The 57,671-nt window shown below is 40.7% G+C and carries 48 protein-coding genes and 1 pseudogene (2 of these 49 running past the window's edge); 15 read left to right on the forward strand and 34 right to left on the reverse strand.

From position 1 onward, the window contains the following. The 11 genes and pseudogenes from LX64_RS06980 to LX64_RS07025 form a co-directional block, all read right to left on the reverse strand. On the reverse strand, nt 1–106 hold the beginning of the coding sequence (locus LX64_RS06980) for a hypothetical protein (protein ID WP_148707226.1). 488 nt of this gene lie to the left of the window's left edge; the window shows 106 of its 594 coding nt (coding positions 1–106); the start codon lies at nt 104–106; its stop codon lies beyond the left edge, outside the window. A 39-nt stretch (nt 107–145) separates the two neighbouring features. Beyond that, a pseudogene (locus LX64_RS06985) lies at nt 146–706 on the reverse strand (RHS repeat-associated core domain-containing protein); the annotation flags it as partial. Between the two features lie 175 nt (nt 707–881). Continuing rightward, nucleotides 882–1,397, reverse strand: coding sequence for a hypothetical protein (locus tag LX64_RS06990; protein WP_111596887.1), 516 nt, complete (start codon nt 1,395–1,397; stop codon nt 882–884). Between the two features lie 187 nt (nt 1,398–1,584). Further along, a complete protein-coding gene (locus LX64_RS06995) occupies nt 1,585–2,607 on the reverse strand; it encodes an RHS repeat domain-containing protein (protein ID WP_158538561.1) in 1,023 nt (340 codons plus the stop codon). A gap of 476 nt (nt 2,608–3,083) precedes the next feature. Further along, nucleotides 3,084–3,257, reverse strand: a complete 174-nt coding sequence (locus tag LX64_RS25995; RefSeq protein ID WP_158538562.1) for a class I lanthipeptide — start codon at nt 3,255–3,257, stop codon at nt 3,084–3,086. Between the two features lie 272 nt (nt 3,258–3,529). Continuing rightward, entirely contained in the window at nt 3,530–4,075 is a 546-nt protein-coding gene (locus tag LX64_RS07000) for a hypothetical protein (protein ID WP_148707228.1), read from the reverse strand. 176 nt (nt 4,076–4,251) lie between these two features. Continuing rightward, nucleotides 4,252–4,602, reverse strand: coding sequence for a DUF1493 family protein (locus tag LX64_RS07005; protein WP_111596890.1), 351 nt, complete (start codon nt 4,600–4,602; stop codon nt 4,252–4,254). A gap of 564 nt (nt 4,603–5,166) precedes the next feature. Next, nucleotides 5,167–5,448 carry a hypothetical protein gene (locus LX64_RS07015; RefSeq protein ID WP_111596892.1) on the reverse strand — a complete coding sequence of 94 codons (282 nt, stop codon included), beginning with the start codon at nt 5,446–5,448 and terminating at the stop codon, nt 5,167–5,169. Nucleotides 5,449–5,455: 7 nt separating this feature from the next. After that, the gene (locus LX64_RS25820) at nt 5,456–5,737 is read right to left on the reverse strand and encodes a hypothetical protein (protein ID WP_148707229.1); all 282 of its coding nucleotides are present in this window, start codon (nt 5,735–5,737) and stop codon (nt 5,456–5,458) included. 473 nt (nt 5,738–6,210) lie between these two features. Beyond that, nucleotides 6,211–6,636 carry a contact-dependent growth inhibition system immunity protein gene (locus LX64_RS07020; protein WP_111596893.1) on the reverse strand — a complete coding sequence of 142 codons (426 nt, stop codon included), beginning with the start codon at nt 6,634–6,636 and terminating at the stop codon, nt 6,211–6,213. A 316-nt stretch (nt 6,637–6,952) separates the two neighbouring features. After that, nucleotides 6,953–7,198 (reverse strand): hypothetical protein, encoded by a 246-nt coding sequence (locus tag LX64_RS07025; RefSeq protein WP_111596894.1) that lies wholly within the window; start codon nt 7,196–7,198, stop codon nt 6,953–6,955. A 240-nt stretch (nt 7,199–7,438) separates the two neighbouring features. Between LX64_RS07025 and LX64_RS07030 the strand changes: the two genes are divergently transcribed. Beyond that, the gene (locus LX64_RS07030; RefSeq protein ID WP_111596895.1) at nt 7,439–7,942 is read left to right on the forward strand and encodes an O-acetyl-ADP-ribose deacetylase; all 504 of its coding nucleotides are present in this window, start codon (nt 7,439–7,441) and stop codon (nt 7,940–7,942) included. Nucleotides 7,943–7,995: 53 nt separating this feature from the next. On the opposite strand, the gene LX64_RS07035 is transcribed toward LX64_RS07030, so the two are convergent. Further along, on the reverse strand, nt 7,996–9,291 hold the full coding sequence (locus tag LX64_RS07035; protein WP_111596896.1) for a M12 family metallopeptidase: 1,296 nt from the start codon (nt 9,289–9,291) through the stop codon (nt 7,996–7,998). A gap of 353 nt (nt 9,292–9,644) precedes the next feature. Here LX64_RS07035 and LX64_RS07040 point away from each other — a divergent pair, with 353 nt between their 5' ends. The 3 genes from LX64_RS07040 (at nt 9,645) to LX64_RS07050 (ending at nt 12,990) form a co-directional block, all read left to right on the forward strand. Then, a complete protein-coding gene (locus tag LX64_RS07040) occupies nt 9,645–10,715 on the forward strand; it encodes an alpha/beta hydrolase (protein ID WP_245952573.1) in 1,071 nt (356 codons plus the stop codon). A 112-nt stretch (nt 10,716–10,827) separates the two neighbouring features. Continuing rightward, nucleotides 10,828–11,886: a linear amide C-N hydrolase gene (locus tag LX64_RS07045; RefSeq protein WP_111596897.1), complete on the forward strand. Its 1,059-nt coding sequence runs from the start codon at nt 10,828–10,830 to the stop codon at nt 11,884–11,886. A 174-nt stretch (nt 11,887–12,060) separates the two neighbouring features. Further along, nucleotides 12,061–12,990, forward strand: coding sequence for a sugar phosphate isomerase/epimerase family protein (locus LX64_RS07050; protein WP_111596898.1), 930 nt, complete (start codon nt 12,061–12,063; stop codon nt 12,988–12,990). A gap of 508 nt (nt 12,991–13,498) precedes the next feature. On the opposite strand, the gene LX64_RS07060 is transcribed toward LX64_RS07050, so the two are convergent. Next, nucleotides 13,499–14,485, reverse strand: coding sequence for an MBL fold metallo-hydrolase (locus tag LX64_RS07060; RefSeq protein WP_111596900.1), 987 nt, complete (start codon nt 14,483–14,485; stop codon nt 13,499–13,501). Nucleotides 14,486–14,603: 118 nt separating this feature from the next. Between LX64_RS07060 and LX64_RS07065 the strand changes: the two genes are divergently transcribed. Continuing rightward, nucleotides 14,604–14,978 carry a winged helix-turn-helix transcriptional regulator gene (locus tag LX64_RS07065; protein ID WP_111597064.1) on the forward strand — a complete coding sequence of 125 codons (375 nt, stop codon included), beginning with the start codon at nt 14,604–14,606 and terminating at the stop codon, nt 14,976–14,978. A gap of 76 nt (nt 14,979–15,054) precedes the next feature. On the opposite strand, the gene LX64_RS07070 is transcribed toward LX64_RS07065, so the two are convergent. Genes LX64_RS07070 through LX64_RS07080 form a run of 3 tightly spaced genes read right to left on the reverse strand, consistent with a single transcriptional unit; the run spans nt 15,055 to nt 21,082 of the window. Further along, nucleotides 15,055–16,452: a RagB/SusD family nutrient uptake outer membrane protein gene (locus tag LX64_RS07070; RefSeq protein ID WP_111596901.1), complete on the reverse strand. Its 1,398-nt coding sequence runs from the start codon at nt 16,450–16,452 to the stop codon at nt 15,055–15,057. Nucleotides 16,453–16,475: 23 nt separating this feature from the next. After that, on the reverse strand, nt 16,476–20,036 hold the full coding sequence (locus LX64_RS07075; RefSeq protein ID WP_111596902.1) for a SusC/RagA family TonB-linked outer membrane protein: 3,561 nt from the start codon (nt 20,034–20,036) through the stop codon (nt 16,476–16,478). A gap of 23 nt (nt 20,037–20,059) precedes the next feature. Beyond that, nucleotides 20,060–21,082 carry a FecR family protein gene (locus LX64_RS07080; RefSeq protein ID WP_111596903.1) on the reverse strand — a complete coding sequence of 341 codons (1,023 nt, stop codon included), beginning with the start codon at nt 21,080–21,082 and terminating at the stop codon, nt 20,060–20,062. Nucleotides 21,083–21,349: 267 nt separating this feature from the next. Here LX64_RS07080 and LX64_RS07085 point away from each other — a divergent pair, with 267 nt between their 5' ends. Then, nucleotides 21,350–21,976, forward strand: coding sequence for an RNA polymerase sigma factor (locus tag LX64_RS07085; protein WP_111596904.1), 627 nt, complete (start codon nt 21,350–21,352; stop codon nt 21,974–21,976). 600 nt (nt 21,977–22,576) lie between these two features. Here the strand turns inward: LX64_RS07085 and LX64_RS07095 are convergent. The 7 genes from LX64_RS07095 to LX64_RS07120 all read right to left on the reverse strand — a co-directional run bounded on the left by LX64_RS07095 (nt 22,577) and on the right by LX64_RS07120 (nt 28,374). Beyond that, the gene (locus tag LX64_RS07095; protein WP_111596906.1) at nt 22,577–23,407 is read right to left on the reverse strand and encodes an AraC family transcriptional regulator; all 831 of its coding nucleotides are present in this window, start codon (nt 23,405–23,407) and stop codon (nt 22,577–22,579) included. Between the two features lie 141 nt (nt 23,408–23,548). Beyond that, nucleotides 23,549–24,358, reverse strand: coding sequence for an AraC family transcriptional regulator (locus LX64_RS07100; protein WP_111596907.1), 810 nt, complete (start codon nt 24,356–24,358; stop codon nt 23,549–23,551). A gap of 2 nt (nt 24,359–24,360) precedes the next feature. Beyond that, nucleotides 24,361–25,380, reverse strand: a complete 1,020-nt coding sequence (locus LX64_RS07105; protein ID WP_111596908.1) for an SDR family NAD(P)-dependent oxidoreductase — start codon at nt 25,378–25,380, stop codon at nt 24,361–24,363. 84 nt (nt 25,381–25,464) lie between these two features. Beyond that, entirely contained in the window at nt 25,465–26,232 is a 768-nt protein-coding gene (locus tag LX64_RS07110; RefSeq protein ID WP_111596909.1) for a methyltransferase domain-containing protein, read from the reverse strand. A 50-nt stretch (nt 26,233–26,282) separates the two neighbouring features. Next, entirely contained in the window at nt 26,283–26,456 is a 174-nt protein-coding gene (locus LX64_RS26170; protein ID WP_211324757.1) for a hypothetical protein, read from the reverse strand. Beyond that, complete coding sequence (locus LX64_RS26475) at nt 26,413–26,607, reverse strand: helix-turn-helix domain-containing protein (RefSeq protein WP_394337178.1); 195 nt, start codon at nt 26,605–26,607, stop codon at nt 26,413–26,415. Before LX64_RS26475 ends, LX64_RS26170 begins: the two co-directional genes overlap by 44 nt. A gap of 129 nt (nt 26,608–26,736) precedes the next feature. Next, on the reverse strand, nt 26,737–28,374 hold the full coding sequence (locus LX64_RS07120; RefSeq protein WP_111596910.1) for a carboxylesterase/lipase family protein: 1,638 nt from the start codon (nt 28,372–28,374) through the stop codon (nt 26,737–26,739). 83 nt (nt 28,375–28,457) lie between these two features. Between LX64_RS07120 and LX64_RS07125 the strand changes: the two genes are divergently transcribed. From LX64_RS07125 to LX64_RS07135, 3 genes are all read left to right on the forward strand, one after another. Then, complete coding sequence (locus LX64_RS07125; RefSeq protein WP_111596911.1) at nt 28,458–29,024, forward strand: hypothetical protein; 567 nt, start codon at nt 28,458–28,460, stop codon at nt 29,022–29,024. A gap of 141 nt (nt 29,025–29,165) precedes the next feature. Continuing rightward, complete coding sequence (locus tag LX64_RS07130) at nt 29,166–30,593, forward strand: S41 family peptidase (RefSeq protein ID WP_111596912.1); 1,428 nt, start codon at nt 29,166–29,168, stop codon at nt 30,591–30,593. A 7-nt stretch (nt 30,594–30,600) separates the two neighbouring features. Next, the gene (locus tag LX64_RS07135) at nt 30,601–31,731 is read left to right on the forward strand and encodes a transglutaminase-like domain-containing protein (RefSeq protein ID WP_111596913.1); all 1,131 of its coding nucleotides are present in this window, start codon (nt 30,601–30,603) and stop codon (nt 31,729–31,731) included. 106 nt (nt 31,732–31,837) lie between these two features. Here the strand turns inward: LX64_RS07135 and LX64_RS07140 are convergent, their stop codons facing one another. From LX64_RS07140 to LX64_RS07150, 3 genes are all read right to left on the reverse strand, one after another. Then, complete coding sequence (locus tag LX64_RS07140) at nt 31,838–32,395, reverse strand: dihydrofolate reductase family protein (RefSeq protein ID WP_111596914.1); 558 nt, start codon at nt 32,393–32,395, stop codon at nt 31,838–31,840. A gap of 96 nt (nt 32,396–32,491) precedes the next feature. Continuing rightward, entirely contained in the window at nt 32,492–33,463 is a 972-nt protein-coding gene (locus LX64_RS07145; protein ID WP_111596915.1) for an aldo/keto reductase, read from the reverse strand. Between the two features lie 75 nt (nt 33,464–33,538). Then, nucleotides 33,539–33,994 carry a VOC family protein gene (locus LX64_RS07150; protein ID WP_111596916.1) on the reverse strand — a complete coding sequence of 152 codons (456 nt, stop codon included), beginning with the start codon at nt 33,992–33,994 and terminating at the stop codon, nt 33,539–33,541. 181 nt (nt 33,995–34,175) lie between these two features. On the opposite strand from LX64_RS07150, the gene LX64_RS07155 reads away from it, so the two are divergent. Further along, nucleotides 34,176–34,706: a hypothetical protein gene (locus tag LX64_RS07155; RefSeq protein ID WP_111596917.1), complete on the forward strand. Its 531-nt coding sequence runs from the start codon at nt 34,176–34,178 to the stop codon at nt 34,704–34,706. 133 nt (nt 34,707–34,839) lie between these two features. On the opposite strand, the gene LX64_RS07160 is transcribed toward LX64_RS07155, so the two are convergent. Then, nucleotides 34,840–36,558, reverse strand: a complete 1,719-nt coding sequence (locus LX64_RS07160) for a RagB/SusD family nutrient uptake outer membrane protein (protein ID WP_111596918.1) — start codon at nt 36,556–36,558, stop codon at nt 34,840–34,842. A 23-nt stretch (nt 36,559–36,581) separates the two neighbouring features. Next, entirely contained in the window at nt 36,582–39,899 is a 3,318-nt protein-coding gene (locus LX64_RS07165) for a SusC/RagA family TonB-linked outer membrane protein (protein WP_111596919.1), read from the reverse strand. 1,502 nt (nt 39,900–41,401) lie between these two features. Here LX64_RS07165 and LX64_RS07170 point away from each other — a divergent pair. From LX64_RS07170 to LX64_RS07185, 4 genes are all read left to right on the forward strand, one after another. Continuing rightward, nucleotides 41,402–43,804, forward strand: a complete 2,403-nt coding sequence (locus tag LX64_RS07170; protein WP_245952575.1) for a TonB-dependent receptor — start codon at nt 41,402–41,404, stop codon at nt 43,802–43,804. A 181-nt stretch (nt 43,805–43,985) separates the two neighbouring features. Further along, entirely contained in the window at nt 43,986–44,465 is a 480-nt protein-coding gene (locus LX64_RS07175) for a hypothetical protein (protein ID WP_148707230.1), read from the forward strand. A 9-nt stretch (nt 44,466–44,474) separates the two neighbouring features. Continuing rightward, complete coding sequence (locus tag LX64_RS07180; RefSeq protein ID WP_111596921.1) at nt 44,475–44,984, forward strand: hypothetical protein; 510 nt, start codon at nt 44,475–44,477, stop codon at nt 44,982–44,984. A gap of 630 nt (nt 44,985–45,614) precedes the next feature. Continuing rightward, nucleotides 45,615–45,977: a hypothetical protein gene (locus tag LX64_RS07185; protein ID WP_111596922.1), complete on the forward strand. Its 363-nt coding sequence runs from the start codon at nt 45,615–45,617 to the stop codon at nt 45,975–45,977. A 90-nt stretch (nt 45,978–46,067) separates the two neighbouring features. On the opposite strand, the gene LX64_RS07190 is transcribed toward LX64_RS07185, so the two are convergent. From LX64_RS07190 to LX64_RS07220, 6 genes are all read right to left on the reverse strand, one after another. Next, a complete protein-coding gene (locus tag LX64_RS07190; RefSeq protein ID WP_111596923.1) occupies nt 46,068–46,607 on the reverse strand; it encodes an SRPBCC family protein in 540 nt (179 codons plus the stop codon). A gap of 518 nt (nt 46,608–47,125) precedes the next feature. Next, the gene (locus LX64_RS07195; protein WP_111596924.1) at nt 47,126–48,181 is read right to left on the reverse strand and encodes a SusE domain-containing protein; all 1,056 of its coding nucleotides are present in this window, start codon (nt 48,179–48,181) and stop codon (nt 47,126–47,128) included. 30 nt (nt 48,182–48,211) lie between these two features. Beyond that, on the reverse strand, nt 48,212–49,792 hold the full coding sequence (locus tag LX64_RS07200) for a RagB/SusD family nutrient uptake outer membrane protein (RefSeq protein ID WP_111596925.1): 1,581 nt from the start codon (nt 49,790–49,792) through the stop codon (nt 48,212–48,214). A 17-nt stretch (nt 49,793–49,809) separates the two neighbouring features. Continuing rightward, nucleotides 49,810–52,782, reverse strand: a complete 2,973-nt coding sequence (locus LX64_RS07205) for a SusC/RagA family TonB-linked outer membrane protein (RefSeq protein WP_111596926.1) — start codon at nt 52,780–52,782, stop codon at nt 49,810–49,812. Nucleotides 52,783–53,061: 279 nt separating this feature from the next. Further along, the gene (locus LX64_RS07215) at nt 53,062–54,972 is read right to left on the reverse strand and encodes a helix-turn-helix domain-containing protein (RefSeq protein WP_111596928.1); all 1,911 of its coding nucleotides are present in this window, start codon (nt 54,970–54,972) and stop codon (nt 53,062–53,064) included. A 51-nt stretch (nt 54,973–55,023) separates the two neighbouring features. After that, nucleotides 55,024–56,877 (reverse strand): alpha-amylase family glycosyl hydrolase, encoded by a 1,854-nt coding sequence (locus LX64_RS07220; protein WP_111596929.1) that lies wholly within the window; start codon nt 56,875–56,877, stop codon nt 55,024–55,026. A 227-nt stretch (nt 56,878–57,104) separates the two neighbouring features. Here LX64_RS07220 and LX64_RS07225 point away from each other — a divergent pair, with 227 nt between their 5' ends. After that, a protein-coding gene (locus LX64_RS07225; protein WP_111596930.1) for a sensor histidine kinase crosses the window boundary here: on the forward strand, nt 57,105–57,671 show its 5' portion. The gene runs 495 nt beyond the window's last position; 567 of the gene's 1,062 nt are visible here — the first part of the coding sequence; its start codon is at nt 57,105–57,107; its stop codon lies off the right edge, out of view.

The following is a 57,671-nucleotide window of genomic DNA, read 5'->3' on the forward strand; positions in this document are numbered from 1 at the left end:
CGTTACTAAGCGTACTATCTTTTGACTCGTTACTATTTCTTGAGTTAGTGCATGAAAAGAATACACTTGAAATTAATATAATCACCAATACCGGAGGTCTTAACATATTTTTTGTTTAATATATCACTATTTTGTTTCTTTATTTCTAGGATCCTGATCCGATAGTGGCCACATATCTGTCCCCGTAATCCAAATAATAATCAGGTGCTTCAGGCTGCCATGACCAAAGATCATCCATTAGCGTCTGACGTATATCAAAGTCATTATCTCTCCACTTATAGTAGTTAGTTGTTCCTAATATTCCAGGCGGCGTAGGTGTAGGTTTCAAATCGCCTCCTCTATAATTGATTTTTGTTGCGGAAATCACTTGACTTGTTCGCTTTATACTTTCACTTGTTACTATTCTCTGTACGTAATGAACTTGTCCATTTTGTACGGGTGCTGCACCTTCATCCCAAACGAATGAACTACTCATAACGTTTCCCTTTCCGTCAAATGATTGAGTTAAGACGTAAGTTTCCAATCCGTCTATATCTATAGCATCAATAGGTCGATTACTTGCAAATTGGTAGGGTGTTAGCTCCGGGTAACTCTTTGAAATCGGATCCATACTCAAAAACCTACCTATCCTCGGATCATAAACTCTCATTCCATAACCCTGCTGATTACCTTCTCCTTTGATTTCGTTGTCGTTTTCCTTACCGTTAAACCCATAACGATACCTTCTCTCTCCTCATTTTAGTAATTTGCAAACTAAAACCAAGTGGTCGAAGGATAAAGTTAGGGTTACCTAGCATTCGACATTCCTTGGTGAACAATTTACGCGCGTTTTCCAGTACATGCCGAATAGCTCGAGCTACACCGTATATCCCCTATATAAATTATTTACCAATATGTTCTTCAAAAATTTTGATACAACTGTTCCATGTAAAAGGTCCAATAAAAATCACTCTATTTGTATCCTTATTATTGATGCTAATACACCATAATGGTAATAACTTTACCTTAGTTTCCTTAAAAAGTACACTCTCACAATCTTCATTTTCTTTACATAGTTTAAAAGAATTTGTTTCAATATAATACCAGCCCGTAATTACTCTACCATCGGGAAAGGCCTTAACTGCTGCTACTCTACCACTTAGTAACCATAAAACCAATACAAGCGACAATACTAACAAGTTTCTTGTACTAAATTGTCGAAACACTAACACAGTCATACCTAAATATCCAATAAAAAAAATGATAGTATATAATTGATTAACATCTGATATAATAGATGAATAAGCAGCACTTTCTCTTGTAAATAATATTTTTATATCATTTAAAAATATCATTATAGTACCTATTAACATACACAATGCAATAAGTATAATGCTTGTTTTTATAATTAGTTTCATAAATATGCTATTTGCCAGGCACTGAAAGATTTAAACCTGATGGAATTGTACTATTTTTTCTTTGATCTGGATTAACCAGTGGTTTCCCATTTTCGACTAATGTAGAAGATGTAGAACCTTCAAATGAAAGAATATTATTATACCCTTGACTAACCAAACGGTCTCAAATTTGATCTAACGTAAAGCCTTATTTCCCGTTTTGTTGTGATACAATAATCCAATCATTAGTTTTTGAATTAAATCCTAATATGGTTTTGCCGACTGCCGCATCATTTTGCCCTGCATAAACACCATTACTTTTCTGCTTCAGATATTTCCAATCTGCTGGATCAACCCAACCTTTGGCACCTATTTTTTTTACACGGTCTGGAGCGTTATCCGTAAATACATTTTCTTCTCCAAATTTCAATCCATTAATAACTATTGGAGTACCCCCACCAATGCCAAACGTCACATCCTTAGGCACATCTCCATACCCTGTCGACCATGTCCCATCTTTATTATGCGATATGTGAAATGTCTTATCAGCAGATCTACCGGATATTACCTGACCATGAGCAACGTTTTGTCCTTGAGGAGTGTAATCGCTAGATGGTTGAAGAGTTTTTGCATAATAATAATCGATGGAACTTTTATAATCAAACATTTGTGTATTAATGGAAAAATCATGCCGAGGGAAATCCATTGTCGCTTGAGTAAAATACTCAGTTGATTTCCGTTGTATAAATCTGAAATCAATATTTTTTAAGGCTACGAAGTATGTGTTTTTCTCAATGCTTATTGTTGCTTCTAGACCATCTAAATCAATTGCAGAAATAGGGCTATTACTAGCAAACTGGTAAGGAGTTAGTTCCGGATATTGTTTAGTAATTGGATCCACACTCAAAAACTTCCCTATCCTCGGATCATACACCCGCATCCCATAATCCTGTTGATTTCCCTCTCCCTTTACCTCATTATCATTATCATTCTCCTTCCCATTAAACCCATAACGATAAGTATTAGTAAATTTACGACCTGGCATCATCATTCCAAAAGGATAATAATCTTGAACGCTTTTTAACTCAGCCAAGTTATGGGGCATTGGAGCACCTTGTGGTAAAGCCTTATTCGAGATAACAGCTAAGACATTTCCCAAATGGTTACATAATTCATACAGTTTTAGCCCATCAGTACTCCAAACCGTGCTACTATTTATTGAAGCTGACATCAACAAAGAAGGTGTCCACATCCCCCGTCTTGTACTACCGTATAAATGTTGTTCGTTCCAATATATGCTAGATGGTTTCGTAGGCCTATTACCGTAAACAGCTAGCGTATTACCTTGAGCATCTTTTACATACCAAGTTTTTGTATATGCGCCATCCTTATAATAGCGCTTATACACTCGATTCCCTAAATTATCATAAAAATATTCAATAGTTACTTGGTCTGCAAGTACAATTTAAGATGAAAGTATATTTACACGCAGCAGTAATAACAAACAGTGACCGGTATACTGTAAAGTTTTGCAAGTACCTGCGTAGCACCTACTGGCTATTCAGCACCAGGCACACCACCTTTTTACATTTTTGCAGTTATTATAGAAAGCATCGTAAAGTTGTAAAATCGAAGTATTGCTTCGATAAATGCAACATACCTTTCAACCTACAATGGCGTTTTTAACGTGAAGCTGCAATAGCACCTTTACTTACACAGCGCATTTAAAGCATTGAACTGCGTATAAGGCACTGATTCGCAAGTTTGGTAGTACGAAATACAAACACTGCCGTGAGTATCACCAGAAGTTCCGCCGTGGAGTTCGCTTTGTTGGGCTTTATTGAGCACAGCAACAACTGATTTTTCGAAACTGAGTTTCACAAGGGTCTTTATTTCATATGTAAGCGTTTAGAAAGCCTGGATTGGGTTTTCGGCGTGTTGTGTATGGAATAGCTACCAAGTAGCATCTCAGCGTAAAAACCTTGGTATGCAATTGGTTAACTAAATATTCGCTGTAATATGGGGGGGGCTGTTGCAATAGGATGGTAGTGGGGATGAGTGATTTTTCAGGGGGCTACAACCTAAAAATAAAAAAACCAATTACAGTTAATTAAACTAATTGTAATTGGCTCTATTTAGCAGTAATGTAAACGTTACTCTAACGTGCTAGTCTTTTGCAATAACCTTACTCTATTCTCATAAACTTCTGTAATACAATTTGTAATTCCACAACTGTTCAATGTATGAATATAATAGCTATTATCAATAAAAAAAGCATTTCCTCGTCCATCAGAAGCCTCTCCTAGATTATAATTATATATTGCATAAAGAGAATACCTGTTTACAATAAAAATAAATTGATACGAGATATAGCCTTTTTCAAATAATTTCTCCTTAGAAATTATTAATGAGCTTTGAACCAAATTACCATAAATATCGTATATCCTTTTTACACTATCCGCACTAATAATAAATTCGTTCTCGCGACTTATTATCTTAAGTGCATTTTTCTCATTCATAGTAAGCGTGTCATACTTGACTAATTTATTTTCTAGGTTTGAAGCAACGCTATCTAATAGCTGGCTTTGTGGACTTTTACCACCACTTAACGTACCTAGATCAGATGGTATGTTTCTTTCTTTATTTTGACAGGATGTCATTATAAAGATTACATTGCATAGAATAATGATTTTTTTCACAAAATTAATTTTTCTTGTTTTCTCCCAATTCCTTTTTCTTTCTAACGATACTACTAACTCCTCCTTTAGTAATTTGCTCATCTTTATTTGCATCAAGCCCTCTATTCTGCTTGTACTCAAATGTTTCAAATAGTTCTCCATCCTTATTAAGCTTATACTTATTAAACAAAACGTGATCACAATCTATCATTAATTACTTCAGGATCAAACCATTTTCCTCTATCAACTACCCTTTTTAGATGTTTAATATTAAAAGTCTTCGATGGCAACTTATCCCTTTTAAATAGCGCATACAATAGCGATCGAAAAATGTTCGAAAGTTCACTTTCAGAAAGAAAATACCTACTGTAATCAAACGATTCCAACGAAAAGTCAAACTTTATTGCCAAATCCTCCATCAATGTTGCAGCATCAATTCCATTGATCCCTAAGTCATCAAAAATTATGCTTTCTTCAGATAAATCTATTCCTCCACATTTTGAACTGATATATGCAATTAACTCGTTTATCTGTATTTCCTTTCTCATATTTATGGATTCTAGTACATTAATTTTGGATCATAAGTCGAAAATGGGCTACTAATTGAAGTGTTAAAATTTAAAGCACCCAATACCCCAGCACCTGCTGTATTCAACCACCCTATCCTGATGATGCTATTTCAAAAATGTACATAAAAAGATGAAGACCAACTGACTTAGGAGGAGATTTCGGGGCTATAATTTCTGTTACTGATAGCAGTAAAATTAGCGCCTTACTTTTTTAGCTTAAATCCCTTCGCCGCAAAATAAGCAGGTAATAAAATTACCAGTAGCCCTATAACCCAAAAAAACAGGGAAGGAAATGAGTTTATATAAAGCATTGAAGGGTAGTTAGGGGGATCAAGAATGAGCAAATATTCTACACTACCTCCAAATAATGAGGATAGAAAAGCTATTATACCTGGCAACCAACCAGCATTTGAATCTGCTCGTTTTCTATTTACCAGGTATGAAAGACCTCCAACTAAACACCCTACTATGTATTTTATAAACCATAAAGAGGTATCCCCGAATAAAAAAGAAAGCAACCCTGTAAAATAAATGATGATCCGATTACCAATAGCCAATCCCTACTAATGGAAATAAATCACTTCTCTTTCTATATTTTTTTATATACACAAAAACAAGCACAATAGACAAAAGCACTTTTATAAAAAAATCATATTCCCTCAATATTCCAATGTATGCACGTACATTATTATTAATAAACGTTATTAGGTTTCCTATTGAAAGATAAAGGAAAATTAAACACGCTAACGCAATGATGATGAGCGAGAAAATCCCAGGGCGTTTCTTCTCTACCTTATAGCCTTTCGATGAGTTTTCTGATTTCATGACAATATTATTTTGAAACTGGCACTCTAAAAGTTATTCCACTATCTGTATATTTATCTTTACCGTCTCCATTCTGAATTAAAATTGTTTTATCTCTTATTAATAAAGCGGAGTCAGAACCATCAAATGACAAGGCGTTTGTAAATCCATTCTTTGACAGATAATTACGATATGAGTCCATACGATAACCATGAATACCATCCAAATGGCTGCTACCGTAAAGGTGCGTTTCGGTCTGACGCATCAACCCACAATTCACAGCAGCATCACCCATTACAGAGATACTCATTACATTATCCGTAGCATCATGGATGTAGCAGGCTTCAACGCCATTTACTATATTACTGATGCGGTTACCTGATACATCATATAAATATTTTATGAGCCGTTTACCTGTGCGCTAAATTTCATTGTCTATACTTTCTCTTGCTATGCTTAATGCTACTGCCAATCGTATTCTGTCTGTTCTTGACCGCTTGAACTCATACTGGTCAATAGTTTGCTGTTCAAAACTTTCGACTATGCCACTAAGTCTATCTATTTCAATCATTACAATTATATCATCATTTACTAGGCAAGTGTAAACATCGGCTTCTTGTTCAGGTATCCAATCTAAAATATACGCCGTATAAATCCTGGATATTTATTTTTCAGACATAGCAACAAAGGGCTTTTATAGCTGAAAATCGTTTGTTGTGATTGAATCAATTCTTTTCTAAATTGTTGTTCAGTTAGGCTACCAATTAATTTCATCACTATTATCTATTTACGCAAGGGGTATAATATTCGAAATTTATCATATTGTATATGGATTTCTTTAAGGGTATTTTTATCTATATCTAGCCCTGGGAGTAATAGAATATTAGCTTCCATTAAGCTCATCAATTCTTCCCAATTCTTTTTATGTGCCAACCAATAATCATCCTTAGTTTGCAGTACTGTTTTTAACAAATCGCCTGGATAGTATTTCGCTTCAATCCCTATGCCTAGCTTTAACAATTCGATAGCTAATGGCAAAGTATATTCCAAGCCTACTTCTTGACCAATAGCGGTCATGATTTCCCAAGGCAATAAATCTGTCAATTTTTTCTTCCTAAGCGCATGTACATCGCTTACTAACTTTGTCGGGAAGTCAATATCTTGCCAATAATTATTTTCTAAAGCTTCAATACTAATATCTACATTCATAATTATCAAATGGTGTAAGAGAATTGAAATAATTAGTGTTTAACATTTTTTTGATTGGCCTTTTTATATTATCCATTATCACTTCTTGTACTACAATTAAGCCATACTCAATTAGATTTTCTTCGTCTTGAATTTCTTGACTTAACCTTACTGGATCATATAAGCGAGTCGATACCTATTCCCATTTTGCAATTCCACCAATACATGTCCAATATAGCCTCCGACTTTCATTTCTAATAATTCTCGTTCAGATATGGGATAAATAAATCCAATTTTTGTATTCTCAAGTTCCATAAGATAGTTTTGATAGATAAGGCTATTTAGGCAACGATTCCAATCGCTCTAAACAACAAGGGTATATACCATTATCCCAACCCTCATACAATGCATGAGGAGGAATCATGTGCATTACTATGCCCTTTACCTTATAATATTCACCTTCAGCATGTAAAATCTCCCCAATAGTAATAAACTTCATATCGTCTACCTTTACTTTCGCCATCAGGCCGATTGAGTATTGTTCAATTTCCAAGATTTTTACATCCCTTATTGTATTGTGCATTTCAAAAAATTACGTTGTTCTTTGCTAATATGCCCATGCAATTACCACCCCAAACAAGCTATCAACCCGTTCAAATCAATCATCCCAATCATGCAAATATTTCCAGTTGCTTTTCGCCCACGTACCGGGCTGTGAAGATGTTGGCATACTATGCATCGCTTTTGGCATATAATTAGGTGCATTAAAAATAATAAAAAATATAAATCCTTTAGCTTTGTTTTACAAAAAAATTCACGCAACATGATTACACTCCAACAAGGCGATATCACCAAGGTAAAGGTGGATGCTATCGTAAATGCGGCCAACTCCTCCCTATTAGGTGGCGGCGGTGTAGATGGTGCTATTCACCGTGCTGGGGGAAATGCTATCTTAGAAGCATGTGTGAAAATTAGGAATAAGCAAGGTAGCTGCAAAACCGGTGAAGCGGTAATTACAACGGGCGGCAACCTGCCTGCAAAGTTTGTTATTCATACCGTAGGACCCGTATGGAATGGTGGTAACAACAACGAACCCCAATTACTCGAAAATGCCTACCGCAATAGTTTGCAACTCGCTGTAGATAATAACCTACAATCTGTTGCATTTCCTAATATCAGTACCGGCATCTACCATTTTCCAAAAGAAATTGCTGCCGATATTGCCGTTACAGCAGCGAAAGATTTCTTAATGAAACATCCCGAAATGGATATTACATTCGTGTGTTTCGACAAAGAGAATTACGACCTCTACAATGCATTATTATAAAAAATTCCCCGGTGTATACAACCGGGGAATTACAACAAATAAGCAATAGAACATTACTCACCACAATTCTTCACAAACGCCCACGGCCCCCAAGTATCTGCCTGGTTAGGTGCGGTACCTTGTATCCACCATTTATTAGAGAATACTTTTCCTTGGTAACTTACCTGGATACCCGGTGTAGCATACACCTGCGTAGCACTCCATGCTGGAATACCACTGCAAGCGGTTGTATCTGTACCACCCGTTACCGTTACGTTTACCGACGATGATGTACCCGTTACGCTCAAGTTATCATAGGCTACAACCTTTAATGCGTAAGAGCCGGCCGCAACCCCGGTCCATGTAAACGAATACGGGCTCGTAGCATCCTCTCCTAACTTGGTAGCACCATTGTAGAATTCTACTTTACTAACTGTACCGTCAGTATCAGCAGCCGTTGCATTAATAATTATGCTTGCAGGTGCGGCATAAGATGCATTGTTTACAGGCGCTGTAATACTTGCCGTTGGTGCGGCATTACCCACCGTGCCATACATAGCGGTAATAGTGGCCTTATCACCGGCAGATAAACCGGTACGCTGGCCCGTAAATGTAGATCCATCTAACTTGGTAATGGTAGCCAAGTTATTTGCGGAAAATGTATACGAACCGTATAACATAATCGATCCAAAATCAAAAGCTCCATTGTCGAAACCACTACTGTACTTGTTAAAATTATGTTCTTTACCGCTCTCGATGTTGGCATAATTGATAACGACATACGCATCACGATCGGCCCGTGTTTGCTCATGTAATAGGCCCATGGTATGACCAATTTCGTGGATCGTATTACCATACGTACAGTTATCCGCCAAGTTCACGGTTTGTCTACCGCCTACCATGCCAATGGTAGCAGAACAACCTGTAGAATTCATAAACTCTACATAGTTAGCTTCTGTTGTACGCGGGGTAAAACGTACAATGGTGTTCGACTCCCAATAAGCAATCGCGTTTAGAATAGTCGTGCGCTTAGTAGCCGAAATCGCGCTGTTAATTGTGTAATATACAACCGCGCCTGGCCAATACTTCGAAATAATACCGGCACCTTCTGTTTGCGGGGTTTCACCGGGTGAATCAAACATAATGTCGCCTTCAAAAACGCGCAAGCCATCAATACGCTCTACCGCCATGGCCGAACCATTTAAATAGGCTGTAACAACTTCGCCCTTACGACCGGGGAAAGCGCGTTCAGAGTCTGTTGATGTGGGTGTTGGGGGCGTGTCTTGTTGGTTTTTGGAACACGAAGAGAATAGCAGGCCTGCAAGCAATACGCTTGTGGCCCATGCTGCATGGGTTGTACGTGCAGTCATTGGGAGTTTTTTAATGGTTGATGAAATGTATATCGACGTTGAACTTAATAAGAAATTATCATATTACATAACTCATTTTTATTATGTATGATTTACAGGTAATTAGCAAACAACTTCTTTCAATTTATCTTGTAAGGTCGTAAAAAAGATTTCTTTAGGAGTCATTCCACAAAGCAGCAATTATACAATTCAAAACATCGTATCTCTCTTGATGCCCCCATGCAACCCCAGTAATTTTACACTTCCGTTTAAGTATTCATTATTCCATACAAGTAATTGATCTCGCATTGCAGTAATAACTGCAACAGGAGTCACCATGCTTGTACGCACACAAACATTTATAATTATAGCTCATGAAAAAAGTTTTCCTTAGCGCCGGTATCATTATGTCGCTTATGGCTTGCAACAATGCATCCCAAGAAAGCAATCACAACACTACTAAAACATCTGCCCCTGAAGTTGTAGCCTACGACAAAGATCCCCGCCTCGACAGCTACACGCAAAATTTCTTACACGCCCTTAACACCGGCGGCGGTAAACCCCTCGAAACATTAACACCTGTAGAAGCCAGGGCAGTATTAGTAAATGCACAAGCGGGTGCCACAGTGGATTATAGTGGTATCGACGAGTTCGAAAAAACGATCCAAGCCGATAGCTTTACCATTAAATTAAACGTAGTTCGTCCTGCCGGCGTTAAAGGTAACTTACCTGTATTCGTATTTATCCATGGCGGTGGCTGGGTATTGGGCGATTATCCTACACACAAACGCATGGTACGCGACTTAGCGGTTTTAACGGGTTACAGCGGCGTATTTATCAATTACACCCCAACGCCTGGTAAGAGGTACCCTACACAAATCAATGAAATCTACGCTGCCACTAAATGGATCGCCGAACATGGTGAAGCGTTGAATGTAGATGGTAAAAACATGGCAATTGTTGGTAATAGCGTGGGCGGTAATATGAGTACCATTACTGCTATGCGTGCAAAAGCTGAAAATGGTCCGGCTATTAAAGCGCAAATTTTGTTCTGGCCTTTGGTGAATGCTGATACGAATGATCTTTCTTACCAAGAATTCGGTAAAGATCGTTTCTTAACCACCAGCCTCATGAAATGGATGTATGGTTTGTATGCCGATTCTTCTCAACTATTCGATCCATATATATCACCATTACAAGCATCACTCGATCAATTAAAAGGCTTACCACCTGCATTAATTATTACCGCTGAGAATGATATTTTACGGGAAGAAGGTGAGGCGTATGGACGTAAATTGGACTCTGCCGGTGTACAAGTAACTACCACTCGTTACCTTGGTCAAATCCACGATTTCGGTTTATTAAATGCCTTAGCCAACTCGCCTGCCACACGTTCTGCTTTCTTGCAAGCAGCAGCAGAGTTGAAGTTGCATTTAAAGAAGTAAGGATAAATATATGCATGAAGGGTTTGCTGGTTGACCAGCAAACCCTTTTTTACTTTCCCCGAACTTATTCTAATTGTGGCTGTTATGAAAGTGTAACTATAAATCGTAAGCAATGAAAACAGTTAAGTACATCGCCGCATTGTGTAGCGGTTTCTTATTATTACTCATCGCATTCCCCACTTCTAAAGCCTGCACGCGTGTTGTATATAAAGGATTAGACGGTTTAGTATTGACGGCCCGGTCAATGGATTGGAAATCCGATATTCAGTCTAACCTATGGATCTTTCCCCGCGGCATTACACGAAATGGCGAAGTAGGTGCCAATTCGGTGAAGTGGACATCTAAATATGGTAGTGTAATTGTAACCGGCTATGATATTAGTACCACCGATGGTATGAACGAAAAAGGTTTAGTAGCGAATATTTTGTGGCTGGTTGAATCTGAATACCCCGTTCGCGACGAGTCTAAACCCGGTATGAGCATCGCCATTTGGGCTCAATATGTGCTCGACAACTACGCCACGGTAGCTGAAGCGGTAGCAGCTTTGAAAAATGAACCCTTCCAAATTGTTACCGACAATGTACCCGGCGAATTACGCACCGCCACCTTGCACATGTCGCTCTCCGATAAACATGGCGACAATGCTATTTTCGAATACATCAAAGGGAAATTGGTGGTACACCACGATACTGCGTACAATGTAATGACCAACTCCCCCATCTTCGAAAAACAATTAGCCTTAGATGAATACTGGCGAGAAATTGGCGGCACCGTGATGTTACCAGGTACAAACCGGGCAGCAGATCGTTTCGTACGTGCTTCGTTCTATGCTGAATCAACACCCAAAACAGCCGATATGCACGTTGGCGTAGCTTCTATGTTCAGTGTAATCAGGAGCTGTTCTACCCCCTTAGGCATTTCAACACCCGATCAACCCAATATCTCCTCTACCCGCTGGCGCATTGTAGCCGATCATAAGAACCTCGTGTACTTCTTCGAGTCGACCATGACACCGAATACCTTCTGGGTAAACTTTAAAAACGTTGACTTCTCCCAAGGGGCCCCTATTAAAAAGTTGAGCGTAGCTAACCATGAAACCTACGCAGGAGATGCTTCGAAGAACTTTGTCGCCTCCAAACCATTTGCCTTCCTTGGCACCAACCACAAATAAGCAAATACTTACAAGCGCCGGTGAAATAACCCGGCGCTTTTGTTTTCATATTCCAATTAACCCGCCCATCTTACCACTCATAAAAGCAAGCCAACAAGCATTGGAATAAATCAGCTCGATTTACTATTTTGTTCTCATTGTTTTTCTATCCATATAAAATCCAAATTCCACACTATGCAAATATCCAGGAGAAATTTCTTGCTCAGCGGCTCTTTGGCTCTCGCAGGCACCGCCCTCATGCCACGTTCCTTATCGGCTATGGCAAAGGCTAAAGATGTATTAAGCATTCAATTGTATTCCGTTCGCGCCGATATGAAACAAGATCCACTCGGCACTTTGAAAAAAGTAGCGGAAATGGGCTACAAGAATGTAGAACATGCCAACTACATTAACCGTAAATTCTATGGCTGGACCGCCCAAGAGTTCAAAAAAGTATTAGCCGACCTTGGTCTTTCTATGCCTAGCGGCCATACTGTAATGGGCAAACAACACTGGGATGCCGATAAAAAAGACTTTACAGATGCTTGGAAATACACCGTGGAAGACGCCGCTGTATTAGGCCAGAAATTCGTTATCAGCCCATGGCTCGACGAAAGCCTTCGCCAAAACATCGACGATTTCCTCCGCTACATGGAAGTATTCAACAAAAGCGGCGAACTCTGTAAAAAATCAGGCATGAAGTTCGGTTACCATAACCACGACTTTGAATTTAGTCAACAGTTGAACGGCCAAAAAGTATTCGACCTCATCCTTCAAAATACCGATCCTACTTTAGTAGCCCAACAACTCGACATTGGTAACATGTACCACGCCGGTGGCATTGCCTTGGATATCATCAAAAAGTACCCTAACCGCTTCGAATTAATGCACGTAAAAGACGAGATTAAAACAGCAGGTAAAGGCGAAATGGGTGGCCACGGTGGTGGTTATGAAAGTACAGTACTCGGTAAAGGTATCATTCCTATTAAGGAGATCATCGAAATTGGTAAGAAATCGGGTGGCACTAAGTATTTTGTCATCGAACAAGAATCTTACCAAGGTATCAGCCCATTGGATTGTATCCAGCAAGATTACGCAGTGATGAAAAAATATGGTTTTAAATAAATCGAAAAGGGCCCTATAAAAAGGCCCTTTTTTGTTATCTTTCCTATGCATTGAATGCCCTTTGCAATAAACGCAAATCGCCCTTCGCGGCATTAATCCGTATTTCCTGCATCCAAAGTTTAGTAAAAGGCATATTGTTCCCCGTATCTTGAAACTTTGTTCTAAAAGTCATTCCCTGTGATTTTTCCGCGCTTGAAATGTACAAAGCCTTTGACTTCCCTTTGACTTCCCTTTAACGAGCCTTTGAAATGCCTTTGAAAAGCCTTTAACGACCCTTTGAAAGACTTGGACTTGCCTTTGAAAGACTTTGACTTCCCTTTAAAAGACTTATACGAGCCTGTACTGAGTAGGTAATTTTCAGCTATGTACAAAGTAGTTTTCATGTAATTTCAAAGTAATTCCATGTGATTTCCATGTGATTCCATGTAATTACATCGTATTGGGATCGTATGTAGATAGTATTTTACCTATTATTCACCTAGTAATACCTTTTAATTGGCGCATGAAACTAGCTAACTGGGTAGGCAAATACTTCGGGTACCCATTCGAAGGTAGTACCCTTACTGCGAACATGCCCGGTACCGGGCCAAGGTAAATGGTAAGCGAAAATTGGCGTTTTAGAGGCCGTAAGCTTCGCTAAAACTGCTCGGCGGGTACGAGTAGCCAATTCGAGGTCGGTATCGCCGTTAAAGCCCCATTCTGGGTGTTGTACAGATAGAATATCGGAATGGATTAAATCGGCAAGGTGAACTATACGCTCGTTTGCCGAGAAAATATGCGTGATGGTATGACCCGGGGTATGGCCGGGTGCGATTTCTAGCTGAACACAATCCCACAGTTGGGTACCATTTTCGAAGAGGTGTAAGCGGTTACCCAAGGTGCGAATAACCTGCTGCGTGTTCTGCGTGAACGTTTTAAGCAATTTCTTGTCTTGGAACTTGGACTTGGAGAAATCCTGTTCTGCCGCCATCCAAAACGCATGCTCGATCCTCGATAGGTGTACTTGCGCATTGGGGAACACTAATTGTCCATCTTTCACCAACCCGCCAATATGATCGGGATGTGCATGGGAAATGATAATTTGAGTAACCGCTTCCTTTTGAATACCTGCATCGGCCATCGACTGTAACATCCAACCCGAGGCTTCGCCAAAACTGCCACCTGTACCTGTATCGATTAGTATGAACTCCTTGCCTTTTTGGATAAGGAGGATATTCATACTCAAATCCATTGCTTTCGTAGACCGGAACGATTGTTCCAATAACGCATGCTCTGCCCGCTCGCTGCCATTCGGGAAATTAGGTTGAATGGGGGCTAAACGGATGTAACCATCTGTAATAATGGTTAATGATAGGTCGCCAAGTTTGAATTTGTGATAGGGCCTTGTGGGTGCTGTTATCATCTTCCTTCCCACTGCTCTAGACCAACTATTCGCAAAAGGAATCGTGCCTACACCCAATAAAGCCAAGCCTTTTAATAGTGCTCTTCTTTCCATAGCTACTTTAATTTCTCGCAAAGCTATCCCTGTACTATCTTTATAACAAGTAGGTACTTATTTGTATCCTACGTACCAAAAGGATACTATTATTGATAACCAAGGAGAAAAAATTAGTATGCAAGCGAAAATTCAAGATGTACAACCCATTTGCGCGGTAGATTATGCTTTTAGAAGAATAGGTGGCAAGTACAAAGGGCGGCTACTCTGGTACTTGCATAATCACCAAGTACTTCGCTACGGCGAACTCCGCCGTTCCATTGTAGATATTACCCCGAAAATGCTGACCCAAACACTCCGCGAGTTGGAAGAAGATGGCCTTATTCACCGCGAGGTATACCACGAGGTGCCACCGAAGGTAGAATATAGGTTAACAACAGTAGGCCAAGAGCTGGTGCCTTTTATAGAACATCTGCGCGATTGGGGTATGCAACAAATGCGCAAAGAAAATATCCCGATGATTGGCGATACTAATTGCATTACAAACGACTAGCCATAAACGCGAAAGAGGATGCCCAATACCAGGCATCCTCTATATTTCTCAATAGTTGGCTTGATTATAGAAACGATTATTTCGAATTCTGGGTCAATTGGCCTTCACTGTAGTTTATAGCTACTTGTGAGAATGGTATAATCCAGATATGTGATTCGGGTGTAATTGAATAAATAGTTCCGTACTCGTTCTTTGTAAGCGTAGCTTTGTACACTGGGTCTACGTTAAAACGACGGTAGTCTAAGTATGGCAAACCTGTACCACGGTATTCATTACGCAATTCGCGTCGAATATTAGCAATTGCTTGTGCCTCTGTAGTAGCTGTTGATGGTGTAAAGAACTCGGTGATGATACGTTTTCTACGTACTTTATCTAGTTCTAACATAGCATCTGCAGGCTTACCTTCGCGGGCTAAACATTCAGCTTTGATGTAATACATTTCAGGCGTGCGAATACCACCAACGTTCGGATCATCCATTCTGCGGTACGACCAGATAGTTTCTGCTCCTACTTTACGTTTAGCAAAGTTGATTTTGAAACGCGCATCACCTGCATCATAGTAACTGCTGTCCGCTTCTTGCAAGAAACTGATATAGAAACCTTGCAATTGAGCAATAGACCCACCATAATTGAAAGTGTAATTCTCTGTATTTGTGAACTCGAATTTCCCAACGTTTATAGAAGGGGCAGTACTGTCTGCCACTTTCTTGTTATCATAATACAATTTCACCCAATCGTATAATGTATTATTACTTGCTAACGCCTTATCAGCAAAGCCTTTTGCATCGGTATAATTACGCATAAACATGTTAATGCGCGCTAATAATGCATAGGCAGTGCCTTTACCAGGAATGAAAGGAGAAGAAGCTACTTCTGGTAAATTCGGAATAGCCTCATTTAGATCTTTGATCATAAATTCGTACACTTCCTTAACCGTAGCTTGCTTCAATGTTTGTTCCATTTCATCTTTTGTATTGATGAGTACCCCTGGATCGGTTGCAGCTGTTGCTGCATCATATGTTTTAGCATATGAATTCACCAAGTAGAAGTACATCATGGCACGATTGGTTTTTGCTTGGGCAACCACAGCAGCTTTCTCTTCTGCAGTACCTGTCGTAGCTTCATGCATGTGGTTAATTACCACGTTATTGATGAAGATACCTTTATATGCACTCGTGTAACCATAGTCGGTTTGTAAAAAGGAAACACGGTCTTTATCTTCTTGCCAATTGTAATTAATGTTCGCAATCGTATTAGACGCTTGCGTGCTCAACATGAATTTAAATTCGTTCGAAACGTACACTTGGTTCGAATAATCAACCGTATGTGCATCTTTATGTTCCATTAAAGCTTTGAAATCAGCCAAAGTCTGCGGAATTTTTTGTCCGCGCGGAATGATTTCTAAGTACTTTTTACAACTTGTGGCACTCAACATCACAGCACCACATAACACCCATTGAAGTAATTTTTTCATAATAATGTCCTTTTCCGTAGTGATTAAAGTGTTAAGTTCAAACCGAAGTTATAAGTTGGCATTAATGGTAATGTTCTACCAGAACCAGAATAACCTGTAGACTCTGGATCAATACCTTGACCATTAAATGGAATGTAGAATAAGTTATCTGCTTGGAATCTTACACGTACATCATTTGCCTTGAGTTTATTCACCCATTTCTTCGGTAAGTTGTATGTTAAGCTGATGTTTCTTGCTTTAATATAAGATGCATCTGCAATCGCGTAATCACTATACAACCAATAACCGTTTCTCCAGTTGTTACCTGTTTTATCAAAGTCCCATACCAGTCTTGGAATATTTGTTGTTAATTCATCACCCGGTTTAGCCCATGCATTGTTGATACCTTTTAAGAATGTACCTGTTGGGAATGAACCATTTAAGTATGGTACTTCTGTACGCATAACATGGCCCGCATTGTATACCAACATCATAGAGAAGGTTAAACCTTTATAGCTAAGGTTGTTGATGATTGCACCACTATATACCGGCGTATAAGTACCCATGTAATGTGCAACACCTGGTGCTGTTACATTCGCTGTAGTTGGTTTACCATCTAATCCAATGATTTGTGGTTCACCTTTGTCGGTCAAACCTGCATAATAATAACCATATAATGCATTGTAAGGATCGCCTACAACAATTGTTTTGTTCACGTTATTAACTAACTCAGAGGCTGCTTTAGCTGGGTTATCGATACGTGTAACAGTGTTCTTATTGTAAGAACTGTTCAATACGATATCCCATGTGAAATCTTTCGTTCTTACTACCTGTCCACGAATACTTAATTCAATACCCTTGTTTCTCATAGCACCATTATTCGTGTAAGCTGTATTGAAACCAAGTGCAGGGTTCACAGACATATAAGCTAACAAGTCGTCACTTTTCTTATCATAAAACTCCACAGAACCACTCAACCTATTGCGCAAGGTTGCAAAATCGAAACCGATGTTAGATGTAGCTGTTCTTTCCCAGCGTAAGTTCGGGTTAGCTGGGCTGCCAATTGAACCACCCATGTTACCAGTCAATCCATTTACACCATAGCTAGCTACCAAATAAGGAGCTGCGTTCTTAGCTACGTTACCGTTCACACCGTAAGAAGCACGCACTTTCAACATATCCAACCACTCGATATCTTTCATAAAGTCTTCCTTACTCAACATCCAACCGGCACCAACTGACCATAAAGGACGGTATTGGTAGCTTGGATTTGTACCGAATAAGTTTGATAAATCGAAACGCATACTACCACTTAACATGTATTTATCGTTGTAAGTGTAACCAGCGTTACCATAATATGAAATGAAACGGTTAATTCTTTCACTGAAGGAAGTCATGGTACCAGCTCCAATTGAACCACGTACGCCGTTCAAACCAACTATACCTTGCGATAAAGTTTGCGTGTTAATAGGCATGTATGACATGGTTAATGGATCATAACCAAATACCGCTGAATAATCACGGTTTGTTTTCACCTCTCTAGCTTCAAAACCTAAAATACCGGTGAGTTCGTGTTTATTATTGAAGTTTTTATTTACGTTCAATTGGTTACGGAAGGTATAACCGCGTGTTTGGTTATTGTTAGTACGGAAGCTATTACCGACTGGCAAATTCCATACAACAGCACCCGTAGTAGGGTTCAAAGAAGTAAATGAGTTCAATAGATGACGCATCGCATACGACTCTACATTTACCAATTGTTCACCTTTACTGTTATTACGCTCGTATTGGAACATCGACTCGGCCGTTAACCAAGAAGTGATACGAGCATTAATTTTACCATACATACGTGTTTGCAAACCTCTAATAGTTGCTAAGTTGTATGACATTTCCTTTTCAGGATTTCTATACAAATCGAACAAACCATATTTAGGGTAGTTCGTACGATCGTTCAAGGAACGGTTCCAACGTAAGTTACCCATGTTACCATTTTCATCGATGATCGATTCGAATGGCAATTGCGCGTTAATATAATCCGTTGCACTAACACCATCAGGACCAGGCGATTTCTCATCTTGGTAGCTCATGAACGCGCCAACTTCTGCTTTCAACCATTTGTTAACGGTTACAGCATTACGGATATTTAAGTTCAATGACTTAGCATTATCGTTTGTGCTATACGCTTGGTCGTTTCTGAAAGTAGCAGAGAACATAAAGTTGTTATACGCCGTAGCATTACCAATAGATAAGTTGAACTGTTGGTTTTGCTTAGGACGCATTAAACGATCCATAATTTGGTCATTATACACGTTCTGGCCACGCATTACATTTAATTGTTGATCAGCTTGTTCGCGTGTAATTTTACCTTCGCCTACTTGGAATAAAAGATCCATTGCAGGGTTTACGATCGCACCTTCACGGTAAGTAGCAATTGCACCAGCCGGGTTAGCTTTGATCAAAGTATTATTATCGTACCAGCTAGTTAATACATCGATGTATTCGCTAGAGTTGGTCCTTTTTAAATAGTCGAGGTCGTATTTAGGTGTAACAGCATAATCTGCACTGAAAGAGATTTGAGTTTTACCCACTTTCGCTTTCTTCGTAGTGATAACGATTACACCGTTTGCAGCTCTAGCACCATATATGGAAGCAGCTGCTGCATCTTTCAATACCGTGATATTCTCAATGTCTTCCGGGTTAATATTCGGAATAGCATCTACGAATGTACCGTTCAAGTTATAGTAAGAGTTTTCTACCGGGAAACCATCAATTACATACAAAGGTGTTTTAGTAGCGTTGAATGAACTAATACCACGTACATTGATATCTCCTTTGTACGATGTAACACCAGGTAAGTTACCTTCCAATACTTGTGCTAAGCTCGATACACGACGCTTTTCTAAGTCTTTAGACGTTACAGTAGAGAAAGCACCAGTCACACGTTCTTTCGTTAAAGTTTGGTAACCAGTAACAACTACTTCATTTAACAAACGGCTTTTCATAGTAATCGTCATCATATCCGATTCTCCTAATAAAACACGTGTGCGTTCCATACCTGTGTAGTTAAATACAAGCGCAGTAGTGGTTGCAGGAACAGTAATCGTATAAGTACCCATGTTATTCGTAGTAGCAAAAGCTTTACCGCCTTCTACTTGGATAACTACACCTGGTAATGCGTTACGACTTTCATCGTACACAACACCACGGATTGTACGGGTATTTTCTTGTTGGTTGGTTTCTGATGCCGCATTAGGAGAAGTGAGGGTACTGTTTACAACTTCATTCTTCTTACGTGCAACAATCGTGTAATGATTTTTGTCTACATACAAAAACAGTAAATCGTTTGGATATAAAATGCTCTTTAAAACGTCCTCTACAGGTTTTGTTTTAACTGCATTTACATCCACTGCCGTTGTTTTGTTGGCGATGAGCACGCCTTCATACATAAAAGTAGTGCCATAAACTTTACTTACCTGGTCGAGTGCTTCTTTTAAAGGCACTGCTTTACCCGCGCTTTTCTTTTGAGCGCTAGCAAATGAACAGGTGAAAAGCAGTACGCATAGGTACAGTAAGCCCCTTAGGCTTTGCCTTGTGCAATTCCTCATTGATCTTGGTTTTAAAATACTCGTTAATACCCTACCTGGCCATTGTTCATAAAGACCAGTGTGTCGTTGTTTCTGCGGATGGTTACATTTAGTATTGTAGATAATTCAAACAATACGTTGTTCACGTTTTTAAGCGATAATGTTCCATCGATGGTTCTGTCGGCAATGGATGAGTCTTGCAAAACGACGGTAAAACCGTACATGTCGTGCAACGTCTCAATTATATTTTTAACGGTGGTTTGTTTGAGTTGCATTTTTTGGTCGCGCCAAGCGAGTGCTACATTCTTATCGGTAGGCACTTTTACGAGTACGAGGTTCTCTGTATTGTAACGCGCCATTTCATTAGGGGCGAGGATAACGGGCTGTTTATCCTTCCCAGTTACACGCACTTTCCCCGATTCTAGGAATACTTCGGTGAGGTTGCGACGGTTTTTAACGTTGAAGATGGTACCTAGTACTTCTACACGTAAGTTGCCGGCATGCACCGTAAAGGGAGCAGCAGCATAGTTGTAGCCAGGCTTCACGCAGAAAAGTGCTTCCCCTTTCAAGTACACTTCGCGGTTATCGCTATTCCATTCGCCGTAGGTTAGTTCGGAATACGAATTAAGCAATACGGTGGTGGAATCGGGCAATGTTACCAGTAATTGCTTACCATACTCGGTAGCAAAACGTTGTTCTTTAGCCGGTTTTAGGAGGAACCAAGTGCCTACAGCCAATAGAGGTGCGATAACGGCAGCAGCATACCACCAGCGCTTACGGCTGTTGATGCGTGGCATATCGTTATATACCAATTGTTGTTGTAATGCTTGTTGGATGTTATCCCAAGTAGCCGACTTAACAGCGGAGGGTACAGGAATACGTTCTAATTGGTAAATGCATAACAAAAGTTCGCGGGCTTGTTGCATAGCCGCTAGGTTAGGTGGCGATTGCTGCTGCCATTGCTCCCAAAAAGCATTATCGGCAGGTTTCGCATCACGCACCCACGCTAAGAAGTTCGCATCTTCTAAGAAATCGTCTTTTGTGTATAGTTGATAGTTCCTTTCCAATTACAATAGTTCCATTATATCCACAATCTGCCGTCATAGGAAGTAACCATTTTTCTCCCCCGTGCATATATAGAACACAAGGAATTTGCAAAACACCCCACTTTTTTTGACTTTTTTTAAAAATATTTTTGATATATTTTTAATCTGGTTGTTAACATTAGGTTATAACTTAAGAAAGATTTTATATTTAAAAATCCTTATGCAAAAACAGGTATAAGGGTGCGACTCTACTTTTTTTTGTAATTTTAAACCGTAGAAGTTGGTTACATGGACAGTTCATCTACGCCCGACAGTACACTCTGGGCGCATCTTTTAGGGGGAGATTCAAATGCATTTGCTACGATTTATGATCGGTATTTCGACCGCTTGTACGAGTATGCCATGCGCTTACATCCCGAGGAAGATGTTGTAAAAGATGTATTGCAAGAATTATTTATTAAGCTGTGGACCAACCGCGATAACTTAAGTACAACTGTAGATGTACGCCCCTATTTATTTGTTTCTTTACGGGGCACCTTGTATAACCGCCTCCGCCCAAGAAGGAATGTTACCGTGGTTTCCTTAGACCAAGACGAGCATGACTTCATAGCACACTTCTCCTCTTCTTCCGAACAAAACCTTATTAACCGCGAGCAAGACCAAGCACAACAGCAAAAATTACTGCAAGCCCTTAACCAGCTCAATCCTAGGCAGAAGGAAATGATCTACTTACGGTATTTCGAAGAGTTGGATTATGAACAAATCGCAGATGTATTAAATATTTCTGTGAAGGGTGCATATAAGCTCTCGGCCCGGGCCTTAAAAAATCTCCGGGATATTTTAGGCGTTTCTACCGGGGTGCTCATTGTTATGTTGGCAGCTTACAAACCTTTGCTGAAAACATGTGCCGTCTAAAACACGGGTAACAAATTCACAATAAGACATATATATATTTTAGGTTGCGAAACATTTTTACAATTTTTCGTCCACCGGGGCATTTACATTTGCCCTGCCCATGGGTAAATGCCCATGGTAAAAATGAATTCGAATCATGCATATCTACAGGTTTGATCACTCGCTTCTCCTTCCGCCGATAAGCTTTCAATATCACACCTTGCCTCGCATTCATTTTTTATCACAAAAGAACAACGTCATTTCTTCATAGCGTTACCACTTCACCTAACAGCGCTTTTCTACAAAAAAATTGCCATCCTCTACATCGTTATCATGTAAAAGGATGGCAATTCATTATTGCTATTATTTAACTAAGCTGCTATGGGCAACCGTTTCATTTCCTACAAAACGAAACACGTAAAATTCTATTGTATCAATAAAACCTTTGGGGAAAAATTATGACAATAACATTCACATGATCTTACGTAGAAAAACCTTTGCTACTGCCGGATTTGTAATAACTACCGGCCAAATGTAGAGTTGGCAGAGGTTACAAAACAATTAAGGTGGTGCAAAGGTAGAACCCCTAACATGATAAAAATAGTAAAAATGTTACCATTTTTATAAATATAACCAACTTACCTCCCCTGCCGGGTCAAATGATATTTGCTGAAAGAAGGCTTTCGGCGTTTTACCTGTTAGTTGTTTAAAGTCTTTAATAAAGTGCGATTGGTCGAAGAAGTTTAGATCGTACGACAAATGTGTTAACCTTTCATGCTGCTTACCTTGTAAGCGCTTACCCAATGCTTCGCGGAAACGGTGGATTTTTCGGAACTCAGAAGGCGACTTGCCAATATGTATATCAAAATGTTTATTGATCGTTTTACGGCTCATTTTATACTTTTCTACCAACCATGCCACACTCACTTGTTCATCACTAGAAGAAAGATCATCCACCATCTTACCTAAAAAAGGATGGTAAAAGGATTTTAATTTCGATAACCAGTAACGTTCCAATAGCTCAATTTTACGATGCACATCTTTTTCCTGCAACACTTCTTCCATTGCTTGGAGATAGCCTGGGTAAGGCTCAAATGTTGTAAAATGTGGGCCGGTATAGTCGGCTAAATCATGCTCTAAGAAAGCGTTCAAGCCCAACGGTTTAAAGTATATCGTGGCTTCATTAATTCTTCCCCGGCATTCGATATGTAACGGGCGGTAGTAATGGCAAATTAAAGTCGACATTACACCGCGTGCCTCATCGTATTCATACACTTCCTTACCATCTACTTGCGATAGTTTTCCATGTAACGAAACCGACAAAATGCTTTCATTCCGGGGGAAGGTTAAGTAATTAGTTTGTACAGCAGGGTCGCTTTCCGTGAGAAAGTAGTAGCCCGATATGTAACGCTTCAGTGTCTTGTTTAATGGTTTGAAGAATTGAATGTCCATTCCACGTAGTTTAACAAATGCTTTTAATGGAAACTTTGTACTAAAACGACATTTTTTTTCGCAACGTTTATTTCCCTGCCAATATATTTTTTCCAGCCCTCTGCATGCGGCCGTGGGTATTGCGTTTGAAGATAATAAAAATTATGCGGAATGTAGTTTTGTGGGGGCGTACCCAAATTTCTTTTTAAAGGCAAATGAGAAGTGTGACAGGTCTTCAAAACCCACTTCCATGAATACATCCGTAGGCTTTTGCTGCTTTTCGGCCAAGTAGTAATGTGCAAGCTCCAATCTTCTTTCCATGATCCATCGTTGCGGCGTGGTTTGAAAGGTTTTCTTGAAGTCGCGGTTGAAGGTTGATAAGCTACGACCGGTTAGGTATCCGAATTTCTCCATAGGCATATTAAACATATAGTTCTTCTCCATGAAATCAATCAAATCCACTTTACCGGGTTCATCAAAATTGGCCAACAGGTGATCGATACTGGGGTCAATTTCCCGCAAAATGCTAATCGCTTCCGTAATCTTCAACGATGCAATGTTGGCCGGGAAAGTACCAGCAACATCAAAATAAGGTACTACCGATGCCAGGCAGCTTTCTAATAAAGGATGTTGATGGAAGTGATAGATCTTACGTTCCGGCCGCAATTTTACCCTCAGCTCGATATGTTGGTAGAATTGTTTCAAACGCTCTACTGATAAGTGCATGACTACCGTTTTATGAGGTAGGCCATCGCTGGGGTAATTAATGACTGTAGCCAGTAGATTCCGGGGAATGAGGAATATATCGCCAGCTTTGAAATGGAACGTTGCACCAGGCTGAATAATCTTCGTTCTCCCGGAAATAAACCACACGAGCATATGGTCGTCGAACATCAAATCCGATTTGAAAAGCTTGTCTTCGTAGCAAGACAACTTAATTTCCTGCGTGAGATATTTCGAAACGTGTTCCATTGTTATAAAGATACGAATTGAAAACCCAATACACGTTCACTCCATTCCCATAGGCGTTTAGCACTATTTTCGTTCAAAGAATATGGCTGCACCCCGCGAATCGTAGCAGGCTCATCAAACTTATGTTCAATTTGTCCTAAATCCAATTCCGCCACATCAGCATCTTCACAATACACCCCACCAATATGATTCAATAGGGGGCTTGTGGCGCACCAAACCGTAGTAGCAGCACCTTGGTCGAGTGTTTTGAGGCGGGCAGCCACTTCGGGCTTAATCACCCCGTTTGTATCGTGTGTGCCCATTTGGATGAATAAGTCGATAGGCTCTTCCCGGCCAAGCTCGGTACCTAGTACTGAACCAGGATGCAAAACATAAGCACGCACGTTAGAAGCCTGCGCGCGGCGGTCGAGTTCGACAGTGAATAGGTTTAAAGCGGTTTTTGATTGGCCATAGCCTGTAAGCGTAAAGTAATCGCGCTGTTCGAAGTTAAGGTCGTTAAAATCGATATCTGCCATTTGGTGGCCATAAGAAGATACATTCACCACCCTTGCTCCGTTAGCAGCCTTTAAAGCGGGGAATAAGCGGGCGGTGAGTTGAAATGCACCGAGGTAATTGGTGGCGAGTTGTGATTCGATACCTTTCGAATTCTTTCGTAATGGTACCCACATAATCCCAGCATTGTTAATGAGCAAATGTAATGGCCTATTCGACGCGAGGAAATGTGCTGCAAAAGCATCTACAGAAGCCGGTTCCATTAAATCCAATGCCGCAAATTCTACATTCGGAACATCTGCCAAGTTTCTCTTTGCCTTCTCTGTATCCCGGGCCGCTACAATTACATGCGCACCGGCCGACACCAACGTTTTCACGGTTTCCAAGCCAATACCGGCATTACCACCTGTAACAATCGCTAGTGTATTATGTAGTTGAATGTTTTGGATAACATCCCATGTAGTACTGGATGCTGAAAAGCCTGAGCCCAAAGGGTGTTGCAAGGCGCCATTGTAGTTAGTTTGTATCATGATTATTAAGTTTTGTGATACAAAGCTAGTAACAAGGTTTTAGGGCGACTTTGCTGTGGCTGTCAAATTACTTTGTTGGGAACGTCAGGCTTTCCGTCCATATAACAAAACCCTTTTGAACGCATAAATCGCCGGCAACTTTGTAAAATAAGCGGCAATACGGGCTTTATACACCTTTGTAAACTCTTCTTGCTGTGCTGTATTCAACCTTTCCATATAGGGTACCAATGCCGAGCCCGAAATGAAGTTATAGAGTGTATCATGATCGTTGGCGATAATGGGATATACCTTGGTCATGATTTGCATTTGCTCTAATCCATGTTCGAACATCATTTGTGCATAAGCATCCATCGACAACACGGGTGAAATACGCTGCCATCCATTAAGATAACCACGGAATGGTTCTTCATTCACCAGTTCTAAGAGTAATTTATTGAGGATATTCTCGTTTTGTACAGGCATTTGCACGGCGAACTGTGCGCCTTTATTGAGGAGGTGCAGCAAATTGGGGAACAATGTAGTATGATCGTCGGACCATTGTAATGCAGCATTACTAAAGATCAAATCCCAACGCTTCCCGCTAGCTATTAGATCTTCTGTGGTACCCAGTTCAAAATGTAATCGATCGTTCTCCAAAGTCGCCGATTTCTGCAACATTTCAGGTGAAGAATCTACGCCTGTGAAATAGGCATTCGGCAACTGTTCCGTTAGAATAGCGGTTTGTTCACCCGTGCCACAACCGATATCAATTGCTTGCATGTTTTCTTCTGCTTGAATTAGTGAGGCTAAGTCGAAGAATGGTTTAAAACGTACATCTTTGAATTGATTATATACTTCTGGGTTCCAAGGCATGATTTCAATTTTTGCGGGTAAAGAATTGTATAACAAAACTACGCCGTAAATTATTTCAAACCCAAACTTTCCTGCAGGTCAGTCCATGTACCACCGTTGTAAACGTGTTTAAATCCTTTCTCCTTGAGGATATGTAATTGCGATAAACCCTTGGTAAGGGTGGTTTCGATAAAACCGTTTTTAAAGGTGGGCTTTAGCAATTCGTTGATGATGGCAATACTCATCTTTATTTTTGAAGTGATAATAAAAAGCCCCCTTTGTAACCTGGGTAGTGGCTAGGATATCATCGATGCTCGTGGTTTGAAAACCTTTCACATAGATGAGCTCGAATGCTTTTTGGAGCATATTTAACCTAGTGGCGGCTGCTTTGTTCATGAAGAAGAATCATTGTATCATACTACATAGGAACAGTATTTTTCGATAAGGTAATTTTACTTGTCATACACTTACTAAAAAAGCCTGCAGAACAGTATGCAGGCTTTTTTAGCAAGTGTATGATTTGAATTACTTGTTATAAATGCTATCTAGCAATTCATAACGCGCATTTGTTTGATCTACTTTTTGTGCCGACTTTACATTAATATCCATGAATACGGGCAACTTGGGATCTTTGATCGCATCCCAATTAGGCAATTTTGCACCATTAGGATTCCCCTTCTTCACGAAGTTGGCAAAATAGTTCAGCATTGTTTCCGATACCTTATAATCATCCGGCGTCCAAGCATACACATCGTTCAAAGGCAAATTACCCAATGCATATTCGATTTCTGAAGCATGCGATGCTCCTTCGAATTTCGGCGGTTCGGGTTTCTTGTTAGGATCGCCTTTTACTACGCCTCCTGCTAAACCCGGTTGCGCATTGCCCATTTTGGCCGTCATTGCCGGGCGTACGCGGGAGAATAAATAACGGAATACAGGTTGTTCGCTATTTCTTGCATGTAAGTCGGCCCACTTCCATGTACTGTAAGAAATGAAGCGGTCGCTTGCCAATGCTGTAGCATTCTCTAATATTTCTTGTTCGTTATTACCTGGGTATACTTTTAATATGGCTTCGTATTCTTTCGGGAATTGTTCTTTTACAGCGGCTGCGTAATTTTCCGGTGTTGGGGTTTTACCACGGAGTAAAGCCATGTAAGGGATTTCGGCACTGTTCCAACCTACTAATAATGGTATATTGGCTTGCTCTTTTGCATTGAATATTTCTACCAACGACTTTGGCAATAAATACCCATCGATAGTAGCCGACATAGGTGGGTTGCCTGGTTTGAACGCCAAATCAAGTAATTTCTCAGCCGGGATAGCGCGCAATTCAGCTAAGGTCTTAGCGCCTACAATTTCGCCGAATTTCACCCCGTTTTTCTCTCCATCTGCTAATGGAATAGGTACCAAGGTAGGATTAATAGCTGCACCACTTTCTCCAATGGCGCCTGCAATTAATCCTTTTGCTAACGGTGAAGCCATTTGAACAGATACAGATATAGATCCTGCCGATTCGCCGGCAATGGTTACCTTATTAGGATCGCCGCCAAAAGCTGCAATATTGGCTTTTACCCATTGTAAAGCCGCGGTTTGATCTAAATAGCCGTAATTACTTGAAGAATGGTGGGCAGATTCTTTTGTTAATTCGGGATGAGCAAAAAACCCAAACACGCCCAATCTATAGTTAATCGTTACCGATACAATGCCTTTGGCTGCCATTGCCTCGCCATCATAACGAGGTTCCGATCCATCTCCGGCCATTAAACCACCCCCGTAGAAATATACCAGTACAGGTAATTTCTCATTACTCGATGAGGCAGGTGTCCAAACGTTCAAGTATAAGCAATCTTCACTCATACCATTGGCTCTAAAACCCATGTCGCCGAATATTGGCTTTTGCATGGCTTTGGGTCCGAACGTATCGGCTTTTCGAACGCCTTCCCAGTTGGCGGCTGGTTGTGGTTCTTTCCAGCGTAAATCGCCTACCGGTGGTGCGGCAAATGGAATACCTTTAAATGTAGTGACCTTTGTTTTTGCTGTGTAGGTACCTTCTACGATACCGTTTTGCGTGCGCACTTGGTTTTGCGAAAATTTGGATTGTGCACTGAGTTCCATACTAACGAGGCTACAAAAAGCCCAAAAAAGATGCTGTACTGTTTTCATGTATAGTGGAATTGTGTTTAATTTTTATGAATGGGAAGAGGAAATCTCGCTTTTATTTGTACTTTCAACTTCCATTTTACTGTATGTCTACACCTAGCTATCACACTTATTACGCTGATTTTGCAGCTTTTTTGCATCAACAAAATTTGCCGCATATCGCTAGTATTCACAACGCCACCATCACCTTTCCCGCGAAGAAAAACGCTTTGTGGAAAACTCGTTTGATGGTTGCCTTGATGATCCTATTTCCACTTGGGTTAACGGTTGCCGACTTTATCACCCGCAATATTCCTAACGAAAACTACCTTTTCCTCGTCATTTTTGAATATTTATTGTGGCGCGAGTATCAACGTTTACAACGTTCCTACTTTGTGATTACCATCGATGTAGAGAAAAAATTCATCTCCTTCATCCGCCCACAACCTATTCAACCTTTAGACAAAGAAACAGCCAATATCATACACTTCGAGAATATTCAATCCGTACAAGTCGCTACCAAAAAGAAACCTTGGGGCGATACCGCCTACCGGGTAGAAATCTTCGGCACGGCACCTAAACCACTCGGAACCATCTATCTCGACGATGAACCTTACTCCGAAGCACTAGCCAAACACGTATTAAACATCATTCAAACGAATATCGAAAGTTAAGGCTTTATTCCCGGCAATTAGGTTTAGTGAGTGTTAATTTCTGTTATGGAATTACAGGTTCATATTTTTTTATCTTGATGTGCAACTTATTGCTGCGTCGATCGTCTTTATGATAAATTATCTAAACCTGCTAGTTTGCTTATGAAAAAAATCCTCCTCGCATTTATTGCCCTATTGCCGTTAACTGCTTTCGCGCAAGATAAATGCGCATGTGAAAACAATTTCGCATGGTTAAAAGAAACGTTCGAGAAAAATGATGCCGGCTTTGAATATGGTCTTTCTTTAAAAGGAAAAGATGCCTATGAAGTGCTCGTAAAACAACTCTCCGAAGAAGCTAAAAAAACAACCGACATTAAAGTTTGTGCAGAACTTTTGCGCAGCTATTTGAAGTTTTTCAGAAAAGGTCACTGGTCAATTGATGAATACCAAAACCAAGCACCTAAACAAATTACCTCGGTGAATACTACCGACTGGCCTACGGTAAGCCTCTCTGAAACAGAGCTGAAAAAGAAAATCGATCAGCTGAAAAAACCGTCTATTGAAGGTATCTGGTATACCGCTCCTTACACCATTGGCGTAGTGAAAGAAGGTCATAACTATACCGGCTATGTATTAGATGCCCCTGGTTCTATTTGGAAAAAAGGGCAAGTGAAATTTTCTTTTTCCGACGATCCTAATTCCGACGATGGTACATGGTACATGGGCAACTACAGTGAAACCAAGTTCAGCACCGTTAACATGTTAACCGACAATTACTTGGAAATAGGTAATTTCAAATTAAAACGCGTATACCCCGTTTTACCCGCCGATCCTTCAGACCGCGAAATCAGTTGGCTAACAGAACAATATCCCTTCTTAGCAAAAGTAAATGCTAACACGGTATACCTCCGCATCCCATCATTCAACGATTCCTATAAACGTCAAATCGACTCTGTTTTACGGGTGAATGATAAAACCATCAAAGCTGCCAAAAACATGATTATCGATGTACGTGATAACGGTGGCGGTAGCGATGCTTCTTACGATCAAATCATCCCGTATTTATATACCAACCCTATGCGACATATCAGTGTAGAATTCCTTTCTACCCCGCTTAACAACAGCCGCATGGACGATATTATCAAGAATCCAAATTTCGATCCAAAAGACATAGCATATTATAAAAAATTCAAGGAGAAACTAGACGCTAATATCGGTAAATTCGTTCCTTTGAATAATCCAACGTACACAGAAACGATGGATATAATATTGCCAAATCCAGCGAATGTTGCCATCATTATCAACGAAAATTGTGGCAGTACTACAGAACAGTTTTTACTTGCCGCTAAACAAAGTAAGAAAGTAAAACTCTATGGTACTACAACAATAGGTGTGCTCGATATTAGCAACATGTACCATGTGCCATTTCCTTGTGAACAACTCGGCTTAGGATACGCTTTATCAAAAAGCTACCGCATCCCAGGTATGGCCTTAGATGGAAAAGGTATTCAGCCCGATTTCTATATCGATCCAAGTATTCCATCTACCGGGTGGATACAATACGTAGAATCTATTCTTAACGCCAAATAAACGCCCTATGCGCAACAAAATTCTATTGGCTACGCTCACCATATGCAGCAGCTACGCCACTTTTGCTCAAAGCAAGTTACCTGTGATGCATGCAACAAATGTTTCTGTAGCGATTCAAGAAGATAACGGTCCTGTTCAAAATAACAGGTGGACAATTGTTCCTACGGAGAAGCTGGATGTTATGACAACCTCCGCGAAAACCATTGCATTCATCACCGATAAAGAAAAGAAAGTTTTTACAGTTGATAGGAAATCGCCTACCAACTTTTACATTTTGCTGAACGGCAAAGACTCTTGCCTTACGCAAATTAAGTACGCACCTTCCCGTAAAGACATTCTACTGGGCGGTAAAAACTTCAATACAGCCGATAAACGTGAAACGCCTGCGTTCACCTATCAACCCGCTTCCAATGAAAGGTTGCAATATATTCGTAAGCTGTACAACCTGGACTCCATCGCGGGAACCGGTACTGCGCAATCGAAAATGATTCACTTAATGACTTGGGTGCATAACCTCATTCGCCACGATGGGAATAGCGATAATCCCAACCCTCGTAATGCTGAAGCCATTATCAATGTTTGCAAAAAAGAAAACCGCGGCGTGAACTGCCGCATGCTAGCTACCGTATTAAACGAATGCTACTTAGCCATTGGCTTGAAATCGCGCTATGTAACCTGTATGCCCAAAGAACTCCAATTCGACGATTGCCATGTAATTAACATGGTATACGATGAAGAAACCAATAAGTGGGTTTGGATGGACCCTACCAACAACGCTTACGTGATGAACGAGAAAGGTGAATTGTTAGGTATCCGCGAAGTACGCGAGCGCCTCATCAATAACCAACCGTTGATCTTGAACCCAGATGCTAACTGGAACAGGAAACAAACTGCCACGGTTGATAGCTACTTAAAACAGTACATGACGAAGAACTTGTACCGCCTCGAAAGTCCTGCTAGCAGTGAAGTAGACTTCGAAACTTGGGCAAAAGGTAAAGAAGTAACATTCATTCAACTATTGCCGCTCGATGCCCTCAATCAAACACCACAAAAAAGCAGTAAAACATACGAGAAAACAGGCACAACGTTTCATAATTACGTAACCAACAATCCAGATGTTTTCTTCGCTAAACCATAATAGAAAAAGTCCTCTCAGCAATGGGAGGACTTTTTTTTATGTAACCATCTTTTGTTGCTTCGATTGCCCCGCCGTTGCTACGCTCACTTGTACGGTATCACTTCGTTCATCTAACGGGCTCATAATTCAATAGCAAAGCCCCATTCTTCATCACTTGTGAATTGATCAACCTTAATGGTAATGTTCGCTGAATATTCTCAAATAACGAGGTACCAGCTGAAATTACAACAGGATCTACCATAATTTGAAAACCATCCATCAACCCATGCGAAGCAAATAGCGACACAATTGAACCACTTCCTAGGATCGTCATGTTTTTTGTGGCGGTTTTCTTTAATGCAGCTACTTGCGCTACAATATCATCCGAAACAACACGTGTGTTTTGCCAATCGGCCTTCTTCAAATCGTTAGAGAAAACTATTTTCGCTGCTTCATTCATTCCCTTAGCAACAGCAGGCATGGCTTGCTCGGCTTGTGGCGTTGGCCAAAAGCTGTACATCATATCATACGTTTTACGGCCAAACAACAACATGTTATTCGCTTGTAAAGAACGTTCTGATAACGCGGCACCTTCAGCATCGTGCTGGTGCCAACTAATATCGTTGTGTAAATCTTTGTAAAACCCGTTCAGTGTAATGAACGTAAAAGAAGTGAGGGTTGCCATGGTGTAAATATTTTAGTTGTAAATACCTCGATACCACACCTTGCAAAAACCACGGGAAAGAGCGTGCAACACAAACCCTTTCCCGGGTATATCATGTTATTGCGACCAGCCTGTAGGCGTACGATCCCAACGGTGTGATTTGAGTTGTTGTAATAATGCAGGCGTTAAACCTTTACCATCACTAACGGCCATATTAGCATTCACGTTTCTCAATTTGCGCATACCTGGAATAGTAGTTGAAATATCCGGGTGACTAATAATGAAACGAAGTGCCATTTCCGGCATGCTCATACCTTCGGGCAACAATGGCCTTAAGGCATCGGCATGTTCTACACTTGAATGCAAATTCTCTGGTACGAAATACGTAGAACGCCAGTCGTTCGCTGGGAAGGTAGTTTCTTTTGTAAATGTACCTGTTAAAGTGCCTTCATCGAATGGTACACGGGCAATTACACCAATATTCAATTCTTTACAAAGTGGTAACAATTGATCTTCAGGCGCTTGGTCGAAGATGTTGTAAATAACTTGTACACTGTCGATTAGCCCAGTACGCAAAGTATCCAAGCAATTGTTCGGTTCCCAGCGGTTCACGCTTACACCGAAAGCTTTCACTTTACCTTGTTGCTGTAATTGGGTAACCGCTTCTTTCCACTCGTCTTGTTGTGCCCAGCTATCTTCCCACACGTGGAATTGCTGTAAATCGATGCACTCTACCCCGAGATTCTTCAAGCTTTTCTCGGTATACTCGATGATGTATTCTTTCGGGAATACTTCGTTCAACGAATATTCCGGCTTTGACGGCCATTTGCGGTTCTTTGGTGGTACTTTTGTGGCTACATAAAGCTTTTTATCACCGTGGCGGCGCATCGTTTTGTTGAGAATTTCTTCACTCAAACCATCGCCGTAAGCCCAAGCGGTATCAAAGAAATTGCATCCCAATTCGATGGAACGATCCAGCGCTTGGTTGATTTCGTTTTCTTCCGAACCCGTCCAACCTGCCATGCCCCACATGCCGTAGCCAATTTCGCTGATCTTCCAGCCGGTTCTGCCAAATATCCTGTATTCCATGATGTGTGTACTGATTTATGTGTTGTAAAACAGCATTAAATATACATCATACAATCGATTGCTTACATGAAATATTTATGCTTGGTTGTAGGCATCTTCCAAGTCTTTGATGATGATTTTTTTCATCTTCATCATGGCTTGCATTACGGCATTTGCTTTCTGCTTATTGGGATCGCGCATAAGCTTTGTGAGGGTGCGGGGTACAATTTGCCAGGAGAGGCCGAATTTATCTTCCAACCAGCCGCATTGGGATTCTTTACCACCATTGGCTGTTAATTTATCCCAATACTCATCCACCTCCTCTTGTGTATCCAGCTCTACCATGAAAGAAATTGCCGGGTTGAATTTGAAAGTACCATCTGCGTTCAATGCAATAAAGTTCTGTCCTTGCAAGGTAAACTCGGCATAAAAGAATGCCCCACCCATTTGCTGCACTTCTTTTACGGAGGCAGATCGAAAGGTGCTCACATAAAAATTGACAGCCTCTTCGGCCTGCCCATTGAACCATAAGAATGGTGTGATCGTTTGCATGGTAAACTATTTAGGGTGTGTAGAATCAACGTTTGATAGCACAAACTTATGTAAACTTAACGGGTTGGGATAAGCTGTTTGCGTCAAATAAGGGATGAATCCCGACAATATTAGCAACATATCATACCTCAATATGTTCGTACCTTCGTAGCCACGTACCATTCCATAAACAAGCATTCATATGCAAACTTTTTTAGCTGTTTTATTATCTATACATAGTGGCGAAGACAAAGCTCCCGTCTTCAAATCACCTATTTCCATTACACAACCCGTACAGCAATACGACCCGTATTTCCTCCAACCTGCTGATGCCGAAAACATTCTAGGGCAAAAAGTTGATTTAAAAGAGTACTCCAAGCGCGACAAATCCAAAACCGTCACCTTCAAATGTGCTTATGCTGCCACTACCATCGACAGCACCACCGGCAAACAAGCCAACCTCTTCTACATGCTCATTCAACATGCTACGGTAGAAGCAGCCGAAAAATCCCATACCAGCGAATACAACAGCAATAAAAGATTACCCGGTATGCGGAAAGTGGCCGGCCTTGGCGATGAAGCGTTCGAACAAACCGACCGCGAAAACTTCTATTTCTTCGAAGTACGCAAACAACACACCATCATTCGTATCAAAATCAATAAACTCACCAGTAAAACCAATATTGCTGCCCTCGAAGGTGTGGTAAGAAAGTTACTGGCGAATGCCAACTAAATATACCTTATACAAAAAAGCCTTCTCTACCATGCTAGAGAAGGCTTTTTTATGCCTATTCTGTATAACAAAACAAAGGCCGCCCTTTTACGGACGGCCTTTACCTTAAAAGCTAAAAATACACGAGCTTATTCTAATTCTGCGATAACGCTCCTTTACTTCTATCAATTTGCGGTTGCGGAATTGGATAGTAAGTGTTTTTCTCAGTAAATACTAAGTTTTTGTAAGAAGATAAGTAAGTACCCTCGAATGCAGAGTATGCTTCAAGTGTAGCTTTAGCTTCACCCCAACGTACTAAATCGTACCAGCGGTGACCTTCTAACGCTAATTCAAGTCTTCTTTCGAAGTGAATTGCTTTCAATGTAGTTGCTTTATCTGTCCAAGCAGTAGTGTACTGGCTAACTAAGTAGTTAGCTGCTGGTGTACCACCTACTTGTTTAGCAGGTAAGTTAGCAGCACGTTGACGGATTTTATTTACCAAAGTTCTTGCACCTTCATAGTTGTTTGCTTCAGCTTCACACTCAGCAGCCATTAAGTAAACGTCTGCTAAACGGATGATGTTAACGTTCAAACCAGTTACGTAGTTAGCACCTGCTACTGATTGAGTACCAAATTGAGCAGCTTCGATCATGTGCTTAACACCTACGAACGGACCAGCATATGCGGGGTCACGAATCCAAGAATCACCGGCCATTGGACCCCAATCACGGTATGGTACGCTTCTTCTACCAACTGTATAGTCTAAACGAGGATCTACACGAGATGTTTTATCTAACACGTAAGCAGCTTTTTGAGCAGCAGTCAAACCGAAGTCAGACAAGATCACTGGCGCATTACGGTAAGTGTTATCCAAGTATGGTAAACCTGCAGCTGTAGTTTTGTAAGCGTTTACTAAGTCGATAGTAGGTTGGAAGAAACCGCAGCAGCTCACTGGAGCGTTACCGTATAAACCACCTAACATGTCACCAACGTTAGCGTTATCACCACTACCATCAGGGTTGATAGCGTGTTGTACAGCGAAGATTGATTCTGGACCGTTTTCTTTCGTTACATCGAAGTTATCTAAGAAGTTCAAAGTAGTAATGTCAGGACGAGCAGCCATTACAGTTTTGAAGTGTGTCAATGCTGGACCGTATTGTTTATTGTATAACAATACTTTACCTAAGTATGCAGTAGCAGCGATTTTATCAACACGACCAACTTCACCTTTAGGTTTAGTAGCTGGAAGGTTTGCAACAGCAGTAGTTAAATCAGCAATGATCATAGGATATACGTCCTTGTCATTTTTAGTAGTAGCTGCTACAGATGTTGGTGTATTTTCATCGATGTACGGAACATTTTTGAACAAACGAACTAAGAAGAAATAGTAGTGAGCGCGTAACATTTTAGCTTCACCTTCGATTTCTTTAGCGCGTGTATCGCTGAATTTGTTACCGCTACCTGCTTGTACAGCAGCTAACAAGCGCAATGTGTTGTTTACACGAAGGATACCTTCGTAGCATCTTGACCACATTACATCTGCGTTATCGTTAACAGCAGTAGCTTGGTATAATTCAATTTGGTTCATGTTCGGCTGGTCACCAGAGTTAGAACCTTTGTGGGCGTTATCAGACGCTACTTCACCGTATAACCATTGGCTAGGGGCAGAAGAATAGTTACCCCATGTACCACTTAAGTTACCGTTTAATAGGCCATACGCACCAATCAATGCACCTTCAACACCATCGGTGTTTTGTAATTGTGAAGGAGCAAGCTCGCCTTGCGGCGTTTTTTCCAAGAAACTCTCCTTACAAGCTCCCATTACGGAAGATGCTAGAACAGCGGATAATATAATTCGATTAATCTTTTTCATTCTTAAATACTTTTAAAGCTAGACTAGAAATTTGCACTAAGACCTACGAGATATTGTCTGCCCACAGGGTAGATACCGAAGTCAACACCCAATGCAGAGTATGCACTGTTTGTTTGGCTCACCTCTGGATCTAAACCAGTGTATTTAGTAATTGTGAACAAGTTAGTAGCAGAACCGTACACTCTTAAACCTTTAATGTAGTTGCCTAACATTTTAGTTTTGAATGTGTAACCGATTTGAATGTTTTTCATTCTGAAATAGCTACCGTCTTGTACATAGTAATCATTAGAAGCTAACTCCATGTTACCAGCACCTCTGTAAGGAGAAGGAATGTTGCTGTTAGGGTTAGTTGTTGGATTCCAAGCATTCAACAAACGTTTAGAAGCTGTACCGTCGAATGTACCGAAGTCAGTATAGTAACGAGTTGCTTCGTAGATTTTGTTGCCTTGAGAACCGTTAAAGAATGCAGATACATCCCAGTTTTTGTAACGTGCATTCAAGCTGAATGAATACAAGAAATCAGGATGTGGTGAACCCAAGATAGTACGATCTGCATCAGTGATTTGACCATCACCGCTTACATCAACATATCTTAAACCACCCACTCTCGCACCAGCATAAGATGGGCCTTTCGTGATGTCGTCTTGGCTTTTGTATAAACCATTAGTTTTGTAACCGTAGAACGCACCAAAAGGTTGACCTGTTTTCAAGATAGATGTTTGTAAGCTACGGAAGTCACCATAGATTACGTTATCAACACCATCACTCAATTTAACGATCTTGTTAATGTTGCGAGAGAAGTTACCAACGATATCGAATTGGAAGTCTTTGTTAGAAGTTTGACCGTAGTGGTAGCCCAATGTGAACTCAAAACCTTTGTTGCTCATATCACCAACGTTAACAGCTGGAGAAGAACCCATACCTACTGCAGCATTTGGCAAAGGTAAAGTGAACAACATGTCAGATGTTTTACGGTTGTACCAGTCAAACGAACCATCGAATGCACCATTCAACAAGGTGAAATCAAGACCAATGTTGAGTGATTTCAATTGTTCCCATTTGATATCTGGGTTATCGTAAGCATTTTGCCATACACCTGTTTGAACACCAGTGATTGGGTAAGCAGATTCAGCAATACTAGATCTGAAACGTTTCAAATATTGGTAAGCAGCAATACGTTGGTTACCGGTGATACCATAACCAGCACGTAATTTCAAGTCATTAACAGTTTCGTTACCTTTCAAGAAATCTTCCTCAGAAATACGCCATGCACCACTTACAGCAGGGAATGTACCGTATTTGTTAGTAGGACCGAAGTTTGAAGAACCATCACGACGTACAGTTACGCTTAACAAGTATTTGCTAGAGTAGTTGTAATCGATACGGCCGAAGTAAGAGAACAATGAACCTACGTTACCAGTAGAACTGTTACCGATGTTGGTAGAACCAGCATTCAAGTAGTAGTAATCCATGTTACCTAATAAGAAGTAGGTATTACGGTTACCGTTTAATTGACGGTTACGGTTATCGATCGCTTCAGTACCCACTAATACGTTGATATCGTGTTTACCGAAAGATTTTTTGTAGTTCAATGTGTTAGTCCAAGTCCAGTCTCTGTTAATACCTTGGTATTCGCTCATACCGTTAGCATTAGAACCTTCAGAGAACTCTAAGTTTGGATAAGTGAAGCTAACGCCACTGTAGTTTTCGAAACGTACACCAATGTTTGTTTTCAAGTTCAAACCTTTGATGATTTCCGCGTCAACGTAAGCGTTACCGAAGAAGAAGTTACGTTTGTTAACGTTGTCTTTGTTACGGTATAACATAGCAACAGGGTTTTGGGCGTTACCCAATTTATCACCTCTTGAACCTGCGAAGTTACCGTTGATGTCGTATACAGGGATGATAGTTGGCATACGGTATGCGAAACCGAATGTAGAACCTTCACCTTGATAGTCACCAGATACGTTAGGGTTTACACCTTGACCGTAGAATTGTTCGAAGCTGTATTGGAAGTTTTCACCGATTTTCACTTTGTTATTTAACACAGTGAATTCTGAGTTAGAACGAACATTGTAACGCTCGTAACCGGTGTGTTTCACGATACCTTTTTGGTTGAAGTAACCACTTGATAAAGAGTAACGAGAACCTTCACCACCACCAGAGATACCGATTTGGTAGTTCTGCATTGGAGCTGCGTCTGTCATTTCATCAAACCAGTTTGTACCAGCTTTGTTAGCTTTTGTGATTTGGTAGAAAGTAGCAGCATCGCGGCTGTAGTTGTATTTGCTAGGATCAGCATCAGCAGCAGTAATTTTTTGACCGGTTGCTGTACCTGCTAACAAGTACTCAGGTAAGGTTGGTGAAGTACCGTAACCATAGTTAGAACCAGTGGTTTCGTCTGTACCAGGTGTTTTACCTGCGTTGATATATGATTGCCATAAGAAGTTAGAGTATTCTGTTGGCGTCATAAATTCTGGGAACCTGCTTTTTTGAGCTCTTTGTGTACCGTAGTACATATCCAAAGTTACTCTTGGAGCCGAGTTCATTACACCTTTTTTAGTGGTAACGATCACAACACCGTTGTTCGCACGGGCACCATAGATAGATGCAGAAGATGCATCTTTCAATACCTGCATGCTTTCGATATCGGATTGGCTTAACCAGCTCAATTTACCTTCATAAGGAACCCCATCCACAACGTATAAAGGATCGTTGTTGTTGATCGTAGAATAACCACGAATACGGATTTGCGGTGTAGCACCAGGAGCACCATCAGAGATAACTTGAACACCCGTAGCCTTACCTTGGAGCGCTTCTACAGGGCTCGCAGCAGGTTGAGCTTTCAAGGATTTCATGTTTACAACGGCAACAGAACCGGTTAAATCCTTCACTTTTTGCGAAGAATAACCAGTTACTACCACTTCTTCAAGTGTGCTTTTTGATCCCGTTAATGTAACACTGTATACTGTTTTGCCGGCTTCTACTGTAATTTCTTGCTTGGTAAAACCAATGCTAGAAATCATCAATACATCACCAGCTTTCGCTTTAATAGAGAATGAACCATCAACACCAGTTACCATACCTCTGCTTGTACCTTTTACTTGTACAGCAGCACCAATTACCGGGTTCTTGTCTTCGTCAAGAACTTTACCGGTTACTGTAACTTCTTGAAAGTTTACCAATTCAACACGCAGTGGTAAACTCTTATTTTCCAAGACAGATCTTCCTTCAAGCGTATTCGCTTTTGAAAGAGAGATGGAAGTGAGGACAACCATTGTATGCATAAAGGTTACCCTTATTGCCGTTTTGACAACAGCAATATTTCGCTCTTTTTTCATATTCTAAAGAGTTAGGTTCTTAAAAAATGTTATTGGAATTTTAATAAATCTCCCTTGCTAGGGACGGTCTTAGGGAAACCCAGCAATACCCCCATATTGCCGAGTATCATTTGTGTTTTTTTGTGGCTAAGTTTCTTTTTTGATCATAACGCAGAATTTTTATAGATGAAGCTTAATATATTTCTATGCTTTAAATAAGGTGTGTATCAATATTATCTATATCAAATAATTTAAGTGATGAATAATATGATGTACTATGTCCTATTGAAAATTTTAGATAATACAAGGCCTTATCACCAACTGTGATGCCGGTGAATGGAAGATATAATTGAGGCTTACGCGGGTGGATCGACGAACTAAATACCACTTTTCATACTACATGCTCGGCACGTATACGGCGAAAACTAGTTATACCTTTGAAATTTTAAAGTGGAAAAACAAATAAACACAAATAGTAAGTAGTCATTTCTAGATTCTGGCAATAATTCATAACGTGAAAATGTTCCTACTTCTCGTTGTCAACAAGTACTTATGGTCAACTTTTCATTTCTACACAAACTGCCGCCATAAGTAAGTATCCAACTAAATCGAAATAAATTTAGTGTTTACTTTTTATAAATCCTAATATCAGTTTTGTTTTTTTGATGAATAATCAATGAATCACCTCTTTTATTGTAATTCATCGTACCAGTTTACTTCAGTCCTACCGTGTGCTTGGTTGTGGAATAACCAAGGATTAATTTTTTCATAACGATTACTCGTCTTTCATAACGTTTGTTCGCAAGATATACTGCTGGGAATTACTATTTCTCACACGTTAGATGTAAATGAGGCATACGCATTTTTGGTTGATATGCTAATTATTGACATACTAATTTATCTCTATCACTTCCTTTTCTATCTTCGATTGCAGCTGGTTCAGTATACACTAAATACCCCCTCGCTCAGTTTACTTTTGGTGTATATTTAGTATGCATTTGGCTTACTAAACGTCGCTACTTAATGTTCAATTTACACATTATATATATACAGTGCAAGTTTTTTGTTAAAAAAAACTAAAAATTTTTTAACACCCGCCATGGTCGCGCCTTATCACTATACGAATCGGTTGCAATGATAGGATAATCCGGCGATTTTCCAAGGTTTTGTATGTAAAAGTTATCCAGTATATATATACTAAATGTGCAAATCTTAATACTAAAATGACTTTTCACCCTTCAAACGCCCCTACACCATATTATATATATGTTACCCTCCCTGTAGTGGTAATTCCTCTCAACGCCGCCCAATCCCTTTTCCCATAAAGCCGGGTTTATATATAAGTTCATCTTACTACATCGGCTATAAATAGCTACCATCTTATATTCTCTTATTCAATGCTCACAACCGGAAACAGACTTTTCCTTATTGCGTAAATAGTTTTCCCGATTGGATATGGTCAACTAAGTATACTATATGACCTTTGCGCCAGCAAATTATTCGTTAGGAAATATTTAGAAATCATGAAGATGAAAGGATTAATCCGTTACATAGGCTGCATACTGGCGGTGTTAGTAAGCTTTAATATAGCTTCAGCAACAGAAATAGAAAATGGTGGCATCGTAAAAGGTATCATCAAAACCTCCGATAACAAACCGGCTCCCGGTGTACCCGTTCAGCTACAAGGCACAAAAAAATACGCCATCTCCGACGATCAGGGTGAATTCATTATCCGTAACGTCAATCCCGGCACTTATACAATAGAAGTAGCGCTCACCGGTTACCAAACCACTACACAATCTGTAATAGTAGAAAAAGACAAAACCAGCAACGTTTCTCTTCAATTAACACTTTCTGAAAGAAACTTATCAGAAGTGGAAGTAGTAGCGGCCCGTAATAAATTCGCTAAAACGGCCTCCGATTATGTGGCGAAATTACCGTTGAAAAACATTGAGAATCCGCAAGTGTATACCAGCATTTCAGCGGAGTTGATGAAAGAACAAGTTGTATCAAATTATGATGATGCCCTCAAAAATACGGCCGGCTTAGCGCAATTGTGGACTTCTACCGGTCGTGGTACCGATGGTGCCGGCTATTTCAGCTTACGTGGCTTTGCTGTTCAACCTACCTTGGTGAATGGCCTACCAGGCTTAACCAATGGCAATATTGATGTTGCTAATATCGATCGTATCGAGGTAGTAAAAGGACCGAGTGGTACCCTTTTTGGCAGCTCTGTTATTTCTTATGGTGGATTAATTAATACTGTTACTAAACAGCCTTATGACGGCTTTGGTGGCGAAGTAAGTTATACGGGGGGCAGCTTTGGCTTAAACCGTGTTACGGCCGACTTCAATACGCCTTTAGATAAAAATAATAAAGTATTATTCCGCGTAAATGCTGCCTATCATAACCAAAATAGCTGGCAGGATGCAGGCTTCCGCAAAAGCACGTACTTAGCACCATCATTAACGTATAAAGCTACTGATCGATTAACCTTGAGTTTAAATGCCGAGTTTTTCAAAAATGAGCAAACAAACCCAGCTATGTTGTTCTTCGATCGTCGTCACAAATTGCGTACTACGAATATTGATGAGTTAGGCTACAACCCCAAACTATCGTATACTTCGAACGACTTATCCATTAAAACACCTACAACGAGAATACAAGCACAAGCTTTATATAAAATCAACGACCAGTGGACTTCACAAACTGTTGTATCTCGTAGTACAGCGAACACCTTAGGCTATTATAGCTATTTAACTGAATCTGCAACACGAATTTTATCCTATGCACCGGGTATGACATCTTTCGATCGTTATATCACCCACCAAGATGCCACTACCAACACCACTGATATTCAACAGAACTTCATCGGTGATTTCAACATTGGCAAATTCCGTAACAGGGTTGTTGTTGGATTAGACTACTTTGCACGTAACGGCATTTCAGGTAATACGGGTTATGTAGCCAATGGATATGTTACACCAGTATCAGATAGTACTAATAACTCCAGGCAACACGCCGATATGTTGTTAGCCAACAGTCCAATCACGAATTCGAACTTATTACAAGAAACCTATAGCGCTTACATCTCCGACGTATTCAATATCTTGCCTAATTTATCCGCAATGGCGAGTGTACGTGTAGATCATTTCAAAAATGGCGGCGAAACGGCTTCTAAAGAGGATAAATACAGTCAAACTGCGGTATCGCCTAAATTTGGTTTAGTATACCAACCGGTACAAGGCGTATTATCGATCTTTGCTAACTACATGAACGGTTTCTCTAACGTAGCACCGATCGTATTACCTAATGGCTCTGTTCAAACATTCAAACCGGAACAAGCAAACCAAATGGAAGCAGGTGTGAAAGTGAATGCCTTAAATGGTAAATTAACAGGTAGCCTTAGCTATTATGATATTAAAGTGAAGAACACGGTATTAGCCGGTGCAACTATAAATGATTACACACAAGGTGCCAAACGTTATTCAAAAGGTATTGAAGGTGAAATCGTTGCTAACCCAATTGAAGGTTTAAACATTGTTGCCGGTTATGCTTATAACGATTCTAAACTAACAAAAGGCGGTGCCGATTACGAAAATCGTCGCCCAGAAGAAGCAGGGCCAGCTAATTTGGCTAACCTATGGGCTTCTTACCGTATCAGCCACGGTGCTTTGAAAGGATTCGGTGTCGGTTTCGGTGGCAACTATGCCAGCGAAAACAAAATCTTAAATAGGCTAACCACCGGCGTATTCACTTTGCCTAGTTATACAGTTTTCAACGGTTCTATTTTCTATAACACGAAAAAATTCGGTATCACAGCAAAATTGAATAACATCGGTAATAAATACTATTATACAGGATGGTCTACCATCGAAGCGCAAATGCCACGTAGTTTCTCTGCTATGGTGAGCTATAAATTCTAATTTACTTGTTCATGATTGATATAATCCCGGTTACGCACGTAACCGGGATTTTCTTTTTTTATTCCCCTGCGGTGCCACCGCATAAGCACGCCCTACTTTCGCATCACCTAATTACTCCAACCCGTGTAACCTGCATACACGCCCTCCCGGGCTATTATTCATTTTTTAATTTCATTTCATTATGAAACGATTGACCCTTTTGTCGTTATTGACAATGGTAGCCATTGTTGTAGCTACTGTTATCCACCTCCATGCGCAGGACACCAAGCGCGAGCAAACCATCATCATTTCACCGGAATCTGTGTCGTTCATTCACAAGAACCATTTCGCCCTCTTAAAACCAAGTGGCGATGGCGTTACGTCTTACACCATTCCAGTGGTAGACCATGGCCCTGTTGATCCCGTTTTAGATCCCATCATTTGCGATGGTATGACGGCCAGCCAATTGTACGACGATATGATTGCCAAATGGCAAGCCTACAAACTAACCGCGGAATATGCCGCTAAACTGGCCGTAGCCAACGCTACTTGCCAAGTTCAATTGGTTTGTATCGGTAACTGCGGTATGGCGGGCACATTCTTCATCGAGCCTACCCGGCTAGCTTGTAGGTTCAACTGGGTACAGGCCGTAAAAGCAAATGACAAATTCACTGTTCTTTAACCCCTTTCAATGATCACGATTATGAAACGTTTCACATTATTAGCTATCTTCTCTGCATTAGCAGTTATCGCCATTACTATTGGTATTCAACACAATGCCACAGGCACCGACACTAAACGCGAAAAAACAGGTGTGGTTACTGCTGAAGTCATCCCTTTCTTACTGAAGAATGGGTATGCACAGTTAAAACCTACCGCCGATCCAATGGTATTAATGATGGTAGTACCTATCGACGATAATGGTCCTGTTGGTCCTCAACCAGAACCTATTATTTGTGATGGTATGACATGGAAACAATTGGAAGCAGATATTTTCGCACAATCAGATGCATACAAATTATCAGCTGCTTATCAACAACAATTAGCGGTGGCCAATGCAACTTGTATTGAACAGAACTACTGCATTGCTAATTGCGCGATGGCTTATACTTTTATTATTAAGCCTACTAGGCTTAAATGTAATTTCAACTGGGTAGGTACCCTTAAACCTGGTGATAAGTATACTTTAGTATTCCCTTAATCACGCTGTTTATTTATATGATAAAACCACCCTTCTTATTTAGAGAGGGTGGTTTTATTTTTATATTAGCAGAAGAACGACAGGCTGACAGGTTGTCAAAAATATTCATACCTGCATAAAAGGAGCAGCACCAATAGCCATCATTTTAAGCTGGTATACAACATGCTTCCCGGCATTCATTTTACCCTATTCTTAGCCTCTTTTTTTCACCCAAATACTGTTTCCTAAGCAACATTCTCATCACTAGTAGGAAGTCAAGAAAACAGGCTTATTTTCAAAAACCCGGCAAACACTTCACTGGACTATATTTGAGGCCAAAATATTATTGTTTTTAGACTTAAACCCAACACTACAAAGCTTTCTAGCGAAAAATATATATCCCCTATATATCAAAATATATCTTTTATCAATGCCAGCTTAGATTACAAGCGAAAATATACTTCGCATATATATGTCCTATATATGGAACAAGCTGCAAACCCTTTAAAATATATTACAACATACATTGGAGAATATTAGAGAACAATACCAGTCACCGTTTCAGAACATGCATTAAAAACATGATATTACAGGCAGAAACATACACTAAGTGTCAATATGTCGTAGCAAAAATCGTAGTATCTTAGCCCTATGTTACAAGATCCAGCTGTTCAAAATTTTATTGCTCGTAAGAGCGAAACCAGTATTGCTTTATTGCAACATTTCTTAGCTGTATTTAACGAGCAAGGCCCCGTTACTGTACGTGCTACGAAAACCATGTTAGCCGTAGATCATAATGGAAGAACCGTAGCATGGATCACACAATTAGGTAAAGTATTCTTGCATGTTGTGTTTCCATTTAAAAATGCATATCCCGATCAATTGTGTTTTATTAAAATTACACCGCTACCTGGTCAAAAACAGTACAACCATAATTTCCGCATGTTCTATCATGATGACGTAAACGATGAAATTATTTACTTCATGAACAAGAGCTTCGATAAAACCACTTGATCTCCAATAACATGATTCCTTTTGATAAAAGAAAAACCGCACTGCTGTTGCAAGGCGGTTTTATAATTTTATATGGAATAACATTATCTATTACTTCGATTCCAATTGTTGTTTTAATAAGCCCAAACTCTCCCCTATCGGTGTACCTAGTCCTTTTTCCATGTTCACAACCAATAATATTAAGTTCATGGGATACGCCATTTTACTTTGCATTTTCCAACTTACGGTAGTTTGATTATTCCCACTCGGAACAGTGGTAAAGTAAGCCTGCCCTACCCCGCTAAAAGGACGAATAAATCGTAACTCCGTTTCAATTTCTTTGTTTTCTACCAAACGCTTGATTTCTTGATCACCTTCACCGGCTTCCTTATTGCCACTCCAATGGTATACAAACCCCACTTCACCATCTGTTCCTGTGAAAGAAGATTGCATGTTCGGATCTTTCATGGTGAATTTATTATACTGCGTTTGATTCTTTAAATGTTTTAAGTAGTCATACACCTCGTTTACCGGTTTATTAATCGTAACGGTACGCTCTACCGCGTATTCTTTTTTCGTAAAAAGGGCTATGATTAATGCTAGTACAATAATACCAGCAAGCACGCCTAGGATAATGAAGATCGTTTTCATAAAATGTAGTTTTAATTGACAATTCAAAATTACAATTCGCCAGTACAACCGTTGCTGTGTGTTTACGACATTCTATTATGTTGTTTGCGACAAATTCCGTTCGTTGGTGCGGGCATTCTGTTTGGGTTATATCCCATTGTGTTACTTTCTTTGCTTCTCCAAAGAAAGTAACCAAAGAAAGGAGGACAAACGGCGAAAGACTGCGTCGCCGTTTGATCGGGATGTTGATGGGGCTTTGGTGCTACTGTGGTGAAGGGCGTTGGGTTCTTTGTGGTGCCTGTTGTGTTGGGGTTGGGTTTGTTATTGGGGTTGGGGTTGTTGGTACTGGGGTTGGGTTTGTTGTTACTGGGGGGATGATTGTTTTTTGGAGGATAGGGGGTTGGGAAGAAGGGGGGAAGATAGTATTATACTATTCGTTGAATTATTAGTGTGTGTTATTAAAAAGAGGGTGTTTCTTGCGAAACACCCTCTGGGGGTAAAATCCACGTACGTAATGCAGCGCTCTGCGTTTCGTTGCACTACAATTTCTTGATCGTGTACTGGTAGTTACCTGGATTGGTAAGGTTCAGTGTGATTTCGTATGTGCCGGCAGCATCCAATTTAATGTTGGCGCCGTTGTAGTTTAAGAATGGATCGGCGGGTTTATCGTCGCCGAAGTTGAGATCGTAGGCGTCGTTTGCACGGAATTTGAATTCGCCTGGTACCATGTCCAAGGTAATTTTCCATGTTTTAGAGGCTACGTCGTAAGTCATGTCTTTATCAACATCCCAAGAGCCGGTAGCGTTACCGATGATGCCCCAGTTCGCTTTTATGGCTTTCCATGTGCCAGGATCGTTGGTGTGATCGGCGGTGATATAGTAGTTGCCGGCACCATTGATTTCCATGTTGTCTCTTAATGATGTACCAAAATTACCGGTGTTACCTGCAGTGAATGTACCACCCATATCACCATCCCATTTACGACCAGGGGTGAATTTGAACAAGGTGCTTGCATCCGGTAAGTATACGTAACCTTCATAGAATTTTGGTTTCGTAGTGTTGATGGCTGCTAAGTTTGGTGCTGTTTCTGGGTTCCAACCTTGGTGGCTACCCGGCATGTAAATAGATGGGTAATCGATTAAGTCGAGGTATGGTGTAACGGTTACTGTTAATACATTGGAGTAAGCGGGTTTGTAAGTGTCGCTTAAGTAGGCTTTTACGCGTACTTCTACTTCACCGGCAACACCTGGATCTAATCCCAAACCATTCGCGAAGGAGTTGAATTCCGATACGGTGAAGCTTTTCGTTAACGTATCGGCGGAAGATGATTTTGCATCGGCAAAATTGGTTCCTTTCTTCGCTACTTCAACACTATATAACACCACACCATTAAACCCAAAAGAGGACGCATTCCAATTAAAGGTAATTGCTTGCGCATCGGGTGTAGCTTTATCTAATACCAAGGTGGTTTTATTACTCGCTAAGGTAGGCGATGTACCATCACCGGCTACGGTACGCACTTCATCCTTTTTGCACGACATAAACGCCATGCTGCCTAGGCAAATGAGTAAAATATATTGAGAAATCTGTTTCATGTATGCAAATATTTTAGCGTCAAGATTCGATTAATAACCATCGTTTTGTTTCAACGATGGGTTAGCTGTTAAGTCGGTTGATGGAATAGGGTATATTTTACGGTATGCCTCTACCCCTCTACCATCTTTTACGCCGCCTTTCCAAGGCCATAAGTATGTGCTGCTGGTGAATTTATCGTAGCGAATTAAATCCGTTCTACGGAAGCCTTCCCAATACAACTCTCTTCCTCTTTCATCTAAAACATATTGTAAATCGTAGCTGCTGATATTACCGCTTGTATTACCATAAGCGCGTTGGCGCAAGTTGTTTAAGTAAACCAATGCTTGTGCTTCTGTACCCGTAGTACCACCACGTTTCACGCCTTCTGCATAAATCAAATACATTTCTGCTAAGCGGAACAATGGGAAGTCAACACTAGAGCCATCACCTCTTGGAGAAGGTATTACCGCACCGGCAGTAGTTACGTTTCTGAACTTTGTAATTTTCTTACCTTGTTTGAAATCCGCTACGTTCGTAATCTCTGCATCATCACCGTAGAACATGGCACGTTTATCTGCTACATTGGTAAATAAATCCGGCAAATTTTTCGTTGCACGGTTACCACCCCAACCGCCATTCGGTACACCAAATGAAGCGGGGTTCATATCGGCGTTAATTGCAGCATTAATTAAGAAGGTAGTACCACCGTTATTCTGTGTTTTTGTACCATCGTAGTTGATGCTTAATATTACTTCCGGGTTGTTCAAGTTGTTATCTCCTAAGAACAAGTTCTTATAGGTTGGATGCAAGGTGTAACCTCCATCAATAGCAGCTTTCGCGTAGGTAACAGCATCGGCATAACGGCCTTTACCTGCACCCAAGTACACTTCCGCGTTCAAATACAAACGTGCAAGCAATGCATCAACTGCTGCTTTATCGGCACGACCGTATTCATTCTGCCTAGCACCAATCATTTCCGGTTCAATTTCTTTCAATTCCTTCTCTATATAAGCGAACAAATCGGCACGTTTAATCTGTGGAGGAATGTATTTACCGATTGGATCGTTTTCAGTTACAAATGGTGGGTTACCGAATAAATCGAGTAGTACCCAGTATTGAAAAGCTCTTAAAAAGCGCGCTTCCACACGGTATTTCTTAATGTCTTCCGCATCTTTTCCAGAGATACCACGACCCGCTACTTTCGCATCCGATGATTCACGGATTAATTCGTTGGCCACTGTAATTTGGTATAAACTACGGTTATACAAACCGGCTAATAATACGTTAGAGCTCGTCCAGTTAAGGTTATGGAAGTCGGGAATACCTGGATCATTCCATACGCAATGTGCTTCCTCGGTAGACAGTTCCTGCGCATTCCAAAACAAGCGAAGGAAATCGCCTTGTCCTGGATCGAGACCCGCTAAATCGGATTGGTTAATACCGTCGTTACCGGGAGTAGCATAGCTACCGTATACTTTGGCGAGCACGCTTTTATAACCTGCTACGTCTTTATATGTTACTTCAGAAGTAATGGAGTTTGTAGGCATCCTGTCCAAATCCTTCGTACAAGAAGCCATTCCAACTGCCATCAGTCCTACAAAACCTGCTATTTTTAAGAAATTCTTTTTCATGTCGTACGTGGTTTTAATTAAAAGTCAAGATTTACACCCAACACATAAGTTCTTGATCTTGGATATAAGTTATAATCGATACCGCCATTCACCTCTGGGTCTAAGCCTTTGTATTTCGTTACTACGAATACGTTTTGGCAAGTAGCGTTTACGCGTAAGTTTACTTTATCGCGCCAAATTCTACCGGCGTTATAACTTAAGTTCAAATTATCCATGCGTAAGAATGATGCATTTTGTACGTAGTAATCCGACTGGTATTGGTTGTTGTAGAAGTTCGACTCGAATACGTCTTTCGTACTGTTGGCGATGATGTTTTGTGGGTTCAAAATGTTTCTACGTACAGCGAAGTTCGATGCTACGTTGTTGTACATGTAGTTACCCAAGTTCGCACGCAATACAGTCGATATCGTCCATTTGTCGTAAGAGAATTGTGTATTGAAACCCATCATCACTTTCGCAAATGGCGATTTGTAGCGGTACATATCTTTTTGGTTGATCACACCGTCTTTATTCAAATCTTCATACACACCTTCGATGGGTTTACCATTCTTATCATACACTTGTTTGTACACGAAGTAAGAGAAGGTATTATACCCTACGCTATGAATTTGAATGGTTTGACCCGTACCGCCTGTAATACCACCAGTTAAGTTACCAATGAAGCTAGGATCGGTAACAGCCGTAAGGTTGGTAATTTTATTATCGTTGTATGTGAGGTTGAAGCCTACATCCCAAGTCATTTTACCTGTACGAACCGGTGTAGCACCTAAGCTTAACTCGATACCTTTGTTTTCGATATTACCAACGTTCGTTAAGATTTGGTTCGAGAAGTTAGAACCTACTGGAATTGGAACGGTGTTTAAGAGGTTTTTGGTTTTCTTAAAGTACACATCTACCGAACCACGTAAGCGATCGTTTAAGAAACCGAAATCGATACCTGCGTTATACGTAGCTGTTTCTTCCCATTTAATGTTCGCATCGTATGCTGCCGGGGCCGACATGGTTACGAATTGATCACCGATTTGATATAAAGAAGCATTAGATGATAAAGAGTAAATCGGCAAGTACGAGTAGTTGGCGATACCATCTTGGTTACCCGTTACACCGTAGCTTAAACGCAATTTCAAATCAGATAATGTCTTAGCATCTTTGAAAATATTCTCCCTGTTTGCTCTCCATGTTAAAGCCGCTGATGGGAACACGCCCCAACGGTTATTTTTAGAGAACCTGGAAGAACCATCCGTTCTCAAAGATGCCGCTAAAATGTACTTATCATTCAACGTATAAATCAAACGACCATAGTAAGAAATCAAGGTATTCTGCGGAATATCGTATGGGAATTTAGGAACAGAACCTGCGATAGTATCTTTATTAGCACTGTATGAAGGGAAGTTATAAATCTTCGTTTTATTATCGTAGTAACCGTAACCTGCCGTTACGTTGATGTTACTTTTGATAGATTTAATATCCTTCACATAGTTTAAGTATGCTTCACCTACACGGTTAAACATACGTTGCAAGTATTGGTTGTTTTGTCCTTTTGTAGCTACAGCTTGACCGGCGTTTGCAGGTACATACGTGGTACCCCAACCTTTCGTAGCATCCATACCTAAGTTTACATTCAAACGCAATCCAGGTAAGAAATGGAATTTGTAATCGAACTCGATATTACCGAAAGTACGGTCAGATTTACCGTTGTTGTCTTGCATGCGAATTAAACCAACCGGGTTACGTGGTGCGTTCGGGTTGATGGTTACTACGCCCGTTGCAGGATCTGTAGTAGCCCACTCGAAATAACCACCAAACGGGCTGCTCGAATCTCTAACAGGTTGTGTAGGATCGAATTGCACCGCGTTGATGATAGCGCCTTGGTTGGCATAATGTGCTCTTGTTGCCGCTGTTTTCAAGTTTACGTTCACTTTTAAGTGATCGTCGAAGAAGCGAGGGCTTAAATTGATTGAACCGGAAGCACGTTGCAATTTATCGGTGATCAAAATACCTTGTTGGTTTAAGTAACCTACCGATACGCGGTAAGGCATATTTTTTACAGCACCAGTGATGCTGAGGTTGTTATCGTTGGTAATGGCATCTCTATAGATCTCGTCTTGCCAATCGGTATTAGCAGTTCCCAGTAATGCTTTTTGAGCCGGGGTGCCTAAAGAATCGACATATTGACGAATTTCTGCTGCCGACAAAGTTTGTACACGGCGGGCGATTTTCGATAAAGACACGTTCGAGTTGAAATTGATTGTTGGGCGACCGCTTTTACCTTTTTTAGTGGTGATTAAGATAACACCATTTGATGCGCGCGAACCGTAGATAGCAGTAGCAGAGGCATCTTTTAAAACGGTAAAAGATTCGATATCGTTCGGGTTAATGAGGCTCAATGGGTTAGGTGCACCAGAAATAGTACCACCACTCAAAGGCACCCCGTCGATAACGATGAGGGGGTCGTTGCTGGCATTGAGGGAGGAACCACCGCGGATACGGATAGTGCTACCTACGCCGGGCTGACCACTATTAGAAGTAATAGAAACACCCGCTACTTTACCGATAATCAGCTGTTCGGGGGTTTGAATACTACCAGGTTGGAAATCTTTTGAAGAAATAGAGGTGATGGACCCTGTAAGATCTTTCTTCTTAGCGGTACCATAACCAATCACAACTGCCTCCGAGAGGTCGCGTGCCGCATCGGCCAACTTAACGTTGATGACTTTATTGGCACCAACGGTAATTTCTTGGGATACTTTACCCAAGAAGCTAAATACCAAGATGGATTCGGGCGTCACATTTTGAATGGTGTACTGCCCTTCTGCATCGGTTTGCGCTCCCCTCAATGTGCCCTTAATTTGCACACTCACACCCGGTAATGCAATACCGGCATTCGCATCAGTCACTTTCCCTGATACCGTCACCTGGCCATATACTGAGAAGCTACCCAGTAATAAAGCTACAGTGCATAGGAAAAGTTGATGGTAAAACTTTTTCATAACGTTCGGATTTGAAAAAATAAAAATGTCAGTTTACGTGGTCCCCAGTTATTCGCTACCTGGATAAATGGGATAAATTTTCGTTTAGCATGAAAATCATTGATGGCAAATATACCCTTCCACTGCGCTCGTAACGCCCCACTTTCTACGCCATTCGATTTTTGTTTAAAACGAAAGACTTTTGTTGTAACCAATTGAATTTAAAATATTTACATTCTCTTATAAGCGAACCACTTTATAATGTGGCACATATTTCCGGGGCTACCTTTCCCGGAAATTTTACTCTTCTTTCATCATTGTTTCACTGTAGTATTCCCGGGGAGTTTGCCCGGTTATTTTTTTAAAGGATCTATTAAAAGCAGTTTTAGAATTGAACCCTACATCGTAGGCAATGCTTAATAATGTGTGGTTTTTAAAACGGGGGTTATCTACCCGCTTTTTGAACTCTTCTACCCGGAACCCGTTCACGAAATCGAAGAAATTCTTTCCAAAGCCATCGTTCAACACTTTCGACAGGGTATGCACCGGCATTTGGATTTTTTGGGCCAGCTCGTTCAGGCTGAGGCGTGGGTTGGTGAATAGCTTGCTTTTGTGCATGAAGCCTTCCACCGCTTCCATGAGTTGTTGTATACTTTCGTTCTCGCTTTCCCCGGCCGGGGCAACGAGCGTAATGGGTTCTTCCGTTTCTATCTTCAACTCCACTACTTCTTTTTCTAAAGGTGCCGGGTCGAACATGGAGAAGTTCTTCTGCGGCGACACTTTAAATATCTCGGGCTGGTGAATGGCGTAGTACCCTACGAAGTAGGTAATCGTAGAAAATACTAACCAAATCATGTCTACACTTCTTTCCACCACCAACCAAACGTGTAAATTGAACATATAGCCAGCGCCTAAAGCGATGAACATAAACAGCCACATGCCCAAACACACTGCTTGTATAACATGAACAGTGTTGAGATAATTTAGGTTTTGTTCGTACGAAAAATTCGTCATGAACTGCGCTTTGTAAAAGCGCAAGGTGGCCCTAAATAAAAACCAATAATATATATTCCATGCCAATCCCAATAAGCCGGAACCTAAGAACACGCCCATTAACAGCGGGTCTTGGTTCATCATATCCAATTGTAAAGCCCTATCACTCAACAAAAAGAACGGTAAATACACCGCCACTTGTAAAATGGAAGGAATGAAATGGTATACTTGCCGCTTATTGCGCGGGGTATGGTTGAATAATAATTTTTGCAGATAGATGTAAAACAACGGTGCATACAAGAAGATTGCAAAATCCGGTATCAGCAATATTTTCGTGAACGCTTCTGCTGCTGGGCGATAGCTCCCTATTACCCGCAAGAAAATCATGCATGATACAAATGCAATCGTAATCACCAACCAGCGATTACCTGCGCGGTTATAATCTTGAATGGTAGGAATAGCAATAATTAGCAGCAAGCCTTGGAAGGCCGAAAGCAACAACAACAAATCGTACAATGAGTAGAAGTTGAAAGTTGCCGCGAGATCTTCCCAGCCATCGATGTTCACTTCGATATTTGTTGCACCTTTACCTTCGTTGTGTTTTACTTCCCGGTTAGGCAAAGCCTTGCCACTACTGCGCCCTTCTACCGATTCCCAGTTACCGCGGGTAAACTTGTACTTAATGGCATTCAAGCTGGTGAAAATGCTAACGCGCCAGGTGCCGTCTTCGTGGTGTTGTAGTTTGTATAATGGATTACCGGGTTCCCAATCGTTGAAATTGCCCGTGATGTATAACGCGGCATCGTGTGGTGTACTTTTAGGAATACTGCGCACGATGAAAGTGTAGATGAGTTTGTTTTCCCAGCCTGCAATATTGACTTGTATGTTGTGCGGGTCTGCGAAAGTAGCAGCGTTGTATACGCGGTTAGGGATATTCCCCCCGATATCGTCGCCCTCTGCTAAGGCCCAATTCCCGTTGGTGACTTTATATTCGAAACGTTCGGGCGGATGGGGTATATCGAGGTAATAATGCCCGCTTGCATCGAGTTTGAAAGCGTAATTGGGGTCGTTGGGACTCCAGCCATTAAAATCGGTTGCAAGAAACAAGGGTTTATTGGGAACCGGCATTGGCACCGTGTTTACAATTGTAATGCGCACTTGTGCCGCGCAACAATATGTAACGAGTAACAATAAAAAAGCATGAATGTATTTCAACATGCGATGTTTAATTTTGCTGCAATCAATACCGGTTCGCCGTTAAACCGGCTATTACTTTTCTAATTCCAGCACCCACATGGTCATACCTGGAATTTGTCTATCACTATCAATATTTATCTTTTCATTCGTAAGCACATTGCGTGCTGTTTTGAAGCCGCCGATTCTATCTACGTAGCGTGCAAATTCAACCGGGCGGGCATTCTTGTTTGTGTTCATCACACACATTACAGTTTGTTGATCGTCGTACCTAAAGTATACGTACAATCCTTCTTTCGGCACGTACTGCATTAGCTTGCCTGTTTGTAAAGCAGTAGCGCGCAAGCGGAACTGGCCTAATTGCTTTACCATGGTTTGCATGGATAATTGGTCATCCGTTAAACCTTTACCGGTAAACGCATTCACGGTATCACCTGCCCACCCGCCTGGAAAATCCAATCGTACCCAGCCATCTGGATTGGTTTCGCCTTTCATAAGGATTTCGGAGCCATAATAAAGCTGCGGAATACCTCTATAAGTCAATAACCATTGATAGGCGATTTTTTGTTTCGCCACATCTCCTTTCACCGTTGAAAAGAAACGGTTATAATCGTGATTATCTAAGAATAGTACGTTCCTTGTTGGGTCTTTGTACAAGAAATCGTTACTTAATGTTGCATATAACTGGTTAACACCTGTGTTCCATCCAAAGTCTTGAGTAAGCGCAGGAATAATACCTGAGAACAACAGTTGGAAATCTACTACTCCTTGCAAGTTACTTTTAAATGCTGTTTGAATGTTGTTTTGCGCGAAAAATGCTTGGTTGGCGGTGCCATTCACCCAGGCTTCACCATACAAGGTGATATTGGGGAATTCTGCTTCCAAGGCCGCATTACAATCATTGCTGAACGGCAAGTCATTATAAATATAAGTATCAATTCTAATACCATCTACACCAAATTTTTCCACGTACCAAATAGCGTGTTGTATAATGTAGTTGGCCACGAATGGATTTTTTTGGTTCCAGTCTGGCATCTCGGGTACAAACCAACCATCACTCATCAGCTTGGTATCGGATGGTGCGGCATAGGGATCAAACAGGGTTTGATCTTTCGCGTTGGTTTTGGTGAAAGTGGGCCATTGGTTTAACCAATCTTTTGAAGGAATATCTTTTACTAAGAAGTTATACGAGCCCATGTGGTTGTATACGGCATCTTGAATTAGCTTCATACCGCGCTTGTGCAACTCGTCGCTCAATTGGCGGTACATTTTTTCGCCACCGTAGCGGGCATCTACTTTATAGTGATTTGTAATGGCGTAGCCGTGTTCGGTGCGGTTAGGCATGTCGTTTTCGAGTACGGGGGTAGTCCATAAAGCGGTGACACCTAATGATTGTAAATAATCTAAGTGATTGATAATACCTTGGAAATCGCCACCATGTCGATCGTAGATTTCTTGCCTATTGAGGGATTGATCGCGTAGGCCGGGCACTTTATCGTTACTTGGATCGCCATTACTAAAGCGGTCGGGCATGAGGAAGTAGATTACATCTTTCGATGTAACCCCTACGGCATGGGTTTGGCCTGGTTTACCTACCCGTGCTTCTAATGGCCATTGTAGTGTATATGTTTTTTTCTTGTATTGATATTTAATGGGAACGAGGCCTGGTTGTGCATTATCGGCAATCGTAATATCCACCGCTAAATAGCGGTTATTTTCAAAGGTATGTGTGCCATTGAGCGTTACACCGGGGTATTGAACAGTTACTTGTGCATTCACAGCATCGAACTGATCCCCGCGCAATAACAATTGCACTTGTTTCTTTTTCATACCAACCCACCAATTGCTGGGATAAATTTGCACTTGCTGTGCAGCTAACGGCAAATAGCATAGGAGCGCCGCCAGCACAATAGTCACCCGATTGAACATAACCTGGAATTAATGAATATACGTTGTGAAGGGCAAGTTAAATAATCATGTTTGCCTATCCTTCTTGCTTATCTTGAAAGCTATGAAAACGGTGCAGATTGCACTTTTATGTAAATTCATGCAGTTTATACGGCAAAACTTGTCGTTTGTATAAAAAGAATGCTGTTAGCAGGGATTTTTTTAGCTTGCGAAACAGCATGAAATATTCCTTATAAGAATTTCATGATATGATCCAATTAAATAATTCGCGGTTGGGGAAGAAAAGTTTATATGCGCTGTACTGGTTTTTGTACATCATATTATTCGGGTTTATACAAGGAGGGCAAAGCAACGACTATAAAAATGCATTCGCCGGTGAATTGATTAGTTTGCCGTTGCGCGTGATATTTGTAGCGATTGTGTGTGAAATTTTGATGGAGAAATACCTCTTTAAGAAAAGGATTCTCGCCTTTTTGGTGGCGTATGTACCGTTATTGATTCTCTTTTCCATTTTCCAGCGTATTATCGACAATGCGATCATCTTGGAATACTTCCTCACGCATTGGCAGAAGGAACCTATTTTTCTTATTCCTCCATTTTTATATAGCATCATTAAGTTGCAGTTCGTGGTAACGATACCTTTTAGTGTGAAGTTGTTTTATAACTGGGTGATGGAGCAAAATAGGGCGATGAAAATAGCGGAAGAAAAGACGCAAGCTGAATTGAACTTGTTACGCAATCAATTCCACCCGCACTTTATATTTAACGTGTTGAATACCTTGTATGCGAAAACGATGATTACGGCCCCTGCATCG

The sequence above is a fragment of the Chitinophaga skermanii genome (assembly GCF_003259335.1).
GTDB classification, from domain to species: domain Bacteria; phylum Bacteroidota; class Bacteroidia; order Chitinophagales; family Chitinophagaceae; genus Chitinophaga; species Chitinophaga skermanii.

Excerpts from the sequence above, each read along its gene's own strand:
- LX64_RS06990 (WP_111596887.1), bottom strand. The coding sequence starts at position 1,397 with ATGAAACTAATTATAAAAACAAGCATTATACTTATTGCATTGTGTATG.
- LX64_RS07155 (WP_111596917.1), top strand. The coding sequence starts at position 34,176 with ATGCAAACTTTTTTAGCTGTTTTATTATCTATACATAGTGGCGAAGAC.
- LX64_RS07035 (WP_111596896.1), bottom strand. The coding sequence starts at position 9,291 with ATGACTGCACGTACAACCCATGCAGCATGGGCCACAAGCGTATTGCTT.
- LX64_RS07195 (WP_111596924.1), bottom strand. The coding sequence starts at position 48,181 with ATGAAACAGATTTCTCAATATATTTTACTCATTTGCCTAGGCAGCATG.
- LX64_RS07045 (WP_111596897.1), top strand. The coding sequence starts at position 10,828 with ATGAAAACAGTTAAGTACATCGCCGCATTGTGTAGCGGTTTCTTATTA.
- LX64_RS07100 (WP_111596907.1), bottom strand. The coding sequence starts at position 24,358 with ATGGAACACGTTTCGAAATATCTCACGCAGGAAATTAAGTTGTCTTGC.
- LX64_RS07130 (WP_111596912.1), top strand. The coding sequence starts at position 29,166 with ATGAAAAAAATCCTCCTCGCATTTATTGCCCTATTGCCGTTAACTGCT.
- LX64_RS07220 (WP_111596929.1), bottom strand. The coding sequence starts at position 56,877 with ATGTTCAATCGGGTGACTATTGTGCTGGCGGCGCTCCTATGCTATTTG.
- LX64_RS07125 (WP_111596911.1), top strand. The coding sequence starts at position 28,458 with ATGTCTACACCTAGCTATCACACTTATTACGCTGATTTTGCAGCTTTT.
- LX64_RS07205 (WP_111596926.1), bottom strand. The coding sequence starts at position 52,782 with ATGAAAAAGTTTTACCATCAACTTTTCCTATGCACTGTAGCTTTATTA.
- LX64_RS07095 (WP_111596906.1), bottom strand. The coding sequence starts at position 23,407 with ATGGACATTCAATTCTTCAAACCATTAAACAAGACACTGAAGCGTTAC.
- LX64_RS07070 (WP_111596901.1), bottom strand. The coding sequence starts at position 16,452 with ATGAAAAAATTACTTCAATGGGTGTTATGTGGTGCTGTGATGTTGAGT.
- LX64_RS07110 (WP_111596909.1), bottom strand. The coding sequence starts at position 26,232 with ATGCCTTGGAACCCAGAAGTATATAATCAATTCAAAGATGTACGTTTT.
- LX64_RS25820 (WP_148707229.1), bottom strand. The coding sequence starts at position 5,737 with ATGAGTATCTCTGTAATGGGTGATGCTGCTGTGAATTGTGGGTTGATG.
- LX64_RS07085 (WP_111596904.1), top strand. The coding sequence starts at position 21,350 with ATGGACAGTTCATCTACGCCCGACAGTACACTCTGGGCGCATCTTTTA.
- LX64_RS07160 (WP_111596918.1), bottom strand. The coding sequence starts at position 36,558 with ATGAAAAAGATTAATCGAATTATATTATCCGCTGTTCTAGCATCTTCC.
- LX64_RS07215 (WP_111596928.1), bottom strand. The coding sequence starts at position 54,972 with ATGTTGAAATACATTCATGCTTTTTTATTGTTACTCGTTACATATTGT.
- LX64_RS07135 (WP_111596913.1), top strand. The coding sequence starts at position 30,601 with ATGCGCAACAAAATTCTATTGGCTACGCTCACCATATGCAGCAGCTAC.
- LX64_RS07050 (WP_111596898.1), top strand. The coding sequence starts at position 12,061 with ATGCAAATATCCAGGAGAAATTTCTTGCTCAGCGGCTCTTTGGCTCTC.
- LX64_RS07140 (WP_111596914.1), bottom strand. The coding sequence starts at position 32,395 with ATGGCAACCCTCACTTCTTTTACGTTCATTACACTGAACGGGTTTTAC.
- LX64_RS07015 (WP_111596892.1), bottom strand. The coding sequence starts at position 5,448 with ATGAAATCAGAAAACTCATCGAAAGGCTATAAGGTAGAGAAGAAACGC.
- LX64_RS07175 (WP_148707230.1), top strand. The coding sequence starts at position 43,986 with ATGAAACGATTGACCCTTTTGTCGTTATTGACAATGGTAGCCATTGTT.
- LX64_RS06995 (WP_158538561.1), bottom strand. The coding sequence starts at position 2,607 with ATGTCAGCTTCAATAAATAGTAGCACGGTTTGGAGTACTGATGGGCTA.
- LX64_RS07185 (WP_111596922.1), top strand. The coding sequence starts at position 45,615 with ATGTTACAAGATCCAGCTGTTCAAAATTTTATTGCTCGTAAGAGCGAA.
- LX64_RS07105 (WP_111596908.1), bottom strand. The coding sequence starts at position 25,380 with ATGATACAAACTAACTACAATGGCGCCTTGCAACACCCTTTGGGCTCA.
- LX64_RS07180 (WP_111596921.1), top strand. The coding sequence starts at position 44,475 with ATGATCACGATTATGAAACGTTTCACATTATTAGCTATCTTCTCTGCA.
- LX64_RS07060 (WP_111596900.1), bottom strand. The coding sequence starts at position 14,485 with ATGGAAAGAAGAGCACTATTAAAAGGCTTGGCTTTATTGGGTGTAGGC.
- LX64_RS07065 (WP_111597064.1), top strand. The coding sequence starts at position 14,604 with ATGCAAGCGAAAATTCAAGATGTACAACCCATTTGCGCGGTAGATTAT.
- LX64_RS07145 (WP_111596915.1), bottom strand. The coding sequence starts at position 33,463 with ATGGAATACAGGATATTTGGCAGAACCGGCTGGAAGATCAGCGAAATT.
- LX64_RS26170 (WP_211324757.1), bottom strand. The coding sequence starts at position 26,456 with ATGAGTATTGCCATCATCAACGAATTGCTAAAGCCCACCTTTAAAAAC.
- LX64_RS26475 (WP_394337178.1), bottom strand. The coding sequence starts at position 26,607 with ATGAACAAAGCAGCCGCCACTAGGTTAAATATGCTCCAAAAAGCATTC.
- LX64_RS07020 (WP_111596893.1), bottom strand. The coding sequence starts at position 6,636 with ATGAATGTAGATATTAGTATTGAAGCTTTAGAAAATAATTATTGGCAA.
- LX64_RS07165 (WP_111596919.1), bottom strand. The coding sequence starts at position 39,899 with ATGAAAAAAGAGCGAAATATTGCTGTTGTCAAAACGGCAATAAGGGTA.
- LX64_RS07170 (WP_245952575.1), top strand. The coding sequence starts at position 41,402 with ATGAAGATGAAAGGATTAATCCGTTACATAGGCTGCATACTGGCGGTG.
- LX64_RS07025 (WP_111596894.1), bottom strand. The coding sequence starts at position 7,198 with ATGCACAATACAATAAGGGATGTAAAAATCTTGGAAATTGAACAATAC.
- LX64_RS07150 (WP_111596916.1), bottom strand. The coding sequence starts at position 33,994 with ATGCAAACGATCACACCATTCTTATGGTTCAATGGGCAGGCCGAAGAG.
- LX64_RS07075 (WP_111596902.1), bottom strand. The coding sequence starts at position 20,036 with ATGAGGAATTGCACAAGGCAAAGCCTAAGGGGCTTACTGTACCTATGC.
- LX64_RS07005 (WP_111596890.1), bottom strand. The coding sequence starts at position 4,602 with ATGAGAAAGGAAATACAGATAAACGAGTTAATTGCATATATCAGTTCA.
- LX64_RS07190 (WP_111596923.1), bottom strand. The coding sequence starts at position 46,607 with ATGAAAACGATCTTCATTATCCTAGGCGTGCTTGCTGGTATTATTGTA.
- LX64_RS07200 (WP_111596925.1), bottom strand. The coding sequence starts at position 49,792 with ATGAAAAAGAATTTCTTAAAAATAGCAGGTTTTGTAGGACTGATGGCA.
- LX64_RS07030 (WP_111596895.1), top strand. The coding sequence starts at position 7,439 with ATGATTACACTCCAACAAGGCGATATCACCAAGGTAAAGGTGGATGCT.
- LX64_RS07120 (WP_111596910.1), bottom strand. The coding sequence starts at position 28,374 with ATGAAAACAGTACAGCATCTTTTTTGGGCTTTTTGTAGCCTCGTTAGT.
- LX64_RS07040 (WP_245952573.1), top strand. The coding sequence starts at position 9,645 with ATGAAAAAAGTTTTCCTTAGCGCCGGTATCATTATGTCGCTTATGGCT.